Origin of the sequence: Tranquillimonas rosea, assembly GCF_900111315.1 — a bacterium.
Classification (GTDB): domain Bacteria; phylum Pseudomonadota; class Alphaproteobacteria; order Rhodobacterales; family Rhodobacteraceae; genus Tranquillimonas; species Tranquillimonas rosea.
This window is the reverse complement of record NZ_FOGU01000009.1, coordinates 111,382-166,233: the sequence shown is the minus strand read 5'-3', so window position 1 is coordinate 166,233 and position 54,852 is coordinate 111,382. Positions and strand designations below refer to the sequence as shown.

The window sequence follows — 54,852 nt, the reverse complement described above, 5'->3', positions numbered from 1 at the left end:
CCGCGGCACCCCGCCGTGATCGACGTCGTGCAGCGAGGTCAGGCCCGCGCGGTTGCGGGAAAACAGCGGCGGCTCGCGCAGCTTGGCCTCGGGCTCCAGCAACAGGTAATCCACGCCATAGCGGAAGGCGTTCTGCACGGCGCCCTTGCGGCCGTGGAACGTCTCTCCGGCGATATGGTCGAGCGTTCCGGTCACTCTGCCGCGACCGCCAGCGGCGAGGTCCGGTTCAGCGCCTCGACGACGTCGAGCGCGCTCGCCAGCCCGTCCTCGTGAAAGCCGTTGCGCATCCACGCCCCGCAGAACCAGGTGTTGTGGGTCCCGTTGGCGCGCCGGATCGTCTCCTGCGCCCGCAGCGCCGCCAGATCGTAGACGGGATGCCGGAACTCGACCTCGTCGTGGATCAAGGCCGGATCGATCTCGCGCGTGGTGTTGAGGGTCACGAACAGGGGATCGTCCTTGGGGATCGGCTGCAGCGAGTTCATCCAGTAGGTCAGGTCGATACGTTCCTCCACCTTGTCGGCGGCCTCGGCATAGTTCCACGACGACCAGGCAGCCCGCCGGCGGGGCATCATCGCCGCGTCGGCATGCAGGATGGCACGGTTCGGCTGATAGCGCACGTCGCCGAGCGCATCGCGCTCGGTCCGCGTCGGGTCGGCAAGCAGCCGAAGCGCGTCGTCGGAATGGGTGGCGAATACCACTTCGTCGAACCCCTCTGCCGTGCCGCCCCGTGCCTTGACCTCGATCCCCGGACCGATGCGCCGCACCGACTGGACCGGCGCGGCCGTGCGCAGGTCGACCCCGCGCGAGGCCAGCCGCGCCGCCAACCGCCGCACGTATTCGACCGAGCCACCCTGGACGGTGTACCAGGTATGCTGTCCGGTGTGATGCAACAGGGCGTGATTGTGAAAGAACTGGATCAGCGCGTGGGCCGGAAAGTCAAGGATACGGCTGGCCGGCGTGGACCAGATCGCGCCCGACAGCGGCAGCAGGTAATAGTCGCGGAACCAGTCCCCCGTGCCCAGCCGATCGAGAAACGCGCCGATGGTGATGTCCGTGTCGTCGGACATCTCGAGCGCGTGGGCATTGAACCGCAGGATGTCGCGGATCATCGCCCAGAAGGCCGGCCGCGCCGCGTTGCGCGGTTGGGCCAGAATCGCGCGCAGATCGCGCAGACCGTATTCCAGCCAGCCGCCGCCGATCGACGCGCCGAAGCTCATGTCGCTCGGCGCGATGGGCACGTCGAGATCGTCGAACAGCGCCACCATGTTGGGATAGTTCACGCGGTTGAACACGATGAACCCGGTATCGACCGGCTGATCGCCCCGCTTGCCGGCCAGGACGGTGCGCGCGTGTCCGCCCAGCCGCGGCTCGGCCTCGAACAGGACGACGTCATGGTCCGGACAAAGCGCATGGGCGGCCCCGAGCCCCGAAATGCCACCTCCGATGACGGCGATACGCTTTCGTGCGGCACGGGCGGTTTCGAATGGCATGACTGGTCCTATTATGATCGTTACGTTCTGCTACGTTAGCGTTCGGGAAACGGATTAATGCAAAAATGCACGCTCCGGTGATCCATGTGCGAGGATACCGCGTAACGATGTCATGTTGCGCGATGACCACATCCTTCTCGCCCCGGCAACCCCGGTGCCGCCCCCCGCGTCACTGCGCATGGCGCGGCCGTCGCGTGCCGGAAGGCGGCGCATGATGCCCGATACGATCGACGCCGACTGGACGGAGCACCTGTCGCGGATTCGACATGACCGGGACCAGGAGGCCTTCGCCGAGGTGTTCGGACACTTCGCCCCGCGGGTTAAAGCGTTCCTCATGCGCTCCGGCGCGACAGAGGCCCAGGCCGAGGATTGCGCCCAGGACGTCATGGCGACGCTCTGGAACAAGGCGCATCTCTACGATCCCGGCCGCGCCAGCCCGGCGACGTGGATCTTCACCATCGCGCGGAACCGTCGGATCGACACGCTGCGCAAGCAGCGCCGCCCCGAGCCCGAGGATCTTCCCTGGGGGCCCGAGGCCGAGCCGGACCAGGAAGACGTGGTCGCGCTGCAACAGGACTCGGACCGGCTGGCCGCGGCGTTGGCGGACCTGCCCGAGAAGCAGAGGCAACTGATCGAACGCGCCTATTTCGCAGATCTCACCCACAGCGAGATCGCCGCCGAGACGGGCCTGCCGCTGGGCACGATCAAATCGAGGATACGGCTGGCGCTGGAGAGATTGCGCCACAAAATGGGTTAACGAACCGACATGGAGACGATCCGACATCACCTGCCCGACGATCTGCTGATGGGCTATGCGGCCGGCAGTCTTGCCGAGGCTTTCAACGTGCTGATCGCCACGCACCTGTCGCTCTGCGACGAGTGCCGGGCCCGCGCAGGATCGTTCGATGCCGTGGGTGGCGCGATCCTGGACACCTCGCCCCCCCGCGCGATGGCGCCCGGCGCGCTGCAAGCGACGCTTGCCCGCATCGACGAGGACCCCGAGGTCTCGCGCGCGACGCACCAGCCCGAAAGGGACGGCACCCTTCCCGCGCCGCTGACCTCGTATGTCGGCGGCGGGCTGGACAGCGTGCCCTGGCGCAGCATCGGGGGCGGCGTTCGCGACGCGCTGCTGCCCACCTCGAATGAAGCGCGCGTGCGACTTCTGCGGATTCCGGCCGGCATGGCCGTGCCGGATCACGGGCACAGGGGAATGGAGCTGACGCTCGTGCTGCAAGGTGCCTTCCGGGACGAAACCGACCGCTTCGCCCGCGGCGACGTCGAAGTCGCGGACGAAGAGCTCGAACACACGCCCGTCGCCGAAGAAGGCGAGGACTGCATCTGTCTCGCCGCCACCGACGCGCCGCTGCGCTTCAAGGGCATGATCCCACGCATCGCGCAGTCCTTCCTGCGGATCTGACCACTACTCTCCGACGAACTCGGACGCCGTGAGCTTGCGCGGCTCCGTCTCGACGCCCTTTGGGTCGTCGATGGTCTTCTGCTGACTGACGACGCCCATCTGTTCGAACTTGCGGGCCGAGGGCAGAATCCGCGTCTCGAGCGAGCCGATGGCCTTGTTGTAGGCCTCGGTCGAGCTTTTCAGGCTGCTGCCCACCTTGTCGAGGTGCCCGGCAAACACCGCGAGCCGTTCGTAGAGCTCCTTGGCGACCTTCTGCACCTCGGCGGCGTTCTCGGCCATCCTCTCCTGCTGCCAGCCATAGGCGATGGCCTTGACCAGCGCCATCAGCGTCGTCGGCGTGGCGATCAGCACCTTGTTCTCGAAGGCGTACTCGATCAGCCCCGGATCGGCTTCGGCGGCGGCGGACACGAAGGTCTCGCCGGGAATGAACATCACGATGAAATCCGGCGTCTCGGCGATCTGGTCCTGGTAGGCCTTCGACGCCAGCTGTTTCACGTGGCTGCGGACCTGCGAGGCGTGCCGCTTGAGTTGCTGCGCCTGAAGATCGGGCGTGTCGGCCTCGATCGCGTCGAGATACGCCTCGAGCGGGGTCTTGGCGTCCACGACGATGCTCTTGCCGCCGGGAATGCGCACGATGGCGTCGGGGCGGCGCAGGCCGCTGTCGGTGCTCATCGTGTCCTCGAGGCTGTAATCGACGTGCTCGGCCATGCCGGCCATGTCGAACACCTGGCGCAACTGCATCTCGCCCCAGCGGCCGCGCGTCTTGGGCGCGCGCAACGCCTGCACCAGCCGCCGTGTCTCGGTTCCGAGGCTCTGCTGGCCCTTCGCCAGTTCCTGCACCTGCGCCTGGATCGCGCCGTAGGCCTCGTTCCTTGCCTTCTCGATCTCCTGGATGCGCTGGTCGAAGGTGCCGAGCTTTTCGTTCAGCGGCTTCACGAGGTTCTGGATCGCCTCCTGACGCTTGCCCAGGTCGTCCGCGGCGTCCTTCTTGTGCTTGTCGAAGCGCTCGGTCACGAGCCCCAGGAACGCCTCGGAATTGTTCTTGAGCGCACCGCTCGCCAATGACGAAAAGCGGTCCTCGAGGTCCTTCTTCATGCCGCGCAGCTCTTCAAGCCGCGCCTCGTGTGCCTCGCGGACGCTACGCAACTCCTGCTCGGCCGCCGCGCGGGCCCGCCCCTCTTCGTCGCGCTCCGCGCGCAGGTTGCGGGTCTCGTCCTCGAGCTGCGGCAGCCGCCGCGCCTCGGCGCGGAGCGTCGCCAGTTCCTCGGACTGCCGGCGGAGGCGATGCAGCTCGGCCCGCGCATCGCGCAGGCGGGCCGACCGCATGGCCAGCGCAAGGGTCACGACAAGGAACAGCGCCGCCAGGACCCCCAGCGCCAGGTGCAGCGGATCGACGTCGATCGGCATGAACGGAATCCCAGAAATTGTGGTATCGTCCGAGAGCATCACATTATTTGGCGCGGCTTGTCTATCCCGCACCCGGCGTCAGGTCCGGCCGAACAGCCGCTCGATGTCCGAGAGCTTGAGTTCGACATAGGTCGGGCGCCCGTGGTTGCACTGGCCGGAATGGGGTGTGTCCTCCATCTGACGCAGGAGGGCGTTCATCTCGTCCGCCTTCATCCAACGCCCGGACCGGACCGAGCCGTGGCAGGCGACGCGACTGAGAATCGCCTCGATCCGCTCCTGCACCGAGCGGCTGTCGCCCGCGTCCGCCAGTTCGTCCAGCACGTCGCGGATCAGTGCGGTCGCATCGACCTGCCCGAGAATCGCGGGGGTCTCGCGGACGGCCACTGCGCCGGGACCGAACGCCTCGACCGTCAGGCCAAGCCGCGCGAGGTCGTCGGCCGTCTCCAGCAGCCGCGCCGCGTCGCCCTCGGACATCTCGACGATCTCGGGGATCAGCAGCGCCTGCGCTGCGACGCCATTGTCGGCGAGCTGCCGTTTCAGCGTCTCGTAGACGAGCCGTTCGTGCGCCGCGTGCTGATCCACGATGACGATGCCGTCGCCGGTCTGGGCGATGATGTAGTTCTCGTGCACCTGCGCCCGTGCGGCGCCAAGGGGGCGTTGTGGTGCCTCGGGCTCAGGCGCGGGTTCTTCGACGACCTCCTCGACGCGGCCCATGGGGCTGGCAGTCTCGGCAAAACCCTGCATCTGCGGATCGGGCACCTGCGCGGCGTAGGAGGCGCGAAGCGCGCGCTGCGAGGGCCGGTCCATCTGGTATACGCGCGCGGGCTGGGCGGACGGTGCGGGCTCGGGCCGCATCGCGCCCAGCGTCTCACCGGCCACGGTTGTCGAGGCGCGATGCCCGGCCTCCGCCAACGCGTGTCGCAGGCCCGACACGATCAGCCCGCGCGCGATCCCGGGCTCGCGGAACCGGACCTCGGCCTTCGCCGGGTGCACGTTGACGTCCACCGCCTGCGGGTCGCACTCGATGTTCAGGACCGCCGCGGGATGGCGGTCGCGGCTGAGAAAGTCGGCATAGGCACCACGCAGCGCGCCGGTCAGCATCTTGTCCCGGACCGGGCGGCCGTTGACGAAGAGGTACTGCGCCACCGCCGAGCCGCGGGAATAGGTCGGCAGCGCGGCATAGCCGGTCAGCCTAAGCCCCTCGCGGGTGGCGTCGATGCCGATGGCGTTCTCGACGAATTCGCGCCCCAGGACCCGCGAAAGGCGCCCATGCAGGGCGTCGAACAGATCGCCATGCTCGGGGTCGGCGCGGAAGGTGACACGGCCCTCGCCCCCTTCGCTGACATCGCGCAGGGTGAAGCCGACGAAGGGCTCGGCCATGGCGAGACGCTTGACCACGTCGGTGATCGCCTGCGCCTCGGCCCGGTCGGTCCTCAGGAACTTCAGGCGGGCGGGCGTGGCATAGAACAGCTCGCGCAGTTCGACGATCGTGCCCGGCCCGGCGGCGGCGGGGCGCACGGGATCGATCCGGCCGCCATTGCAGGTCAGAACGGCGCCCTCGGCGCCGGCGACGCGGGAGGTGATGGTCAGGCGGCCCACCGCGCCCAGCGACGGCAGCGCCTCGCCCCGAAACCCGAACGAGCGGATGTTCAGCAGGTCGCTTCCGTCGATCTTCGAGGTGGCGTGGCGCTCCAGCGCGACGGGCAGCTCGTCGGCGGCCATGCCCCAGCCGTCATCGGCGACGCGGATCATCGTCTTGCCGCCATCGGCATAGGCGACGTCGATCCGCACCGCCCCGGCATCCAGCGCGTTCTCGATCAGCTCCTTTACGGCCGAGGCAGGACGCTCGACGACCTCGCCTGCCGCGATCCGGTTGATCGCGGCTTCGTCGAGTTGACGAATCGCGGGGCGTTCCTGGCTGATCTTGGGGTCGGGCACGGACATGCCACAATGGATAGCATGCCCGCCCGCGATTCTGAAACCGCTTAGTTGACCGCGTCGAGGCCCTCGGGCTGCCCCACCACGACGAATTGCAGCGCCTCGGGATCATAGAGCTCACGCGCCACGCGGTTCGCCTCGTCCAGCGTGATCGCCTCGACCATGTCGTTGCGGTTCTCGATGTAGTCGGGGCTCAGATCGTCCATCTGCATCCCAACGAGGATGTCCGCGATCCGGGCGTTCCCGTCGAAGCGCAGGGGGTAGGCGCCGGTGAGGTACTTCTTGGCGGCGTCCAGCTCGTCCTGCGTGACGCCCTCTTCCGACAGACGGCGCCATTCCTCGCGGATGACCTCGACCGTCTCGCCGGCGCGGGCATTGGCCGTGGCCGACTGCCCCAGCACCAGCTCGGCGAATTCGTAAGGGGCCAGCGCGGTGCCAATGCCGTAGGTCAGGCCCCGCTCGACGCGGACCTCTTCCATCAACCGGCTCTCGAACCCGCTGCCGCCGAAGATCTGGTTCACGACATACGCGGTCAGGAAGTCGGGATCGTCGCGTTTCAGGCCCTCGTGACCGAAGCGGATCACCGATTGGGGCGTGTCGAAATCGACGACTTCGACCCCGCCGTCGAGCCCGTACTCGGCCTCGTCGGGCAGCGGCGCGCCCTCTTCGGGCAGGTCGCCGAGCAGGTTGTCCAGCAGCGTGCCGAGCTCATCGGGCGTGATGTCGCCCACGGCCGAGACATAGATCCGGTCGCGCGCCAGCACCGCGTCGTGCGCCGTGCGCATGTCGTCCGACGTCAGCCCGGTCACGCTGTCGACGGTGCCGCTGCTGTCGGTGGCATAGGGGTGGTCGCCGAAGGCGAGCTTGTCCCACGTATCGCGGGCGATGGCGTTGGGATCGGTCTGCTCGCTGCGGATGTTCGACAGAACCTGTCCGCGCACCCGTTCGACCGCCTCTTCGTCGAAGCGCGGCTCGACCAGCGCCTTGCGCAGAAGCTCGACCGACTTGTCACGGTTCTCGGTCAGGAAGCGGGTCGAGACCGAGATCGCATCGTCGTGGGCGTCGAAGGAGAAGCGCGCCGCCAGCGCCTCGCGCGCGGCGGCGAAGGCCTGGGCGTCCATGTCGGCGGCGCCTTCTTCGAGCGTGGCGGTCATCAGGTTGACCGCGCCACGCTTGCCCTCGGGGTCGAGGGCCGAGCCGCCGCGAAACCGCAGTTCGAGCGCGACGAACGGGATCGAGTGCTCTTCGACCAGCCAGGCGTCGATTCCCCCCGGCGAGGTCACCTGCTGCACCTCGGTCTCGGCGCGCGCAGGCAGGGCGGTCGCCAGCGCGAGGCAGGCGGCAAGGGCGATACGGATCATTGGGTCACCTCCGGGGCGATGCTGGGCGCGGGCTGGGCGGCTGTCTCGGGCGCGGGCGTGCCCCCCTCGGGCGCCTTGAGCCAGCCGGTGACCGACCGGTCGCGATCGAACACGTCCCTGGCGGCGGCGACGATGTCCTCGCCCGTGACCGATTGCAGGACGTCGGGCCAGGCCTCGACATCCTCGATCGTCAGACCGCTGGTCAGCGCGCGGCCATACCGGTTGGCCAGCGACTGCACGCTGTCCTCCTCGTAGATCAGCGAGGCCTTCAGCTGCTGCTTGATCCGCTCCAGCTGCTCGGGATCGACTCCGTCCTCGAGGAAAGCGGCGATCTCGGCGTCCAGCGCGTCCTCTGCCTCTTGCAGCGAGACATCCTGCGACGGCACCACCACGAGACCGAAGGTCGTGTCATCGTATTGCGTGCCGTTGTAGTAGGCCGAGGTGTAGACGGCGATGTCCTTGTCGAACTGCAATCCGCGCCCCAGAACCGAGGTCTGCGACGAGCCGCCCAGCACCTCTGCCAGCAGCGTCAGCGCGGCGGCGCGCTCCTGTTCGCCCGAATCCCGCTCGGGGGCGAGGTAGGACCGGATCACATAGGGCTGCGCGACCCGCGGATCCTCGTAGGTGAGGCGACGCTCGGCGGTCTGCGGCGGCTCCTGCGGGCGTGCGCGCTCGGGCAGATCCTCGGTCGGCTCGAGCGGGCCGAAATGCTCTTCGGCCAGCGCGCGGACATTGTCCGGCTCGACATCGCCCGCCACCACGAGCACCGCGTTGTTCGGCGCGTAATAGGTCCGGTAGAACCCCAGCGCGTCATCCAGCGTCAGGCTTTCCATCTCGTGCTTCCAGCCGATGATCGGGGTGCCGTAGGGATGGTTGAGATACTGCGCCGCGTTGCGCTGTTCCGAGAACAGCGAGCCGGGGTCGTTCTCGACGCGCATGTTGCGCTCTTCCAGGATCACCTGCCGCTCGGTCGCGATGTCGCGGCCGTCGAGCTGCAGGTCGCGCATGCGGTCGGCCTCCATCTCCATCATCAGGCCCAGGCGGTCCGCCGCGACCCGCTGGAAATAGGCGGTGGTGTCCTGGCTGGTGAAGGCGTTGTCAGTGCCGCCGTTCGCGGCCACCACCTCGGAGAACTCGCCGGGCTCGAGATCGTCGGTGCCCTTGAACAGGAGATGTTCGAGGTAATGCGCGATGCCCGAAGCGCCGGGCGGTTCGTCCGCGGCACCGGCCCGGTACCAGACCATGTTCACCACGACCGGCGCCCGGTGGTCTTCGAGCACGACGACCTCCAGACCGTTGTCGAGGGTGAAGGTCGTCGTTTCGGCGGCGCTGGCGGAAAGTGTCGCGGTGAAAGAGCCGGCCACGAAGGCGGCGAGGGCGATCAAGCGGGTCATCGAGGCTCCGTCCTGGGGTGCTTCGACACTCTGAGATACGCTCCCCGCGCCCCGCTGCAAGCGGTCTGGCGATTGTGTGACCGGCGCGTCAGTCCTCGACGCTCTCCGGCGGCGCGGCCGGTGTGCGGATTCCGGACCGGCGGAAGCGTTCCAGTTCGCGGTACTGGTCCAGTTCGTAGGGCTCGTACGCGCTGTAATAGACGTTCACGTTGAAAATCCGCTCCAGCAGGCGGCCGTCGCGGTCGCGGCGATACTCCAGGTCGGCGGCGGCAAGTTGCCGTCGGATATCCGGATCGACGCCGAAGCGCGTGGTGCGGGCGATGAGCGCCTGATCGCGCACGCCCCCGCCGCTGAGCGCCCCGCGGCTGCCCCCCAGCGCGGCGACGGCGTCACCGCCGGGATCGGCATCGCTGCGGTTGGCCCGGCCCGGCGCCGGAGCGGGCAATTGCGACATGTCGGCCGGCGCCTGCAGGGGCTTGTTCGGCAGAATGGCGAACTCGTCCGGTCCGCGGCTTTCGGATCGGAGGTTCATCAGGATCGGCTGATCGCTGCCGGAACATCCCGACAGAAGCGACGCGGCCAGTACCGCACCCGACAGAGCTCGTCCCATCGCGCCCATCGACGCCCCTTTCCTTTGCATTCCAGCCCCGTCTACCCGATCCGCCGCGCAGCGTCACGGGGTCTTTGACCGCCCTCCGGTGAACAGCACCAGTCCCAGCGCGCCGGCGAAGATCGCGATGTCCGCCACGTTGAAGGCATAGGGGTTCTCGATGCCGCAGCACGCCATGTTCAGGAAATCCGCCACCGCGCCATAGAGCAACCGGTCGATCACGTTCCCCAGCGCGCCGCCGACCAGCAGCCCGCCCGAGATCAGGCCCCAGCGCCCCGGCTTCTCGCGCCGCATCCACAGCACGACCCACAGCGAAATCGCCAGCGCAACCGCGATCAGCAGCCAGCGCACCCATGCGTCCTGACCCGACAGGAGCCCGAAGTTGATGCCGTAGTTCCACGCCATCCGCAGGTTCAGATACGGCGGCAGCACGTCGATGGCACCGACGGACCGCAGGTCCATGAGATGCACGACGATCACCTTCGTGACCTGGTCCAGCAGGAACACCGCCGCCGCCGTGAGGGTCAGGACACGCATCGGATCAGTGGCGGAAGTGACGCATGCCGGTAAAGACCATCGCCAGCCCGGCCTCGTCCGCGGCGGCAATGACCTCGTCGTCGCGAACCGACCCGCCCGGTTGGATAACCGCCGTCGCGCCTGCGTCGGCCGCGGCGAGAAGCCCGTCGGGGAAGGGGAAGAACGCGTCCGACGCCACGGCCGCGCCCTGGGTCGGCGTTGCGTCCAGGCCCAGGGCTTCGGCCATGTCATGCGCCTTGCGGGCGGCGATCCGCGTCGAGTCCACGCGGCTCATCTGGCCGGCGCCGATGCCGACGGTCGCGTCGCCGCGGGCATAGACGATGGCGTTCGACTTGACGTGCTTGGCGACGGTCCAGGCGAACAGCAGATCGCGCATCTCCGCTTCGGACGGCGCGCGCTTGGTCACCGTGCGCAGCTCGGTCGGATGGCCCACGTCCTTGTCCTGCACGAGGAAACCGCCCGACACCTGACGATAGGTCAGCGCCGGCTCCAGCGGGTTGGCGAGGCCGTCGGTCGTCAGCAGGCGCAGGTTCTTCTTGCCGGCGAAGATCTCCTTCGCCGCATCGTCCGCGCCTGGCGCGATGACAACCTCGGTGAAGATCTCGGTGATCGCCCGCGCCGTCGTCGCGTCGAGGATGCCGTTCAGCGCCACGATCCCGCCGAAGGCCGAGGTGCGGTCACAATCGAACGCCGCCCGGTAGGCGGCCTCGAGCGTCGCCCCACGTGCCACGCCGCAGGGATTCGCGTGCTTGATGATCGCGCAGGCCGGCCCGTCCTTGGGCAGGAACTCGGACACGAGCTCGAAGGCCGCGTCGGTATCGTTGATGTTGTTGTAGCTCAGCGCCTTGCCCTGGTGCTGCGTCGCGCTGGCGACGCCGGGCCGCGCCGAGCCGTCGGCGTAGAACGCGGCGTTCTGGTGCGGGTTTTCTCCGTAGCGCATGGTCTGGCGCAGTGTGCCCGAGACGCTGCGGCGGCGCGGCGCGGGCTCGTCCAGCGCGCCGGCCATCCAACCCGACACGGCGGCGTCATAGGCCGCCGTCCGGGAATAGGCCGTCAGCGCGAGCTTCTGGCGGAAGGCCAGCGTCGTGCCCCCGTCATGCGCCGCCAGCTCTTCCTGCAGCGGCACATAATCCTCGATGTCGGTGACGACGGTGACGAACCGGTGGTTCTTGGCCGCCGCGCGGATCATGGCGGGACCGCCGATATCGATGTTCTCGATACAGGTGTCGTAATCCGCCCCGCCGGCGACCGTCGACTCGAAGGGATAGAGATTGACCACCAGCAGGTCGATCGCCGCGATCGCATGCTCGTCCATCGCCGCGACGTGAGCCTCGTCGTCGCGCAGCGCCAGAAGACCGCCGTGGACACCTGGGTGCAGGGTCTTGACCCGGCCGTCCATCATCGCCGGGAAGCCCGTCAGGTCCGAGACGTCCGCAACATTCAGCCCGGCCTCGCGCAGCGCGCTGGCCGTGCCGCCCGTCGAGACCAGCTCGATCCCCTGCGCCTCCAGCGTCCGGGCAAGGTCCACCAGGCCCGTCTTGTCGGATACGGATAGCAGCGCGCGGCGCACCGGGGTGATCTCGTTCATCTGTCCTCGTCCTGTCAGGCCGGTTCCATGTCGTCCGACCTTTGCAGGTCGCGGACGGCATTCGGCGTCTCCAGCGCCTTGGCCAGCGTCCAGCTGACCCGGGTCGCGTATTCGGTGGCCGTCGACGACAGAACGATCTGCTGCGTCGCCCGCGGCGCCAGCCGGCCGGTTTCGAGATAGACGCTGGGCTCCAGCGTCAGAGTGGCGGAGCCGTGATGCCGGAACACCCATACCTCGCCACTTCTGAGCGCGAGTGACACCGCCGCGCCGCCAACGTCAAGAGCGGCATCCACATCGGGGTGCAGGTGGAACCGCACCTTGAACGGCAGCCCCGCCAGGTTGTCCCGGTCGAGCGCCGCATCGAACGCCTTCTCGTCGGTGCGCTCGACGGTGGCCAGGACGTCCTCGCCCTGCAGGGTCCGCCCGTCGATGCTGAGATGCAGCTGCCGAACATGGGTCAGCCCGTGTGTCCGCAGATAGCCGTCGTGGCCCCCGATGATGCCATTCGACAGGTCGGTGTCGCGCCGCTCGATCCGCACGTCGCGCGGCGCGTCGACCAGCAGCTCGGACTCGGACCCGCCGATCCTGCCGGTGCCGAGCCGCGACGAGGAATAGCCCTCGATCGCTAGCGTTGAGTGAGACGCCGTGGCCCGTCCCGCGCGCCGCCATTTCGGCCCGAACGTCTTGCCCGAGCCGCAATTGACGATGACGGGCCGCCGGCCCGAGGTAAGCTCGAACGCGAGGGTCGAGGCGTGCCCGTCCGCCGAGGCCTGCGTTTCGGGCGGTGCGGCGGCGTCCGCGATGACGGTGGTGCGGCCGTGGGACAGGCGCACGTATCCCATCGCCATCCCGTCCGCCGGCCCACCCCGGACGCCGGAAAACGCGAGCGCCTGGTCGAGCCGCCCCTCGGCGCCACGCCCGCCGCCGTGGAACCGCGCCAGCCCGCCGTCGGCGTGACGCAGGGCCCGCAGCGTCGGCGCGATCCGCGCGATCGCGCCGTCGATGTCCGGGTTCGACGATCGGCGCGCCTCGCTCAGCGACGACGACGCCCAGGTCAGTAGCGCGAAGATGTCGAGCAGTTCCTCGGGATTGCGGCTGGCGACGCCCGCCTCCGCATCGACCAGCTTGCGGGCCTCGCGCCCCAGGGCCTTCACCGCGGGCGAGACGAGTCGGGTCTTTCCCTCCATCGTCAGCCCGGCATGGATCAGGCCGACCAGCGCCTCGACCCGCCCAAGGCCCGGCGAGGCCGCGACCCATCTCCGCGACAGGAACCGGGCCTGCTGGGCCAGGCTGCGGTGAAAGCGCGGCGCCATCGTGCGCCCCTCGCCGTGCAGCAGGAACCCCGAATGGGCCACCCAGCGCAGCAGGCGGCGGCCGGTGACGTCGGGCGACCAGCCCGGACCGCGGCCGCGCCCGAACCGGGCCACCCATTCCTGCATCCAGGCCTGCGCCTTGCGCCGCGCGCGGGGCGTGCCCTCGGCGGCGAGATCGTCGAGCCAGGCGAAACCGTGCAGGGCGTCCTCGAACCGGGCCGAGGCCGTCGGCAGATCCCAGATCGAGGTTTCGGGCGCCTCGACGAGCACGCCGGCGAACAGGAAGTGCCCCTCGCACAATTGCTGGCCGCGGCTCGGCGTGCCGATGGTGCGCGGCTCGGGGTCGGTGCGAAATCCCCCCTGCGCCCGGGCCAGAAGCGCCAGCCGGGCGTGGAAGCGGTTCAGAAGGCGCGTGCGTCGCGCTCTCCAGGGGGTCGGTTCGGACACGTGGCCTGTATCGCCTCGCTCGTGCGGGGTCTGGTTGACCGCAGCCTACGCCGGTCGGAGCCGCCTGTCACCGGCTGCGGGCGCTCAGGCCTTCGGAACCCGGAACACGGCGATGAAGAACCCGTCCATGCCGCCCGTCTCGCCCCAGTAATCCGGGCGCAGCCGCAGGCCGCCCTCGTCGCCGATCCACGACGGATCGACGCCCGGCAGCGCGACGGCCTCGGGGTCGACACGCAGGTCCGGATGGCGCGCCAGCGCGTCGCGCACCTGCTCTTCGCCCTCGTCGATCAGCAGCGAACAGGTGCAATAGACGATCCGCCCGCCGGGACGGGTCAGGGCCACCGCGCGGTCGATCAGGCGTTCCTGCAGCGCGAAGAGGTCGGGGAAGTCGGTGCCGTCCTTGGCATGCGGCAGGTCGGGATGGCGCCGGATCGTGCCGGTGGCCGAACACGGCGCGTCCAGCAGCACCGCGTCGAACGGCCCGCCCTCCCAGTCGAGCGCGTCCGCCACCACTGTCTCGGCCTCGAGCCCGCAGCGCGCGAGGTTCTCACTCACCCGCGTCATCCGGCCTTCGGAGATGTCCAGAGCCGTTACCGCGGCCCCCGTCGCGGCGAATTGCAGCGTCTTGCCCCCCGGCGCGGCGCAGAGGTCCAGCACTCGCTCGCCCCTGCCCGCGGCCAGCGCCTGCCCCGCCAGCGCGGCGGCGGCATCCTGTACCCAGAACGCACCGTCGTCATAGCCCGGCAGGCGCGAGACCTGCGTGGTGCGCGACAGCCGCACCGACCCGCTGGGCAGGGCCTCGCCGCCGGTGGCCTGCGCCAGCGCGGCGACGTCGCCGTCCCGCGGGGTCAGGTCCAGCGGCGCACCGGCGGCATGCGCGGCCTCCATCGCCGCGACGGCGGGCTTGCCGTAATCGGCGATCAGCGGCTTACGCAGCCATTTCGGCAGTTGCGGCACCGGCAGCGCCTCCCACGCCTCGGGCCCGTCGCGCAGCACGTTGCGCAGCACCGCATTGACGAAGCCGGCCTGCCGGGCCGTCTCCTTTCGCGCGGACACTGCCGCCACCGCGCCGTCGACGACCGCGTGGGGCTTGGCCCCGTCGACCCACAGCTCGAACAGGGCCAGGCGCAGGGCATTGTGCACGGCGAGGTCCGGGCGCCGCTTCAGGTAGCGGCCCAGAGATCGGTCCGCCCGGTCGAGCCAGCGCAGCGCGCCGGTCGCCAGCCGCTGCGCCCGCGCGCGTTCGTCCGGCGCCAGATGCGCGACCGCGCCCGGCAGCATTTCCGACAGCAGCCGCCGCTCTTCCAGCACGCCCTCCATCAGGGCGAGCGCGGCGCGGCGCGGAGCGAGACCGGGTTTGGACATGGCGTGTACGACCTCGGGCGGGCTTGAGCGTGGACCGCGGCGGCGTATATCGGTTATTGGGCCGAGACAAGAACGCCGGCCCGCCAACGGAAGGAACGCCCCATGGCCGACACCCCGCGAGACGATCTGCCCGAGGCCGCGCAACGTGCGCTCGCCGAAGCGGAAGAGCGGCGCGCCAAGGCGAAGGAGCCGGACCTGCCCAAGGAGCTGGGCGGCCGCGACGGCCCCGAGCCCGTGCGCTATGGCGACTGGGAGAAGAAGGGCATCGCCATCGACTTCTGAGCGACGCCTCAGCGCAGGCTCAGATCGGCCGAATCCCCCTGCCCCTGGTCCGCGATGAACCGGACCGTGCCGCTGTTGTCCACGAGGACGACCTGGCAGTTGTTCGGCAGACGTCCCGAGCCGTAGTCGATGCTCCGGCAGAAAAAGCCGTTCCGCCATTCCCAGCTGCCGGTCACGTCAAAGCCCAGCGCGCTGCCCGTGATCCGTCCATCCGGCGTGACCCTGAGACTGACGCCGAGGCGCGACAGCTCGCGCCCCTGCACGATGTCTAGGAACGTCGCCCGCTCGGACACCTGGCGGAACTCGGCATGGGCAGGCGCCGAGAGCATGGTCAGGCCCAAGGCGGCGGCGATGGCGTGAACGATCCGCATGCAAAACCTCAACGTCTCTGCCCCGATCTACGCGTGGCAGAGCGCTTCGGTTCACTTCAAGCCCAGGACGTCCAGCATGTCGTAGTGACCGGGCGCGCGGCCCTGCCCCCACAGCGCCGCCTTCAGCGCGCCCTTGGCGAAGAGGCTGCGGTCGGTGGCGACGTGGCGCAGCACGACCTGCTCCCCCTCGCCGGCGAAGATCACGTCATGGGTGCCGACCGTGTCGCCGCCCCGGATCGCGGCGAACCCGATATGGCCCTCTTCCCGCGCGCCGGTGATGCCGTCGCGGCCCCGGTCCGAGACCTCGGAGAGGTCCACGCCGCGCCCGTCAGCGGCGGCGTCGCCCAGCATCAGCGCCGTGCCCGATGGCGCGTCGACCTTGTGGCGGTGATGCGACTCGACGATCTCGATATCGAAGGAGGTGTCGAGCGCTGCGGCGACCTGCCGCGTCAGCTGAACCAGAAGGTTGACCCCGAGGCTCATGTTCCCGGCCCGGACGATGACGCCGCTGCCGGCCGTCTCGTCCAGGGCGGCGATGTCGTCGTCGTCCATGCCGGTCGTGCCGATGACGTGGACGACGCCGGCCTCGGCCGCCACCCTGGCCAGCGCCACGGTCGCGGAGGGCGCGGTGAAATCGATGACCGCCTCTGCCGCCGAGATCCCCTCGGCCGCGTCATCGGTCACGATCACCCCCAGTTCGGCGCCGCCCGCGGCCACGCCGAGGTCCTGTCCGATCCAGTCGTGGCCGGACTGCTCCACGGCGCCGGCAAGGTGGGTGCGCGGGTCGTCCAGCACCGCGCGGGTCAGCATGCGTCCCATGCGGCCGGAAACCCCCATGACCGCCACGCCCGTCGTATCCGCCATCGTACTCACCTCTGATCGCTGCTGTTCCGACGCGCGGCTTAGCGCGCCCGGCCGCTTCCGGCAAAGCCTTCTGTTGCGTCGGGGCGGGCGCAGGCATAGATCACGGTCATGGCAAAGAACCGCTCCTCCGACACATCCGGCCCATCGCAGCGTCAGCTCCGCGTCGGCGAACTGATCCGTCGGACAATGTCGGACGTGCTGAACCGCGGCGACATCCACGATCCGGACCTCAACCGTCTGTCGATCACCGTGGGCGAGGTGCGTGTCACGCCCGACCTCAAGGTCGCGACGGCCTATGTCCTGCCGCTGGGCGGGAACGACCCCGAGGGCGCGCTGAGCGCCCTGCGGCGCAACAAGGGCGAGTTGCGACGCGCGATCTCGAAGGAGATGACGCTGAAGTTCTCCCCCGAGCTGCGCTTTGCCATCGACGAGACCTTCGACCGGCTCGACGCCACGCGCGAACTGTTCTCCCGGGACGAGGTGCGCCGCGACGTGGACGGCGAGTGAGATGCTGCGACTGGCGGTTCTGCTGGCCTGGCTCGCTCCGGCGCCGCTGATGGCGGCCGAGTGCGAGACGATCGCGTTCGACGGCGCGGACTTCACCGCCTGCCGAGTCGACATGACATCCGAAACGCTGCGCCTGTGGCTGCGCGACGACGAGGGCGAAATCCTCGGCTCGTTCGGTGCGGTCGACCGCAGGCTTCGGGAAAACGGCGAGACGCTGGGCGTGGCGATGAACGGCGGGATGTACCATTCCGACCGGGCGCCGGTGGGGCTGTACATCGAGGACGGCGAAGAGGAGATGCGCGTCGTCACCTCCGAGGGGCCGGGCAATTTCGGCCTGCTGCCAAACGGTGTCCTCTGCCTGAACGACGACCGCGCCGCGGTGATCGAAAGCCGGCACTATGCCGACACGCGCCCCGCCTGCACCCACGCCACCCAATCGGGGCCGATGCTGGTGATCGAGGGCGAGCTGCATCCGCGGCTGCTGCCGGGCAGCACCTCGCACTATGTCCGAAACGGGGTCGGCGTCGCCGATGACGGTCGGACCGTGTGGCTCGCGATCTCGGACGAGCCGGTGAACTTCCACCACTTCGCGCGCCTCTTCCAGGAACGGCTCGCAACGCCGAACGCGCTTTTCCTCGACGGCAACATCTCGCGCCTCTACGCGCCCGAGATGAACCGCAACGACTTTGGCTGGGCGCTCGGCCCGATCCTGGGCACGGTCCGGCCGGCCGATTGACGCCGCGCGTGCCCCGCGCTAGCAGACCGGCTTTCTGAGACAGGCAGTATCGCGGAGAGCGGCAGATGGGACGCAGGAAGAAGGGGCGCGCGGTTTCCGGCTGGGTGATCGTCGACAAGCCGGCTGGCATGACGTCGACGGCGGTGGTCAACAAGCTGCGCTGGGCCTTCGACGCCAAGAAGGCCGGCCATGCCGGCACGCTCGACCCCGACGCGACCGGGCTTCTGGCCGTGGCGCTCGGCGAGGCGACCAAGACGATCCCGTTCATCACGGACGCCGAGAAGGCCTATCGCTTTACCGTGCGCCTCGGGGCGGCCACGGATACCGACGACGCCGCGGGCCGCGTGCTGGACACGAGCGATCTGCGCCCCGACACCGAGACGCTGCGCGCCGCGCTCTCCGACTTCGTGGGCGACATCATGCAGGTGCCACCGCAATACTCGGCCGTCCGGCTCGAGGGCGAGCGCGCCTATGACATCGCGCGCTCGGGCGAGGAGATGGAGCTCGAGGCGCGGCCGCTGCACGTCGCCTCGCTGACGCTGATCGACCGTCAGGACAACGACCACGCCGAGCTCGAGATGGTTTGCGGCAAGGGCGGCTACGTCCGTTCGATCGCCCGCGACCTCGGGCGGCAGCTGGGGTGCCTGGGGCATGTCGTGTCGCTGCGCCGGATGTGGTCCGGCCCGTTCGAGATCGACCAGGCCGTGACGCTGGACGAACTGGAGCCGCTGTATCGCACCGAAGAGATCGACCGCTTCCTCGGGCCCGTCGAGGCGGGCCTCGCGGACCTGCCGCAGGTGCGACTGTCGGCCGAGGGCGCGATGCGGATGAAGAACGGCAATCCCGGCGCGGTCGTCTCGGCCGATGCGACTTTCGGCGACGTCGCCTGGGGCTCCTACCAGGGGCAGCCGGTGGGCATCGGTACCTATCGCGCGGGCGCGCTGCATCCCAGCCGGGTGTTCAACCTGTGATCAGCCGGACGCACCAGAAAGGCGACGCGGCCAGCATCGCGGTCTATTCCGACTGCCAGCGCTACCGCTTTTCCCTGACGCGGACCTGGGACCCAGAGGGCGAGCGCATCCTGTTCGTCATGCTCAACCCCTCGACCGCGACCGAGGTCCAGAACGATCCCACGGTGGAACGCTGCGAACGGCGCGCGCGGGCGCTCGGCGCCGGGGCCTTCAGGGTGTGCAACATCTTCGCCTGGCGCGACACCGATCCGCGGCACATGCGGGCCGCCGAAGAGCCGGTGGGCGACGCGAACGACGCGGCCATCGTCGAAGGCTGCCACTGGGCCGACCGCATCGTCTGCGCGTGGGGAACGCATGGCGCCCACCTGGGCCGCGGCCCCCGCGTGGAGGCATTGATGCGCGCGACGGGGCGTCCCCTGACCCATCTGGGTCTGACCAAGGCGGGACACCCGAAGCATCCTCTCTACATCGCCTATTCCGCCGAACCCCAAGCGTGGCCCGCGCCCTAGGGAAAGACGTCCGCCCGCTTCTCGACGTAGAGGTCCGCGGGCCCGGCGTCGGCGCATCCCCTGAGAACCACCAGCGTCTCGCCCCGAAGCGTGACCAGAGTGTCGGCGCCATCCTCCGAGCGTGACAGTGCCACGTCCTCCGGCGTCTCCGCCCCATGCGGATCGAGAGAGATGCGCAGGATGTCCGCACCTGGCTCGAAATCCTGGATCACAGCCGCGTCGCCGCCACCCTGGTGGACCCAGAACACGTCCGCCCCCGCCCCGCCGCTCGCGGTATCGGCGAGGTCAATCCTCACCGTGTCGTCTCCCCTCCCGCCGGACAGCGTGTCGGCCTCGCCGTCCACGTGCCAGGCATGCTCGTGATGCTCGGCGATACGAAGCTCGGCGTCGGTGCCCCGATGGTCGAGCAGGTCGTCGCCCGCCCCACCCGTCAGCAGATCGGCGCCCCAGCCGCCGCGCAACGTGTCGTCGCCGTCCTGACCGGCCAGCGTATCGTCCCCGCTCCCGCCGGGGGCCGTGTCATGCTCGCCCCCGCCCAGGCGGTCCGCGCCGGCGCCGCCTTGCACCACGTCGTCCCCGCTGCCCCCGTGCAGGAACTGCGGGGCCTCCCCTGCTTCGTACACGACGGCAACCACGTCGGCCCCGGCTCCACCATAAAGCGCCGACGACCCCGTCCCGGCCTGCAACACATCGTCACCGACGCCGCCGAACCCGTAAACCGACCCGGTGCCGAGGATCGTATCGTCGCCGCCGCCCCCGTCGAGCACCGGCACGTCGCCCAGATCGGGCGTCCCTTCGCGTAGAACCGGACGCTCCGCCATCCGATCGCCACCGGTCAATTCATCCGGGCCGTCCGTGCCGCTCGTGATCGGTGGCTCCACGTTCGGCAGCCCATCAACTGCGCCGCCATACCGCCCTACCAGATCGGCGAGCGGCCCCTCGGGGCGTTCCCCGTCCGGCCCCAATGGCTGCAGGACGGCCCCCGGATCGACCGGGGGATCGCCCTCGTCGCCCATGGGCTCCAGCGCATCGACGAGCGCCAGCTCCGTGGACGGCCCGAACGGACTGAGCAGCCGCAGGTCGATATCCTCGAGCGGCACCGTCCCGAGACCGTCGAACTGCACCTCCATCGGGTCGGCGCCCACCATCCATGTCAGTCGCGCCGGAACGTCTTCGTCGGCATCGTGTAGGACAAAGTCGTCGGCCGCCTCCGGCAGGCGCAGGGTCAACCGGTCCTCGCCCGGCCGGAAATCCGGCACGATCGAGACGCCCGGCTGCGCCCCCAGCTCGATCAGCTGCCCCGCCGACTCGGTCCCGCAGGGCATCTCGTCAGGCGGGTCATCGCAGCCCGGTTCGTCCCGTCCGCCGTCACTCCCCCCACGCCAGGATCCCAGCCATTCGGGAACGGCAAACATCGTCAGCGCGCCAAGCGCCATGAACCCCGCCATCATCGGCGTTACCCCACACTCACACTCACCCGCCGCGGCCATACACGCGCGGGGTTGATCGACAGTGTCGAAACGGGACAAACTTGATGATTAACGCCTCACTGCTCCGGCGATCGGGGGTTTCCTTTTGCCCGCGGGTCAATTATACGCGCGCATCTTCCGTCGGCTGATCGGCGGAACGAACTCCATGGGCCTGTGCTGGACGACATCCCGGCCTGCGCCATTCCTCGAACCGACAAGGAGACCCCGATGTCGATCACTGCGGAAGAAAAGACCAAGATTCTCAAGGATTTCGGCACCAAGGACGGCGACACCGGTTCGCCCGAGGTCCAGGTGGCGATCCTGACGACGCGGATCTCGGCCCTGACCGAGCACTTCAAGACCCACAAGAAGGATAACCATTCCCGCCGTGGGCTTCTGAAGCTGGTCGCGCAGCGCCGTAAGCTGCTCGACTACCTCTTCGCCAAGGATGAGGACCGCTATCGCGACCTCATCAAGCGGTTGGGCATCCGCCGCTAAGGGTTCTTCGCCGCGCCTCCGGAGTTCGCTTCGGAGGCGCGGTTGCTTTCGGAGCCGGGTGTTTGCGCCTATGGTTCCCCTACTGCCGCCCCTGGGCCTCGGGGGACGACCGGCAGACGACGCCGAGGCCACGGGGCGCGTGTGAGACAAGGCCCCGTACGCATAACGGGCGCCGGGGAGGGTCCCCCGCCCAAGCTAGGATACGAGATGTTCAACGTAACGACGAAATCGATGCAGTGGGGGGAAGAGACCCTCACACTTGAGACGGGCAAGGTTGCGCGCCAGGCCGACGGCAGCGTGGTCGCCACTCTGGGCGAGACCAGCGTGATGGCCAACGTCACCTATGCCAAGGAACCGAAGCCGGGCCAGGATTTCTTCCCGCTGACGGTTCACTACAACGAGAAATACTATGCCGCCGGCAAGATCCCCGGCGGCTTCTTCAAGCGTGAGGCGCGGCCGACCGAAAAGGAAACGCTGACCTCGCGCCTGATCGACCGCCCGATCCGGCCGCTCTTCGCGCCGGGCTTCAAGAACGAAGTCCTCGTGATGTGCACCGTGCTGAGCCACGACCTCGTCAACGATCCCGACGTCGTCGCGATGATCGCCGCCTCGGCCGCGCTGACGCTGTCGGGCGCACCGTTCATGGGGCCGATCGCGGGCTGCCGCGTGGGCTATTCGGGCGGTGAATACGTCCTGAACCCCGATGTCGAGGACATGCAGGACCTGCGGTCGAACCCCGACCAGCGTCTCGACCTCGTCGTCGCCGGCACCAAGAACGCCGTGATGATGGTCGAGTCGGAGGCCTACGAGCTGACCGAGGAAGAGATGCTGGGCGCGGTGAATTTCGCGCACGAGCAGATCAAGCCGGTCATCGACCTGATCGTCTCGCTCGCCGAGGACGCGGCGAAAGAGCCGTTCGACTTCTCGCCGCCAGACTATGCCACGCTTTACGACAAGGTGAAGTCGCTGGGCGAGGACAAGATGCGTGCCGCCTTCGCGATTCGCGACAAGCAGGAGCGCACCACCGCCATCGCCGAAGCACGCGACGCGGTGAAGGCCGGGCTGAGCGAGGAAGAGCTCGATGATGCGAACCTCGGCTCGGCGTTCAAGAAGCTCGAGTCGACGATCCTGCGCGGCGACGTGGTGAAGAACGGCAACCGCATCGACGGCCGCAACCTGGACACCGTCCGCGACATCGTCGCCGAGACGGGCATGCTGCCGCGCACCCACGGCTCGGCGCTGTTCACCCGTGGCGAGACGCAGGGCCTGGTGATCACCACCCTCGGCACCGGCGAGGACGAGCAGATCATCGACGCGCTGCACGGGAACTTCCGCTCGAACTTCCTGCTGCACTACAACTTCCCGCCGTACTCGGTGGGCGAAGTGGGCCGCGTCGGTCCTCCGGGACGGCGTGAGATCGGCCACGGCAAGCTGGCCTGGCGCGCGCTTCAGGCGGTGCTGCCGGCACCGACCGATTTCCCGTACACGATCCGTCTCGTATCGGAGATCACCGAATCGAACGGCTCATCGTCGATGGCCACGGTCTGCGGCGCATCGCTGTCGATGATGGATGCGGGTGTGCCGCTAAAATCGGCTGTGGCCGGTGTCGCGATGGGCCTGATCCTCGAGGACGACGGCGAATACGCGGTGCTGACCGACATCCTCGGCGACGAGGACCACCTCGGCGACATGGACTTCAAGGTCGCGGGCACCGAGGATGGCATCACGTCGCTGCAGATGGACATCAAGGTCGCCGGCATCACGGCGGAGATCATGGAAAAGGCCCTGGCCCAGGCCAAGGCCGGCCGGATGCACATCCTCGGCGAGATGAACAAGGCCATCTCGGGCGCGGGTGAGTTCAGCGTCCACGCGCCGCGCATCGAGACCATGCAGATTCCGACCGACAAGATCCGCGAAGTGATCGGCTCGGGCGGCAAGGTGATCCGCGAGATCGTCGAGACGTCCGGCGCCAAGGTCGACATCAATGACGAAGGCATCGTCAAGATTGCCTCGGCCAACGGCGAAGCGATCCAGAAGGCCTACGACATGATCCACTCGATCGTCGCAGAGCCCGAGGAAGGCCAGGTCTACAAGGGCAAGGTCGTCAAGATTGTCGACTTCGGCGCATTCGTGAACTTCTTCGGCAAGCGCGACGGCCTGGTGCATGTCAGCCAGATCGAAAACCGCCGCCTGAACCATCCGTCGGATGTGCTGCAGGAAGGCCAGGATGTCTGGGTCAAGCTTCTGGGCTTCGACGACCGCGGCAAGGTGCGCCTTGCGATGAAGATGGTCGACCAGGAGACCGGCAAGGAGAAGACGTCGGAAGACGCCGCCGAGTGATCGGCTCCTGAGCTATGGAAAAGCCCCGGCCCGGCGCCGGGGCTTTTTTTGTGCCACCACCTTTCACGCCACGGCCGTCGCCGCGCGTCTCTTCGGCTGCGGCCCTGACTCGGCGGTCGAGAAGCGGTCCGTCGCGCGTTTCAGGTCGCGCGCCGAGGTCTTGAGCACCTCGCTGGCGGCGCTGGTCTCTTCGAAAAGGGCCGCGTTCTTCTGCGTGAACGTATCGAGATCCGAGATCGACCGGTTGATGTCGTTCAGGCTGTCGGACTGGCTCGTCGCGGAATCCGAGATGGTATGGATACGCTCGGCCACGCGGGAAATCGCGGTTTGGATATGCTCCAGCGCGCGGCCGGTCTCGCGCACGAGACGCGCGCCCTCCTTGACCTGCACGTTGCTCGACGCGATGAGCTGGCTGATCTCGGCGGCCGCCTCGGACGAGCGCTGCGCAAGCCCGCGGACCTCGGCCGCCACCACTGCGAAGCCGCGGCCCGCCTCGCCGGCGCGCGCCGCCTCGACGCCGGCGTTCAAGGCCAGCAGGTTCGTCTGGAAGGCGATCCCCTCGATCACCTCGGTGATCTTGTTGATCCGGCCGGAGGCCGCTTCGATGCCCTCCATCGAATCGACCGCCGACGACATCACCTTGACCGAGCCCTCCGCGTCGCGATGCGTCGAAAGAACCTCGTCCCGCATGGCGAGCGCGTTCTCGGACGCGCCGCCGATGGATTGTGTCAGACCGTCCACCCGCGTCGAGATCCCTTCCAGCGTTGCGGCCTGCTTTTCGGTGCGGGAAGCCAGAGACTGCGCCGCGCCGGAAATCTCGTCGACCTCGGACGCCAGCGTGGTGGCGCTGCGTGACACCTGCGCGATCGCGCCGCTCAGGGACCGGGCGGCCCGGTTGAAATCGGACCGGAGATCCTCGTACTCGGCGCTGAACGGCTCTTTCAGTTCGACCGACAGGTCGCCCGAGGCCAGCCGGTTGAGACCGGCGCGCAACCCGTCGACGACCTGCGCCTGCCGGGCGGACTGGCCCTGCCGTTCTTCGCTTTCGCGGTCGGCGGCGGCGGCGGCCTTCTCATCCGCGCGCCGCGCGCGGGCGGCCTCGTCCTGCTGGCGGGCCAGCGCTGTCTCGGCGTCCTGGCGGGCGGCCTCGGCACGGGCCGATTCACGCTCGGCCCGCTTGCTGGCGGCCAGGGCGGCTTGTTGCTCTTCGCCCGCCCTCCGCAGCGCCTCGTCGAGATGCGCGGCGCGCTCCATCGCTTCGATGTCGAGCTTGAGGCGGGTGCTGACGGCATAGACGAGGGCGGCGCTTTCGACGGCGACGACGACACCGTGCAACAGCGCGCGTTCCATGTTCGCCAACAGGTCAGTGCCCGGATACAGCATCGCCGGCCAGAACAGGCTGAGAGAGACATGGTGCACCGCGATCGCGGCGGCCGCGGCGAGGATCGCGGCACGGTCGATCATCACGACCATGACCGCGAGCAGCGCGAAATACAGCATGTGCGAGTCGAGCTGCCAGGGATGCCCGGCAAGCGCCCCCGTGAACAACGCGGCCTGCGCCACGAGCGCCTGCGCGGTGCCGAAGCGCGCCGAGGAACCGCCCGTACGACACGCCGCTTCACCGCAGATTGCGATCAGGATCGCGGCGACGGCGAAGGCGGGTCCGCCATTGCCTGCAATCCACGCGACGAAGGCGGGAACGGGGACCAGCAGCCAGCCGACAGTGGCGCAAAGGCGTGCGCCACGGTGCCGGGCGGCCAAGAGTTCGTCGCTCAACCGGGTCATGGGCGCACCCCGCAGATCCAGGCGGCGGCGCGTCCGTCCAGGACGGCCCAGGCGCCGGACTGGCGGAGCCTGTTGGCGAAATCCGGACGATCGGACACGGCGAGCACCCCAAGCGGCGCGCGTCGCGGCCCGATGCGGCGGCCCTGCGCGACATGGATCGCCCGGACCGCGTCCGGCCCCACGACGATGACAGGCGCGCCGGGCTGCGCCGATGACGCCAGCGAAACGAGCACCGGGACGGCGGCGAGGCCGGTCGCGCCGGGCAGGAAGGCTGTGATGTGCACGGGACACCTCCGATGTACGGTTCGACCGCGTCATCGCACAGGTGTGTTAGTCGCAGCTTAATCCGGGCTGCGATGCCGGACGGACGGGCCACCGATGGAACCACCGGTGGCCCGAGCGGCCGGTCAGGCCGGCTGCTTGGTCGTGCGCAGGTAGGGAAGGTGCGTGGTGAAGTCACCGAACTTGGACTTCGCCTCGTCGTCCGACAGCGAGGCCGGGATGATGACGTCCTGGCCGACCTGCCAGTCGGCAGGCGCGGCCACGCCTTTCGACGCGGTCAGCTGCAGCGCGTCGAGGGCGCGCAGCACCTCGGCGAAGTTGCGGCCGACGGTCATCGGGTACGTCATGGTCAGTTTCAGCTGCTTGTCGGGGCCGATGATGAACACGGCGCGGACGGTGGCACTGTCGGCCGGCGTGCGGCCGTCGGGCAGATACGCCTCGGCGGGCAGCATGTCGAAGGCCTTGGACACTTCGAGCCCCTCGTCGGCGATGATCGGAAAGTCGACCTGGGCGCCGCCGTAGCTTTCGATGTCGCCGATCCACTTGCCGTGGTCGTCGACCCCGTCGACGCTGACACCCATCACCTTGGTGTCGCGCTTCTTCCATTCATCCGAGAGCTGCGCGACGGCGCCGAACTCGGTCGTGCAGACCGGCGTGAAGTCCTTCGGGTGCGAGAACAGGATGGTCCAGTCGTCGCCGATGTATTCGTGCAGCGAGAACTCACCCTTGCTGGTCTTGACCTTGAGGTCGGGAACCGTGTCGTTGATCCGAAGTGCCATGTCGGGCCTCCTTTGGGATGGAATGTCGTTGCCGCAGAGATAAGCGATGCCGTGCCGCTGCAACAGCCCCCCGGTCAGTCGCTCATCGGGACCGTCGCCTGGAAATTGCCGTCGAACGTCTGCGCGCCCTGGGCGTCGATGATCAGGTCGTCGGACCCGCCCGGCGTCATGGTGGCCACGACGCTGCCCGAGACGGCCAGCGTGTCGCCCTCACGCTCCATCGAGCTGAGCGTCAGGTCGATGTTCTGGGTCGAGGCCATGAGCGGCTCGGTCTCGCCGGACGCATGATATTCGACGGCGGCCTCGGAAACGCCTGCGTCGGACGGTGTGCCCTCGGTCGTGAACTCGAGGATCATCGCGTCCGCCCCGGCCTCGGCCGACTGCGAGGGAAAGCCCACGATCCGCACACTGTGTCCGTCCTCGGCATCGGACCAGTCGGAGGGCGCCAGGTCGCTGTTCTCGGGCGGCGCCGTGACGGTCCAGCTGACGCTGTCCTGTCCGAGCGTGCCACTGATGCTGCCGCCTGCGGACTGGTCCTGGGCGACGGCCGGGGTGGCGATCAGAAGGGCGGCGAGGGGCGCGAAGCGTAGCATCTGGCGTGTCCTTTCATCCTGTCTCGGGTTTGCCAGTCCAACGTCGTCCCGGCATCCGCCGTTCCGGCGGCTGGACGCCGCACCGCGCCACACATAGGGTCCGCGCGCACCCAGACCGGAGATCGCGATGCCCTTCACCCTCGCCACCTGGAACATCAACTCCGTCCGCCTGCGCGCGGGCCTCGTGGGTCACCTGCTGACCGAAGAGGCGCCCGACGTTCTGTGCCTGCAGGAGTGCAAGTCGCCTGTCGACAAGATCCCCGCCGAGACCTTCGCCGATCTCGGCTATCCCCACCTGATCGCGCGCGGGCAGAAGGGCTATAACGGCGTCGCCATCCTGTCGCGCCTGCCGATCGAGGACCTGGGCCATACCGACTGGTGCGAGATGGGCGATGCGCGGCACATCGCGGGGCGGCTCGAGAACGGCGTGGTGATCCACAACTTCTACGTCCCCGCGGGCGGCGACGTGCCGGACCCCGAGCAGAACCCGAAGTTCGCCCACAAGCTGAACTTCGTCGCCGAGATGCGCGACCATTTCGCGGCCGAGCGGCCCGAGAAGGCGATCCTCGTCGGCGACCTGAACATCGCCCCGCGCGAAGACGACGTCTGGTCGCACAAGCAACTGCTCAAGGTCGTCAGCCACACCCCGGTCGAGACCGATCACCTTGCCCAGGCGCAGGAGGCCGGCGGCTGGGTCGACGTCACCCGCAAGGACATCCCCGAAGGTCAGCTCTATTCTTGGTGGTCCTACCGCTCGCCCAACTGGGACAGCTCGGACAAGGGGCGGCGGCTGGACCATGTTTGGGCCTCCCGCGACCTTGCGCCGGCCGCCCATTCCAGCCGAATCCTCCGGGCCGCCCGCGGCTGGGAGAAGCCCAGCGATCACGCCCCGGTCTTCGCCACGTTCGACGTTTGACGGCCCCGTTCGCGGCAGGCGGGACGAATTTCGCCCGGCTCGCGGCGCTCGCGGGTGGGCGTCGGCCTTGCAAGACCGGGGGGCATACGCCATCTAGCCTGCAAGATTGCGCAAAATACGGTTAGGAGAGCGCGAGGCCATGCTGGAGCTGGGACAGAACGCCGGGGCCGCCCCGCAGCAGGACGATTTGATCAAGGAGACCACCGAAGCGAGCTTCATGGCCGACGTTGTCGAGGCCAGCCAGCAGGTGCCCGTCATCGTGGACTTCTGGGCGCCGTGGTGCGGCCCGTGCAAGACGCTGGGCCCGATGCTGGAAGAGGCCGTGCGCGCCGCCAACGGCGCGGTGAAGATGGTGAAGGTCAACGTCGACCAAGCCCAGCAGATCGCCGCGCAACTGCGCATCCAGTCGATCCCGACCGTCTATGCCTTCTACCAGGGCCAGCCCGTCGACGGGTTCCAGGGCGCTGTGCAGCAATCCGAGGTCAAGGCCTTCGTGGACCGGCTCGTGGCACAGGCCGGCGGTGGTGGTGAAGAGGCCGCAGGCGGCGGTCTCGAAGAGGCGCTTCAGGCTGCCGAGCAGATGCTGACCGACGGCGCGGCAAGCGACGCCGCGCAGACGTTCTCGGCCATCCTCGGCGAGGACCCGAAGAACAGCGAGGCCTATGGCGGGCTCGTCCGCGCGCATATCGCGCTCGGCGATCTCGACCAGGCCGAGGCGATCCTCAACGGCGCGGATGCCGAGATCTCGCACGCCCCCGCGCTCGAGGCGGCGGCGGCCCAGCTCGACCTGGCCAAGCAGACGGCGAATACCGGCCCGGTGTCCGAACTGCGCGAGAAGGTCGAGGCCGATCCCGACGACCACCAATCGCGGCTGGACCTCGCCAATGCGCTGTATGCCAAGGGCGACACCGAGGCCGCCGTGACGGAGCTGCTCGAGCTCTTCCGCCGCGATCGCGAGTGGAACGACCAGGCGGCGAAGCAACAGCTGTTCACCATCTTCGACGCGCTGAAGCCGAACGATCCGGTGGTGACCTCGGGGCGGCGCAAGCTGGCCTCCATGATGTTTGCCTGAGGGCAGGTGCACTCTACGTCGCAGCCAATGATGAGAGCTGCGGACCTGCCGCCGACACTACCCGTCTTCCCGCTGCCCGGGGCGCTTCTGCTGCCCCGGGCGCGATTGCCGTTGAACATCTTCGAGCCGCGATATCTCGCGATGCTGGACGATACGATGAAGTCGGATCACCGACTGATCGGCATGGTCCAGCCTTGGGAAATGCCGAACTCGGACAAGACCCGGCTGCACGCGATCGGCTGTGCCGGACGGCTGACCGCCTTTTCCGAGACCGAGGACGGCCGGTACATGATCACGCTGACCGGCATTTCCCGGTTCCGCGTCCAGAAGCAGATCCAGGGGTTTACGCCGTACATCTGCTGCGACGTGTCCTGGAACGGGTTCGAGCGCGATCTCGGGGTGATCGAGCACGATCCCGATTTCAACCGGGACTACTTCCTGCGCCTGCTCGGACAGTATTTCGAGGCGGAAGAGCTCAAGACGGACTGGGATTCCCTGCGGGACGCCGAGGACGAGCTTCTGATCAACTCGCTGTCGATGCTCTGTCCCTTCGCCCCCGAGGACAAGCAGGCACTGCTGGAGGCCCCGTCTCTGGGCACTCGGCGCGAGACCCTGGTGACGCTGATCGAGTTCGCGCTGCGCAGCGGCGGCGGTGACGAGAGACTGCAATGAGCGAGACGCCCAAGTACGACCGCCGGATGCTCGAGGCGCTGGTCTGCCCCGAAACGCAGGCGCCGCTGTTCTACGATGCCGAGACCCAGGAACTGATCTCCAGGGCAGCGCGGCTGGCCTTTCCGATCCGCGACGGCATCCCCGTCATGCTGGTGGACGAGGCAAGGCGGATCGACGACGACTGACGCTCAGACCGGTTGCCCGCGCAGAAGCCGCGGCAGATCGCCGGTAAGGCCTGCCGCCTCGCGGATGAATCCGCGGCGCAGCCCCGGCAGCCGGTTCACCAGCCCGAGCCCCAGGTCGCGGCCAAGACGCAGCACGGCGTTGTCGTTCGAGAACAGGCGGTTGAACCCGTCGGTCGCCACGGCGAGCGTCGTGACATCGAAGCGCCGCCACGCCTGGTAGCGTTCAAGCACGTCGATGCGGCCGATATCCTCGCCCCGCCGCATCGCCTCGACCAGCACCTCGGCCAGCGTGGCGACGTCCTTCAGCCCCGCATTCAGCCCCTGACCCGCGATCGGATGCACTCGGTGCGCCGCGTCGCCCGCCAGCGCCACGCGGTCGGCGACGAAGGCGTTGGCCAGTCCCAGGCCCAGCGGATAGGTGTAGCGGTCGCCCGCCAGCGACAGATCCCCCAGGAACGAGCCGAAACGCGGCCGGAGAACGGCGAGATAATCCTCGTCCGACAGGGCGTTGATACGGTCGGCCCGGTCGCGGCGCTCGGTCCAGACGATGCTGCTGCGGTTGCCCGAAAGCGGCAGGATGGCGAGCGGCCCCTCGGGCATGAAGAACTGGTGCGCGATCCCGCCGTGGGGCCGTTCGTGCCCGACCGCGGCGACAAGCGCCGTCTGCCGATACTCCCACCCGGTCCGCGAGATCCCGGCCCGCCCGGCCGTCGGCCCGCGGGCGCCGTCGCAACCGACAAGCACGGCCGCCGTCAGCCGGCGCCCGTCCGACAGCGTTACTGTGACGCCCGAGGCGTCGACCTCCTGCGCGGTGGTGGCGACGCCGGTGATCTGCGTCAGCCGGCCCTCGCGCGCCATCGCGTCCAGCAGCGCGGGCCGCAGGTGGCGGTCCTCGACCATGTGGCCCATCGGACCGTCCTCGATCTCGGCGTGGTCGAAGGTCAGGGACAGCGGCGACGGCCCCTGCCCCGCGCGCCCGTCCGAGACGCGGATCCCAAGGATCGGCTGCGCCTCGTCCGCGAGCTGCGGCCAAAGGCCGATCGCCTTCAGCGCCCGCGTCGAGGCCACGGACAGCGCGTAGCTGCGCCCGTCGAAGGCCGCGTCCCCCCGCGCCTTGGCGGGCAGGGGGTCAACCAGCGTGACAGAGAGCCCGGCCTGCGCCAGGGCGAGGGCGAGGGAGCAGCCGTTGAGGCCGCCACCGGCAATCAGGACATCGGTATCGTGCGCCATGCCCCCGAATATGGCGGCAGACCCGGCATTGTCCATGCGCCGCAGCGCCGCTACCGTCGCCGCCGTCAGAATAGGGGGCAGACAGATGGACATCCTCGGCGCGACGGCAACGGAACTGGGGCGGGCGATCGGCGACGGCACGCTCGACGCGGTGGACGTGACCGAGGCGCATCTCGATGCCATCGAGGGACACGAGCTGTCGACCCGGATCTATGCCCGCACCACCGCCGATCGCGCACGGGCCGAGGCGCGCGGCGCGGCGCAGAGGGCGAAGGAGGGCGCGCGGCGCTCGCCGATCGACGGGGTGCCGATCTCGTGGAAGGACCTCTACGACACCGCGGGCGTCGCCACCGAGGCCGGGAGCGCGCTGCTCAGGGGGCGCGTCCCCCGGCACGACGCCCGCGTCCTGTCGAACGCGGTGGCGGCGGGCCTTGTCTGCCTGGGCAAGACCCACATGACCGAACTGGCGTTCTCCGGTCTCGGCCTGAACCCGGTGACGGCAACGCCGCCCTGCGTGAACGACAGGGAGGCGGTGGCCGGCGGCTCGTCGTCGGGCGCGGCGACGTCGGTGGCGTATCGCCTCGCCGCCGCCGGGATCGGTTCGGACACCGCCGGGTCGGTGCGTATCCCGGCAGTGTGGAACGACCTCGTCGGGTTCAAGACGTCGCACGGACGGCTGCCGCTGTCGGGCGTGGTCCCGCTCTGCCCCAGCTTCGACACCGTGGGCCCGCTGACGCGGTCGGTCGAGGACGCCGCGCTGCTGACCGCGGCGATGGCGGCCGACAGGGCCCCGGACCTGAGCGGTGCCAGCGTCCGGGGCGCGCGCCTGCTGGTGCTGGAGAGCGTCGCACTGGACGACATCGAGGAGGCGCCGCTGAGCGGCTTCGAATCCGCGCTGTCGCGGCTGGACGCGGCCGGCGCGCAGGTGAGCCGCGCCCGGATCCCGGCGGTGGAAGAGGCCGCCGGGCTGGCCGGGCAGCTTTTCGCGGCCGAGGGCTATGGCATCTGGCGCGAGGTGATCGAGACCGATCCCGACGCGATGTTCGCCGCCGTCCGCGACCGGTTCCGCGGCGGGGCCGCGGTCAGCGCACCGGATTATATCGCGGCGTGGCAGGCCCTCAAGCGGTGCCGCGCCGAATATCTCGATGCGACAGCCGGCTACGACGCGGTCGTGCTGCCGACCTGCCCGATCCTGCCCCCGAAGATCGCCCGGCTCGAGACGGAGTCGGAGTATTTCTCGAAGGTGAACCTCATGACGCTGCGCAATACCCGGCTGGGGAGCCTGCTGGGTCTGACGGGACTGACGCTGCCGACGGGCACGCCCTCGACAGGTCTGCTGTTCCAGACCCCGGCCGGAACCGAGTCGCGGCTGCTTCGCCTGGGGCACGCGGCCGAATCGGCCTTGGCGTAAAAGCCACATGCAAGCCCGGAAACCCGTAAGGCCCAAGGAGTTGCGCTGGACCCTTCACGCGAGCGTGCGGTAGGTTCATCCTCAAAGGGGCGACACGACCCCGGACTTGAGGCATCGATGCGGTTTCCACAGCGGTTTTCACAACTGCCCGAATACGCGTTTCCGCGTCTGCGGAGCCTGCTCGACGCGCATGCGCCGGGCGGCGACGTGCTGCACATGAGCATCGGCGAGCCGAAGCATCCGTTCCCCGACTGGGTCACCGACGAGATCGCCGCGAACGCCGACGGGTTCGGACGCTATCCCCCGAACGAGGGCGCGCCCGCCCTGCGCGAGGCGATCACCGGCTGGGTGGCGCGGCGCTATGGCGTGACGCTGGACCCCGAGACGCAGGTCATGGCGCTGAACGGCACGCGCGAGGGGCTCTACAACATCGCGATGGCGCTGTGCCCCGAGTCTGCGGGCGCGACCCCGGCGGTGCTGATGCCGAACCCGTTCTACCAGGTCTACGCGGTCGCGGCGCTGTCGGTGGGCGCCGAGCCGGTCTACGTGCCCGCCACGGCCGACACGGGATTCCTGCCGGACTATGCCGCGCTGCCCGCCGCGCTGCTCGACCGCACGGAGTTGGTGTATCTCTGCTCGCCCGCGAATCCCCAGGGCGCGATTGCCGACAAGAGTTACTGGGCCGGGCTGATCCAGCTGGCCGAGACCCACGATTTCCGCATCGTCGCGGACGAGTGCTATTCCGAAATCTATCGCGACGCGCCGCCGCCGGGCGCGCTGGAGGTCGCGGCCGAGATCGGCGCCGACCCGGACCGGGTGATCGCCGTTCACTCTCTCTCGAAGCGCTCGAACGTGCCCGGCCTCAGGTCGGGCTTCGTCGCCACGGGCGCGCGCAACATGGCGCGCATCCGGCAATTGCGGGCGTTCGCGGGCGCCCCGCTGCCGCTGCCGATCCAGATGGCCTCGGCACGCCTGTGGGCCGACGAGGCGCACGTGGCCGCGAACCGCGCGCTCTATGCCCGCAAGTTCGACATCGCCGACGAGATATTCACCGGCGTCGAGGGATGCGCCGCGCCGCATGGCGGGTTCTTCCTTTGGCTGCCGGTGGCCGACGGCGAAGCGGCCGCGCTGAAGCTTTGGCGCGAGACCGGCATCCGGGTGCTGCCCGGCGCGTACCTGTCGCGCGAGGTCGACGGCCGGAACCCGGGGGCGGGCTATATCCGCGTGGCACTCGTCGCCCCAGAAGAAGAAATGCAGAGCGGGCTGGTGCGGCTCCGCGACTGCCTGTTTGCGTAAGAACGAGGGACACATGGCCTACCAGACCAGACACCGCGACCCGCTGTTCGACAGTTCGACCCAGGAAGTCATCGCGCGTCGGGGCAAGGAGCTGATCGGACTGGCGCTGATCGCGCTGGGCGTGGCCGCGGCAATGATGCTGGCCTCGTATTCCGCAGAGGATCCCAGCTTCATGTCCGCCACCGACGCGCCGGCGCAGAACGCGCTCGGCACCTTCGGCGCGTCGATTGCGGCACCGCTCTTCATCATCGTCGGCTGGGGTTCGTGGGGGTTTCCGGTCGTATTCCTCGGCTGGGGGCTGCGATTCCTGCTGCACAAGGGCGACGAGCGCTTCGCCGCCCGCGCCGTCTTTGCCCCGCTCGCCATCGCGCTCGCCTCTGTCTATGCCGCCACCCATGTGCCCGGCGCCGAGTGGAGCCACAGCTTCGGCCTGGGCGGGCTGTTTGGGGATACCGTCCTGGGGGCCGTGCTGGGCGTGGTGCCGGTGCAGGCGACGCTTGGGCTGAAGGTGATGGCGCTGGCAGTGGCGCTGGCGACCTTCGCGCTGGGGCTGTTCGTGCTGGGCTTTTCCACGCGCGAGCTGCGGGCGATCGTGTTCTACCTCGTGGGCGGCACCGTGATGCTCTATGCCGGGATCGCCTCGGCGCTCGGCCTGTCGGCGAAGGCCGCCGGACGCGGCCTGGGCAGCGCGCGTGACACCGCGGCCGAGCGCGCCGAGCGGCGCCGCGTCGCCCGCGACCGGGCGAAAGCCGAAGCGCTGGAGCGGGACCGCGCCATGGCCGAGGAAGCGGCGGAAAGCGCCGAGATGCCTTCCCTCGCCGGCCAGTCGCGCAGCGACCGTCGCATCCCGACCATCCGCGCTGACCGCCACGCCCCGGAGGACGACGATGTGTTCGAGGACGACGACACAGCGCCCGAGGCCGGGGAACGTCCGACCTTCCTCTCGCGCCTGTTCCGCCGCAACGCGCAGGCGGACGAGGCGGAGTTCGAGGACGACGTCTACGACGACGGTGCAGAAGACGACGCCGGGGACGACCGGATCAAGGCCAAGATCGCCGACGTGATCCGCACGCGCGTGCGGGCCAAGCCGATCAGCGCCGGCGCGAGCGATCCGATCGCCGCCGCCGTGGGCCGGCACCCCAAGGGCCCGCGCCCGATGATCCTGCAGACCGGCACGGGCGGCGCGCAGCGCCGCGTCGAGCCGCCGGTCTCGGCCAGCCGAGCGGAACCGCCGGTGACGCGCGGTGCCGCGCCGGCGCATCCCGTGGCCGAACAGCTTCCCGGCATGCCGCAGGATGCGTACGAGGACGAGGCGCTGATCGAGCAGGACGACGTGCGCGACGCCGAGGGCTACGAGATGCCGGAGCCCGAGCTGGTACAACCCGAGCCGAAGTCGCTGACGGCCGAGCCCCTGTTCGAGACCGGCCGCACGCCAGACGGGCAGACCCGCCGCCAGGGCACCTCGGCCCCCTCCCCTGCCCCGGAAAAGAAGGTTGTGCAGCACGGGAACCGCAAGTCCCAGCCCTCGCGCAAGGCGCAGGAAGAGGCGCAGCCCGGCCTGCAGTTCGACGAGAGCGGGGCCGAGTACGAGTATCCGCCGCTGAACCTGTTGACCAATCCCGACACCGTCGAGCGGCACCACCTGAGCGACGAGGCGCTGGAGGAAAACGCCCGCATGCTCGAGACCGTGCTCGACGATTACGGCGTGAAGGGCGAGATCGTCAGCGTCCGGCCCGGCCCCGTCGTCACGATGTACGAGCTGGAGCCCGCGCCCGGCCTGAAGGCGAGCCGCGTGATCGGGCTGGCGGACGACATCGCGCGGTCGATGTCGGCGCTCTCGGCCCGTGTCTCGACGGTGCCGGGGCGGTCGGTCATCGGCATCGAACTGCCGAACGAGAAGCGCGAGATGACGGTGCTGCGCGAGCTTCTGGCGGCCCGCGACTTCGGCGACACCAACGCCAAGCTGCCGCTCGCGCTCGGCAAGGACATCGGCGGCGAGCCGGTGATCGCCAACCTCGCGAAGATGCCGCACCTGCTGATCGCGGGCACCACCGGTTCGGGCAAGTCCGTCGCCATCAACACGATGATCCTGTCGCTGCTCTACAAGCTGACACCCGAGGAATGCCGGCTGATCATGATCGACCCGAAGATGCTGGAACTCAGCGTCTACGACGGCATCCCGCACCTGCTGTCCCCCGTCGTCACCGACCCCAAGAAGGCGGTCGTCGCCCTGAAATGGGTCGTCGGCGAGATGGAGGACCGGTATCGCAAGATGTCCAAGATGGGCGTGCGGAACATCGACGGCTACAATGGCCGCGTCCGCGAGGCGTTGGCCAACGGCGAGACGTTCAGCCGGACGGTTCAGACCGGGTTCGACGACGAGACCGGCGAGCCGATCTTCGAGACCGAGGAAATCCAGCCCGAGACGATGCCCTACATCGTCGTCATCGTGGACGAGATGGCCGACCTGATGATGGTCGCCGGCAAGGAGATCGAGGCCTGCATCCAGCGCCTCGCGCAGATGGCGCGGGCGAGCGGCATCCACCTGATCATGGCGACGCAGCGCCCGTCGGTCGACGTCATCACCGGCACGATCAAGGCGAACTTCCCCACCCGGATCTCGTTCTCGGTGACGTCCAAGATCGACAGCCGGACGATCCTCGGCGAACAGGGCGCGGAACAGCTGCTGGGGATGGGCGACATGCTCTACATGGCCGGGGGCGCGCGGATCACGCGTGTGCACGGACCCTTCTGCTCGGACGAGGAGGTCGAGGAGATCGTGCGCTACCTCAAGGCCTTCGGTCCGCCGGACTACAAGTCGGGCGTCGTCGACGGCCCCGAGGACGGCAAGGAGAGCGACATCGACGCGGTGCTGGGCCTGGGCAACACCGGCGGCAACACGGATGGCGAGGACGCGCTCTACGACCAGGCCGTCGCGATCGTGATCAAGGATCGCAAGTGCTCGACCTCGTATATCCAGCGGAAACTGGCGATCGGCTACAACAAGGCCGCGCGGCTGGTGGAGCAGATGGAGGACGAGGGCGTCGTCTCGTCCGCGAACCATGTCGGCAAGCGCGAGATCCTCGTGCCCGAACAGCAGTAGCCGCCCGACATCGGGGACAGGCTGGCGCCCGGTCCGCATCGCGCGGGCCGGGCGTTTTCGTTTCGCGCCAAGCCGCCGGGAAACCGCCCCCGCACGAGCACGTTATTGCCTAGCAGTGGCAGCCAGCCGACGCTGTCCATATATCCGTTGCCGAGCAGACGAAGGACGAACGCCCATGGATCGCAGACACTTTCTCGCCGCCACGGCGGCCGCCGCCCTCACCGGCGTCGCCGCGCCTGCACAGGCTGCCCCGATCTCGCTGAACGAGCTGTCGCGCTATCTCAACGCCCTGGGCTCCGCCGAGGCGGACTTTACCCAGATCAACAACGACGGCACGATTTCGACCGGCCGTCTGTACATCCAGCGCCCCGGACGCGCGCGGTTCGATTACGCCGAGCCCGAAGAAACCCTGGTGATGGCCGGCGGCGGCCAGGTCGCGATCTTCGACGGCAAGTCCAACGTGGCCACGCCCGAGACCTATCCGCTGGCGCAGACGCCGCTGAACATCATCCTCGAGAGCAACGTCGATCTCGCCCGCCGCAACATGGTGGTCGGCCACCGCGAGGAAGGCCCCAAGACGATCGTGACCGCGCAGGATCCAGAGCGGCCCGAGATCGGGCAGATCGAGCTGGTCTTTACCGGCAACCCCACGCAGCTGCGCCAGTGGGTGATCACCGACCAGAACGGCACCGAGACGACCGTGGTGCTGGGCGACATGACGACGGGCAGCTCGCTGAGGGCGTCGCTGTTCAACATCCCCAACGAGGTGCGCCGCCGCCGCGGCGATTAACGACGCCTCAGATACGCCGGCAGGCGCGGAGCTGATCGTCGTAGGTCTGCGCCCGCGCCGCCACCTTCGAGGCCACGGCCATCAGCCACGGCTTCGCGTTGTAGCTGCCGCTGGCATAGCCCGCGCGCCCCTCGTGATAGGCAAGGTACTGGCGCCGGGCATCCCATTTCGGGATGCTCAGGCTCGCCTGCGTCTTGTTCATGTACCAGCCCATGAAGTCGGTCGCGTCGCTGATGTCGTCACGCTTGGCCCGGCGGTTGCCGGTCTCGCGCTTGTATTCCTCCCAGGTGCCGTCGAGCGCCTGGGAATACCCGTAGGCCGACGATTGCCGCCCCATGGGAATAACGCCGAGCGTGAAGCGCAGCGGCGTCCGGGCATTGCCGATGAATTTCGATTCTTGGTGGATGGTCGCCATCTGCACTGCAACCGGCACCCCGTACTTGCGCTGCGTCCGCTTCATCGCCCGCAGGTAGTGCGGACGTTCGCTGACGATCGAGCACGCGTTGTCGAGGTTATTCGGCGCAGTATGGTCCGTGCTTCCGCAGCTCGCCACGAACAGCAACAGCACCAGGGCGCGAAGGGATCTGCTCATCTGCCTCTCGCTATGTTTTGTAGTCTTTTTATCTTTTGTAGTCTTTTTATAAGACTGTAGCGTAAAGGGCTCGGTGGATGAACTCCTAATCCTGCGGCATCACATCACAAGTGCAAGCAACACGGGCAGGACCACCACCGACAGCAGGGTCGAGGCCACGACGAGTCCCGCGACAGCCTCGGCATCGGCGCCGTATTTCTGCGCCAGCAGATAGCTCGTCACCGCGATCGGCGTGGCGATCTGGATGACCAGCACGGCGAAGGCGATGTCGGGCAGCCCGAAGGCCCACCCCATGAGCCACCCGATCGCGATGCAGACGGCCATCTTCACCGCGGCCAGCGCGCTCGCCAGCCCCAACCGTCCCGGCGTCAGCCGCGCGATGGCGACCCCGAGCGTCAGCAGCATCAGCGGGATCGCCATCTGTCCGAGCAGATCCAGCGTGTTGGTCAGGAACACCGGCGTCCGCCAGCCCTGCCACAGGAACAGCGCGCCCAGCACAGTCCCCGCGACAAGCGGCTCTTTCAGCACCTTGGTCAGCGACCCGCCGCCCGAGACCATCCAGACCCCGATGGTGAACGAATAGACCGCCATGATGCCGAAGATCACCACCGCATAGCCAAGCCCCTCGTCCCCGAAGGCGAACAGCGCCAGCGGCAGCCCCAGGTTGCCCGTGTTGCCGAAGATCAGTGGCGCAAGATAGGTGCGCATGCTCAGGTCGCCCAGCCGGACGACGGCCAGCATCACCACGGTCACCGCGGCATAGGCGGCCACGGCGGCGAGCGACACGGTCGTCAGCGCCTCGGGCTCGATCTCGGTCTCCATCAGCGCGACGAAGATCAGGCAGGGCAGCGAGACGGTCATCGCCGTCCGCGTCACGAAGTCCAGCGGATAGTCGAATCCGAGCTTCACCCAGGCGAACCCGATCGCCGCCAGCAGAAAGACCGGAGCGCTGACATTCAGCACTGTCAGAAGGATCGTCACAGACTGTTTCCCGAGGTTTTGAGGCAGTAGATCGACACAAGCCCCTTTGCTGCCCTACATCTAATGCTGTAGGGGGCCGAGATATGCTGAAGACTCGCGCGAAATACAACCTTGGCCAGATTGTGCGGCACCGCAAACACCCGTTTCGCGGCGTGGTGTTCGATGTCGACGCGATGTTCTCGAACACCGACGAATGGTATGCGGCCATCCCCGAGGAAAGCCGCCCCGACAAAGACCAACCGTTCTACCATCTGCTCGCCGAGAACGAGCAGAGCTATTACGTAGCCTACGTCTCGGAACAGAACCTGGTCCCCGACTATTCCGGCGAACCGGTGGACCACCCCGATGTCTCCGAACTCTTCGGCGACCTCGAGGACGGCGTCTACCCGCTGCAGTTCCAACTGAACTAGGCGTCCCGCTCCACCGGCAGGCCGGCCGCGGACCAGGCATCGAAACCGCCCTCGACCTCGGCCACCCGTTCGACCCCCATGTCCGCCAGGGCCTTCGCCGCCAAGGCCGAGCGCCACGAGCTTGCGCAGAACAGGATCAGCGTCGCGTCGGTGGCAAGGACAGGCTTGTGATACGGGCTGTCGGGGTCGACCCAGAACTCCAGCATCCCGCGCGGCGCATGGATGGCGCCGGGCACCCGGCCGTCGCGCGCCAGCTCGCGCGGGTCGCGGATGTCGACCAGCCGGGCCTCCTCTGCCTCGACCAGGTCCCGCGCCACCTCCGGCGCATACGAGGTGATCTGGCGCTTGGCACGCGCGACGAGTTCCGAGACAGGTGTGATCGCCATTCTCAGTACCCCAGCGCCAGCCCGTCCTTGCGGGGGTCCGACCCGCCGACGAGGACGCCCGCCGCGTGGTCGATCCGGATCGTCTGCGCCCCGCCGATGGCGACTTTTGGGATCTCGACGTGGTGGCCGCGCCCGGCCAGGTCGTCGCGCACCGCGTCGGAATACCCGCGCTCGACATTCAGCACGCCCTGGTCGCTGAAACTGCGCGGCGCGTCGATCGCCTCCTGCGGGTCCATGCCGTAGTCGACGAGGTTCGTCAGAAACCGCGCATGGCCGTTGGGCTGATACGCGCCGCCCATCACACCGAAGGGCGCCACGACCCGACCGCCCTGTTTCAGCATCCCCGGCAGGATCGTGTGCACCGGCCGCTTGCCGCCCGCCGCCTCGTTCGGATGCCCCTCCTCCAGAGAGAAGCCCGCGCCGCGGTTCTGGAACAGGATACCGAACCGGTCCGAGGCGATCCCCGAGCCGAAGCTGTGAAAGATCGAATAGATCAGCGACACCGCCATCCGGTCCTTGTCGACCACCGTGATGTAGATCGTGTCGCGGTGCACCGCCTCGGACACCGGGCGCGCGTCCGGCATCGCGGTCTTCATGTCGATCAGCGCAGCCAGCCGCCGCGCCGTCTCCATCGACATCATGTGGTCGAGCCGGGTCATGTGGTCGGGATCGGCGAAGAACCGGTTGCGGGTGTCGTAGGCCAGCTTCGCCGCCTCTGCCTCCACATGGGCGCGGTCGGCGCCGAGCGGGTCCATCGCCGCCAGGTCGAACTGCGCCAGGATGTTCGCCATCAGGATCGCCGTCGCGCCCTGACCGTTGGGCGGATGCTCGACCAGCTCGGTGCCCTTGTAGTCGCCCGAGATCGGATCGCCGTAGTCGCAGGCGGTCGCGGCGAAGTCCGCCAGCGTATGGCGCCCGCCGGCCGCGGACAGCGCGGCCACCATGTCCTCGGCGACCTCGCCTTCGTAGAATCCCGCCCGGCCGTCCATCGCGACCCGCCGCAGGACCTCGGCCTGGCCGGGCGCGCGGAACATCTGCCCCGGAGCCGGTGCCGCGCCGCCCACCAGATAGGCGTCACGCGCCGCGCCCTGCAGCGTATCCGCCGCGAGCGCCCAGTCGAAGGCGACGCGCGGCGCCACGGGCACCCCCGCCTCGGCATAGTGGATCGCCGGCGCCAGGGCTGCCTTCAGCCCCGCCTTGCCCCAGTCCGCCGACAGCCGGCAGAACGCGTCGATCGCCCCGGGCACCGTCACCGCATCGGCCGAGCCCAGGGGCACCGTCCCGTGTCCGGCCGCACGCAGCTGCGTCGCCTCCAGCCCCGCCGGCGCACGGCCCGACCCGTTCAGCGCGACGATCCGGTCTTCTCCCGGCGGGCTCAACAGGACAAAACAGTCGCCGCCGATCCCGGTCATCTGCGGCTCGCAGATCCCCAGAAGAACCGCCCCCGCGATCGCCGCGTCGACCGCGTTGCCGCCCGATTCGAGCGTCTGCACGGCAACCTTCGCGGCCAGCGGATGAGAGGTCGCGCACATCCCGTTCGTCGCATGGACGGCCGAGCGTCCCGGTTTTTGAAAGTCCCGCATGCGGCCTTGCCTCCTCCGTGTCGCGCCGGTCCGCGGCGACCGTAGGGGGTTCGCCGCGCGATGCCAATCCGCGGATCGGCGCGCCGGCCACCCGCCCTCAGATGGCCCGGACGGCCCGGCCCGTCACGATCCGGAACTCCAGGCAGTTGCGGCCCTCCCGGCGACGATAGGAGATCCCGCTGGCCAGCGCCCGGATCAGCACCCAGCCGAACCCGCCACGGGCCCCCGCCGGGGGAAAGCTGCCATCGGGCACACCGCCACGCGCCATCGGCGCTCCATCGTCCAGCACGCGGCATAGCACGCCATCGGCCACTGGCCGCAGCCGCAGGTCCACGAGCCCGTCCGCGCGCCCTCCATGGGCATGCAGGACGATGTTGTTCAGAACCTCCGCCAGCACGAGCTCGACATTCTGCCGCGCATCCGCCTCCCCGAGCCTCCCGCCCAGCGCGGCCATCACCCCCGCCAGTCCCGCGCGCACCGCCAACGGGCTGGCCACCAGGATCAGCCGCAGCTCCGGCGCGGCCCCGTCGGCGCATCCGGCCAGCCCGGCCGCACCGCGCGAGACGTCCTCAACACGCATGGGTCGGTCCATCCTCCGCCACCGACAGCGCCGCCGCCGCATCCGCGTGGATCGCGAAGATCCGCTCCATGCAGGTCAGCCGGAACACCTTGCGCACCGCCGGTCCCAGGGCCGCCAGCTCCAATCTGCGCTCGGGCGCCAGCTCCTGCTTCAGGCCGATCACCGCACCCAGGCCGCTGCTGTCGAGGAACTGAACCCGTTCCAGGTCCAGCACCACACGCACCGCGCGGGTCTCGCGCACGACCGCTCGCACGCTGTCCTTGAAGCCGACCGCCGCCGCCGCGTCGAGCCGCGGCCCGGTCACCGACACGATCAGCACCGCGCCATGTTCCGCAACCTCCACGATCATCTCCGCCCCGCGCTCTGCCTGCCGCCATCCCTACCCCGACCCGGCCTAATCGCCGGTTACCGTCCTCGCATCTTCTTCTGTCCGGAAATATCCTCGGGGGTGAATTGCCCGCGTCCCGCGGGCAAGAGGGGGCGGACAGCCCCCTTGTCCGCAACGGAGAAACCATGCGCGCCGACTACGCCGAGCTTGCCAAGACCACCGCCAGCCTGACCGAGGGCGAGACCGACGCCGTCGCGCTCATGGCCACCCTCGCCTGCGAGCTGCACCATGCCGACGACAGGTTCGACTGGACCGGCTTCTACCGCGTGACCGAGCCGGGGATCCTGCGGATCGGCCCCTACCAGGGCGGCCACGGCTGCCTCACGATCCCCTTCGACCGCGGGGTCTGCGGCGCCGCCGCCCGCACCGGCCAGACGCAGATCGTGGCCGATGTCGAGGCCTTCCCCGGCCACATTGCCTGCTCCTCCTCAACCCGCTCGGAAATCGTCCTCCCGGTGCGCGACGGACGGGGCGAGATCATCGCCGTGCTCGACATCGACAGCGACCGCCCCGACGCCTTCGACACCGACGACGCCGAGGGGCTCTCCCGGATTCTCGACGCCACCTTCGGAACGCTCTGATCGCCCCGCCGGCGCCCGCTTGCCGGCGGGCTGCCGGCAGGCTAATCCCCGGCCGATGTCAGACTACGATCCGCCCGACGTTCCGCTCAACGTGCTCTACCAGGATCACGAGATCCTGCTGGCCGAAAAGCCGGCGGGGCTCCTGTCCGTGCCCGGCCGCGGGCCGCATCTCGCCGATTGCCTGCTCGCCCGGCTCCAGGCCGCGTTCCCCGAGGTGCGCCTCGTCCACCGGCTCGACCGGGACACGTCCGGCCTGATGGTCTTCGCCCTGACCCCCCACGCCCAGAGGCATCTCGGCCTCCAGTTCGAGCGGCGCAAGCTCAAGAAGACCTACGTCGCCTGGGTCGCCGGCGAGATTGCCGAATCCCGCGGCACCGTGGACCAGCCGATGATCGTCGACTGGCCGAACCGTCCCCTGCAGAAGATCGACCACGAACACGGCAAGCGCGCCGTCACCGACTGGAAGGTCTCGAAGCGCGCTGACGGCTGCACCCGCGTGGTACTCTATCCCCAGACGGGGCGCTCGCACCAGCTCCGGGTCCACATGCTCTCGCTCGGCCACCCCATCCTCGGCGATCCCTTCTACGCCGAGGGCGCGGCCCGCGACGACCACCCCAGGATGATGCTCCACGCCGAGGAGCTGCGCCTGCACCATCCCGACGGCGGCCGGATGGAACGCTACCGCGCCCCGCCGCCGTTCTGAGCCCGGAAATACCGGTCGGTGAGGTTCCGCCGGTGGGCGACGATCGGTGCGATCACCGGCGCCAGGTCCGGCTCGCGTGCCTCCAGCGCCGACAGCTCCTCCAGACGGTTCATCGCCACCATCTCCAGGATGTCCCGCCGCGGGGCGCCGTCATGGGTCCGCGGCAGCGTCGCCACCGCCTGCACCGCCTCCACCGACGCGCTCTCCGGCAGCCGGGCGCGCACGCCCGCCTCGTCGAGCTCGGTCTCCACGAACGCGTACAGCCCGACCCCCTGCGACGGCAGCGGATAGGCGCAGAGCGCCGCATCCCGGATCGCCGGATCGCCCCGCAGGGCCGACAGGATCGCCGGCCCCTCGTCCTCCAGCCGCCGCCCGGTGCCCTCGCCGTCGGACCAGTTCATCAGCCGCCGCGTGACGAAGACATAGGCCCGCTTGCCGGTCCGCCGCCACAGCCGCGAGGGCAGCGACCGCCGCCCGACGATCCGCCGCTCGGTGGGCGTCAGCAGGTGCGGCGCGAAAAACCGCTTCTGCTTCAGCAGGTGCCGCAGATCCTCGTAGGCCTGCACCCGGAACAGCCGGCCGCGACGCCGATGCACGCTGGCCAGCTGGAAATCGATCACAGCCGCGCGGCCATCGGGCGTCCTGAGCCAGTTCTGCGGCTTCGCCAGGTCATTGTGCGTCACGCCCCGCGCGCGCATCTCGCGCAGCATCCGCCGCGCGTCGGCGTACCAGGCGGCGTCGTCCGGCCGCGCCAGCTGCAACGGCGTACCCTCGGTCCAGCTGCGCAACAGCCCCTCGCGGTCGACGCGCACCAACTCGGGCACCCCGGCAATCCCCTGGACCGCGCGCAATCCCCGGATCTCCCGCCGGGCCAGCATCCAGGCCAGCGGCCGCCCCCACCACGGCAGGGCGTCCAGCTTGCGCAGGACCAGCTTCCGGGCCGGGGCGTCCGCGGCATGTCCCGACACGGTCTCCGAGAACGCGTCGCGCTTGTGCACGGTGACGGGAACGAACGAGATGGGATCATGCGCTGTCATGGTCCCGGCATGTAGCCACAGCCCGCCCGCGCCACAAGCGTCGCGGCCCTACGGGTCCACCGGGGCGAGATGCCGCTCCAGGGCGGGCCGCAGATGCTCGTGTTGCGCCGGCAGTTTCAGCGCCTCGCCCAGATGCGCCACGTCCTCGTCCCGGTCGAATCCCGGCTCCGCCGTGGCGACCTCGAACAACACGCCGCCGGGCGCACGGAAATAGACCGCCCAGAAATAGTCCCGGTCGATCGGCGGAGTGATGTCGTAGCCCTCCGCCACAAGCGCGTCGCGGACCGCCGCCTGCGCCGCGCGATCCGCCACCGAGAAGGCGACGTGATGTACCGATCCGGCGCCTTGGCGCGCGGGCGGGGCATCGGGGCGCGTCTCGATCTCGACGATCCGCCCCGGCCCGCCGCCGGGCAGGGCATGGCGGGACACGGCTCCCTCACGCCCGTCCTCCGCGAACCCCATGAACCGCAACAGCGCCTCGATCCCCTCTGCCTCGCGCAGCACCAGGCGCGTGGCGTGAAAGCCGCGGATCGCGATCTCCCCGGAAACCGGCCCCTCCCTCCAGGGGGCGCGGGCATCCTCCTCTTCGACCAGCGCAAGCGCCTCGCCATCGGGCCCCTCGAAGTCCAGCGTTTCGGCGCCAAAGCTCTCGCCCCGCCGCAGGCCCGCGACGCCGGCCTCCGACAGCCGGCGCTGCCAGGCGTCGAGACTGCCCGCAGGCACGGAAAAGCTCACGCGCCCCGCCTCTCCGGCGCCCCGCGTCCCCCGTCCAGCCCGGGGAAAGGGGAAATACGTCATCACGGTGCCGGGGCTTCCCACCGCGTCGCCGTAATAAACGTGATAGACATCCGGCGCGTCGAAATTGACGGTCTTCTTCACCCGCCGCAGGCCCAAGAGCCCGGTGAAGAACGCGTTGTTCGCCGCGGCATCCCGTGCCAGCGACGTGATGTGGTGAAGTCCGTCGATCCGGTCCAGCATGACTTCGCCCTCCGTTTCCTGTCTCGCATGATAAACGTAGCGCCGCTTCCCGCCGCCGGAACACATCCCGCGCGCACCGCGCCTGTGTCTGGGCGCACCCGTCCTCTCCTGTCCGGAAATATCCCCGCCGGAGGCCCGCCGGCGCGGTCCGACAGGACCGGGCCGGCGCAACGCGGCGCCCGAAGGGCGCCGCAGACATCGCGTGCGCCGACAGGCGCGCCTCCCGGTCAGAGCCGGTTCAGAAGCTCCTCGGTCGGCCAGGCGTCCGCCGGCAGTCCCATCTCGGCCTGCACGCGCTGGACAGCGTTCCGGGTGCCGGCGCCGAGGATGCCGTCGACCCCGCCCACGTCGTAGCCACGCGCCTGCAGCTTGCGCTGCAATTCCTTCATCTGCGCATCGTCCAGCCCGTCGGAAGGATTGCCCGCGTCATAGACGGGCGCGCCTTCGAGCCGCGTGGCGAAATAGGCCGCCGTGGTCACGTAGACGAAGCTCTCGTTCCACTCGAAGAGCACGTCGAAATTCGGATATGCGATGAAGGCCGGGCCGTTCCGGCCCTGCGGCAGCACGATCGAGGCCGGCAGATCGCCGGCGCCAAGCGAACCGGTCCGCGCCGTCACGCCCATCGAGGCCCATTGCGCCACCGGGCGCTCCACGTCAATGCCGGTCTGCACCCAGTCGAAGTCCTGCGGCAGGTCGACCTCCTGCAGCCAGGGCTCGCCCGGACGCCATCCCAGGTCGCGCAGCATCGCGGCCCCGGACATCAGCGCGTCCGGCGCCGATTCCTTGAGCCGCACATGGCCGTCCCCGTCGCCGTCGACGCCGTTGTCGCGGATGTCTTCCGGCAGCATCTGAACCATGCCGATCTCGCCCGCCCAGGCGCCCGTGGTAGTGTCGGGATCGATATCCCCCGCCGCGTAGAGGTCGATCGCGGCAAAGACCTGCGGCCGGAACAGATCGGGCCTGCGGCAATCGTGCGCCAGCGTCATCAGCGAGTTCACGGTGTTGAAGTCGCCCTGCACCGCGCCGTAATCGGTCTCGAACGCCCAGAAGGCCAGGAGGATGCCGCGACTGACGCCGTACTCGGACTCGATCCGGTCGAACACCTGGTCGTAGCGGTCGGCCATCTGGCGCCCGCGCTCGATCCGGTTCTGGCTGATCAGCCGGCGCGAGAACTCCACGAAGGGCAGCTGGAACACGCCCTGGCGGCGGTCGGCCTCCAGCGTCTCGGGGTCCTGGCGCACGCCGTCGAAGAACCGCGCGGCGACCTGCGGGTCCGCCCCGCGCGCGATCGCCTCGTCCTCCATGGCGCGGGTGAAGGCGCCGAAATCCCCGCCGCAGGGCACATTCGCCGCTGCCGTACCCGTGCCCAGAACCAGTACCGCGAAGGCGTGCAGAAGCCGCATGTTGTCTCCTATCCTCGGTGGCGCCGCGTCTCAGGCGAGGGCCCAAACCACGGCAAGAATGACAAGACCGGTCCAGGCACGCCAGAGCGCGCCGCAGGCGGCCTCGATGTCGTCGGGACCCAACGCATTGCGTCCCTCCGGGTTCACATACGGGAACGCCCGCATCTCGCCGGCATAACTCCGCGGCCCGGACAGCGCCACGCCCAGCACCGCCGCCATCGCCGCCTCGGGCCAGCCGGCATTGGGCGACCGGTGCAGCCGCGCGTCCCGCAAGATCACGTGCCGGGCGTCGGGCCGGCCATGCGCCAGGGCGATCAGCGCGGCGCTCAGCCGGGCCGGCACCCAGTTCAGGGCGTCGTCGAGCCGCGCCGCGACCTTGCCGAAGGCCTCGTATTCCGGCGTGCGGTAGCCGATCATGCTGTCCGCCGTGTTCACCACCTTGTAGACGAGCAAGCCCGGCAGCCCCGCCACGAGAAACCAGAAGGCCGGCGCCACAACCCCGTCGGAAAAGTTCTCCGCCGCCGATTCGATCGCCGCGCGGGCGATCCCGTCGCCATCGAGCGCGGCGGTGTCCCGGCCTACGATCCGCCCCACGGCCTCACGCCCCGCCGGCACCCCGTCGCGCAAGGCCTCCGCCACGGCCCGGACATGCTCGACCAGCGAGCGTTGCGCCAGCAGGATCGCCGCGGCGGCGATCTCCAGCGCCCAGCCCAGCGGCAGCTCGGCCACGAGGCGCCCGATCCACCATGCGCCGGCCACCAGCAGCGCGACCGCCGCCGCGCCGCGCCAGACCCGGTGCGGGTCGGCGTTCAGCCACCGGTCCAGCGCGCCGACCGCCCGCCCCATCAGGACCGCCGGATGCGGCACCCGCCGCCACAGCGCCTCGGGCTCGCCCAGCGCGCCGTCCAGCAGCAGCGCCAGCAGCAGGCTCACAGCGCGGCCTCCAGCCTGTCCCAGTCGTCCGGCCCCGGCAGGCCCAGCCGCAGCCAGCGGGACGAATACGGAAAGATGCGGCCCAGGATCCGCGCCGCGGCCAGCCGGTCGCGCCACGCCACCGCGTCGTCCACCTCGTAGAGCCGGAACAGGTCGGTCCCGCCCGCCACCGCCGCCCCCGCGCCGGTCATCAGCCCGTCCAGCCGGCGCGCGTCCTCAGCGAGGCGCCGTCGCGTCGTCGCGGCCCAGCCGGAGTCCTCCAGTGCCCGCGCGCCGATCTCCAGCGCCGGCCCCGAGGCTGCCCATGGCCCCAGAAGGTCCGCCAGACCAGGCCGCCCGTCGGGCGCCAGCACCGCGCGGTCGCCGATCACGACCCCGAGCCGCGCGCCCGCCAGCCCCCAGAACTTGCCGAAACTCTTCAGCACGACGACCCCGTCCTCCGCGGCACGGCGCACATGGCTGTTGTCCGGCCTCACGTCGCAGAAGCTCTCGTCGATCACCGTCACGGCGCGGCCCCCGATGGCGCTGTCCGGCCACAGCCGCCCGTCGGGGTTGTTGGGATGCACGTAGACATGCACCTCGGCCGCCGGGTCGCCGGTCACCGGACGGCCCTGCGCCTCGAAGGCGGCGCGATGCTCGTTGTAGGTCGGCTCGGGAATGTGCACCGGCCCGGTTCCGCACAGGGCCGGCAGCCGCGCGATGGCCGCCGACGCGCCGGGCACGGCGATCACCGCGGCCTCCGGCGGCACCGACCAGAACGCGCGCGCCGCATCCGTCAGCCGCTCGGTCGCTGCCCGGTCGGGCAGCGTCTCCCAGGCGGTGTAGGACACCGCGCCCACCGGATAGGGCACCGGGTTGATACCGGTGGACAGGTCCAGCCACGCGTCACGGTCTCCGCCCCAACGGGCGATGGCGTCGTCCAGCGCGCCACCGTGATCGCGCACCGGTGTCATGCCGGCGGCAGGGGCGGATGGCGGGTCACGAAATGCCCCTTCACGCCCTGCGGCCACTGGCGATAGGGAACCTGCCCGGTGTCGCTGTCGGCATGCAGGACGGCATAGGCGACGATCGCCTCGGCCGCCCCGGCCTCGGGCGCGAAACGTCCGAGCGTGTAGCAGAGCTTGCCCGCCGACTGGATCGTCACGTTGCAGCCGTGGCCGCACCCCATCAGGCACGACACGCGCCGGGTCCGCAGGTCGGTGCAGCGCGCGGCCGTCTCGACCAGTTCGGCCAGCCGCGCACCGTCGCCCGCGCCGTCCTCGGGATCGTGCTTGCAGGTGTCGCAGATCGTGATCCAGGTTGCCATCGCGCCTCCTCTCGACGCGGTTCAACCGGATGTCGGCCCTCGCTGCAACCCGGCGCGATGCGCACGATTTCTTCAACGGCGCGTTTTTGATGATTACTTTGGGTAAGAATTGTTAGAATAAAGGGCAAAGCTGTCGCCGAAGGAAGCCGATGCACGTTCTGATCGTCGAAGGAGATGACGCCCTCGCCGCCCTGTGGCGCAGTCATATCGAACGCAACGGCGCGCGTGTCAGCCACGCCCGCGACCAGGAGCAGGCCGTCAAGGTCCTGCAGCACGACCGGGTCGATGTCATCATCCTGGATCTCGAACCCGAGAGCGGCAGTGCGATCGCCATCGCGGACTTCGCCGCGTACCGCCATCCGCAAACCCAGATCGTGCCGGTGACGAAGACGAACTTCTTTTCCGACGGGTCGGTCTTCCAGCACCTGCCGAACGTCTGCAGCTACCAGAGCGCGGGCGCCCCGCCGGAAGACCTCGCCGCCATCGTCGACCATTACGGCCCGCGCGGCTGAGACCGCTCAGCCGCGGCCGTGCGGCTCCAGCCAGTCGGGATCCGGATTGATCGGAATGATCCGGTTCGGGTTAATGTTGGCGTGGCTGTAGTGGTAGTGGCGCACGATATGCGCGAAATCCACAGCCTCGGCGATACCGGGCCACTGGTACAGCTCCCGCGTATAGGCCCACATGTTCGGGTAATCGACGATCCGGCGCCGGTTGCACTTGAAATGCAGGTGATAGACCAGGTCGAACCGTACCAGGGTCGAGAACAGGCGCCAGTCGGCCTCGGTGATCCGATCGCCCATCAGGTAGCGGTTCTCCGACAGGAGGCCCTCGATCCAGTCCAGGCTGTCGAACAGGGGATAGACCGCCTCCTCGTAGGCCTCCTGGCTGGTGGCGAAGCCCGCCTTGTAGACGCCGTTGTTGACCGTGTCGTAGATCCGCGCGTTCACCGGCTCGATCGCATCGCGGAGACCCTCGGGCCAGTAATCGTCGGTGTTGCCCGTCAGATGGTCGAAGGCGCCGTTCAGCATCCGGATGATCTCGGCCGATTCGTTCGACACGATCGTCTCGCGCGTCTTGTCCCACAGAACCGGCACCGTCACGCGGCCCGAGGCCTGCGGGTCCGCCTTAAGGTAGATGTCGCGCAGGAACGGCAGGCCGTACAGCCGGTCCCCCGTCGCGCCGGGATAGCCCTCGTCGAAGGTCCAGCCGTCGCCCAGCATGTCGGGATGCACGACGGAGACGTCGATCATGTCCTCCAGCCCCTTCAGCCGGCGCAGGAACAGCGCCCGGTTGGCCCAGGGACAGGCCATCGAGACATACAGGTGATAGCGCCCCGCCTCGGCGGGAAAGCCGCCCTCGCCCGACGGACCGGCGCTGCCGTCCGCGGTGATCCAGTTGCGGTACTTCGAGGTCGAGCGCACGAATTTTCCGCCGTGCTTCTCAGTGTCGTACCACTTGTCGTGCCAGATGCCGTCGACCAGCAGTCCCATGGCGTCCTCCGATGATCCCGTGTTGCCTTTCAGGTAGATCTTGCGCCGGCCCGCACCATCCCCCGCGTCGGCAGGCGTCCCCTGCGCTGACGCACATCTCCGCCGGATCGGGTTTGCACCCGCCCCCGCGTCACCCTATACCGGCGACGACGACGACGCCCCCGGCCCCGGGGGCCGAACGGAGGCCGCGCCGGGATCGACCCATCCAGGGGATCGCCGCACGGCATCGTCGACGCGGACCGATCCGATCGGCCGTCGCAGGCGTGCTCCGCTCACCGCCCGGGACCGGCGACACCGGAAAGGATCTGCCCATGCCGCGCCTGGCCCCCACCCCCGTCCTCCAGTCGCTCCCGGCGACCGACCCGGCCACCGCCGCAGCCGCGGGGCGCACGGCATGACCACCGGCGTGATGATCTGCGGGCACGGCTCGCGCAGCCAGTCCGCCGTCGACGAGTTCGCGACGCTGGCGCAGAAACTCCCGGCCCACCTGCCGCCCGACTGGCCGGTGGAATACGGCTACCTGGAATTCGCCAACCCGGTGATCCGCGATGGTCTCGACCGACTGCGCGCCTCCGGCTGCGACCGCATCCTCGCGGTGCCCGGCATGCTGTTCGCGGCGATGCACGCCAAGAACGACATCCCCACCGTCCTGAACACCTACGCCGCCACCCACGACATCACCGTCAGCTACGGGCGCGAACTCGGCGTCGATCCCAAGATGGTCGCCGCCGCCGCCGCCCGCATCGACGAGGCGCTCGCCGCCGCCCCCTCCGACATCCCCCTGCACGAGACCTGCCTCGTGGTGATCGGCCGCGGCGCCTCCGATCCCGACGCCAACGGCAACGTCTCCAAGATCGCCCGCCTCCTGTGGGAGGGGATGGGCTTCGGCTGGTGCGAGGTCGGCTATTCCGGCGTCACCTTCCCGCTGGTGGAACCCTGTCTCGACCACGTCGCGCGGCTCGGCTACCGCCGGGTCGTGGTGTTCCCCTACTTCCTGTTCTCCGGCATCCTGATCGACCGGATCTACGGCTTCACCGACCGCGTCGCCGCCGCCAACCCGCAGATTGAGTTTCTCAAGGCCGGCTATCTCGGCGACCATCCCCAGGTGATCGAGACCTTCGCCGAGCGCGTGACCGAGCTGGTGGGCGAGACGCCCCCGCCGAACTGCGCCATGTGCAAGTACCGCACCCAGGTCCTCGGCTTCGAGGCCGAGGTCGGCGCGGTGCAGGAAAGCCACCACCACCATGTCGAGGGCCAGGGCGCCGAAGCCCCCGGCTCGAACGTCGCCGATTGCCGCCTCTGCGACGACTTCTGCACCGGCGAATGTCGCCTCGACGCCGGCCACGACCATCACCACCATCACCATGGTCACGATCACACCCACGATCACGACCATCACCACCACGCGCCCTACCCCCATGCCGATCACCCCCACGGCCCCGAAAGCGTGCGGAAGTCCCGGTCATGACCCGTCTTTGGTCCCGAAATATCCCGGGGGGAGTCTCCGTCAGGAGACGGGGGGCAGCGCCCCCAGCCGCGGTCGGGCCAGCAACCGGCGGGTCCGCCTGATGCGCCCCTACGAAAAGGACCCCGCCGCGATCTACGCGCAATCCTTCGCAACCGTCCGCGCCGAGGCCCGGCTCGACCGGTTCGACCCGGCGATGCAGGTGGTGGCGGTGCGCCTGATCCATGCTTGCGGCATGGTCGAGATCGCCGACCGCCTCGCCTGGTCACAGGACGCGGCGGCGCGCGGCCGGGCCGCCCTGGCCGGGGGCGCCCCCGTGCTCTGCGACTGCGAAATGGTCGCGTCCGGGATCATCCGGCGCAGCCTGCCGGCCGGCAACCCTGTCGTCTGCACCCTCAACGACGCCGCCGTGCCAGACCGCGCGAGCGCGCTTGGCACCACCCGCTCGGCCGCCGCCGTCGATCTGTGGCACGATCGGCTGGACGGCGCGGTGGTCGCCATCGGCAATGCGCCCACGGCGCTCTTCCACCTGCTCGAACGGCTCGACTCCGGCTGGCCCGCGCCGGCGGTGATCCTGGGCTTCCCGGTGGGCTTCGTCGGCGCCGCCGAATCCAAGGCCGAGCTGGTGCACGAGCCGCGCGGGGCCGGGTTCATCGCGCTGCGCGGACGCCGGGGCGGATCCGCGATGGCCGCCGCCGCGGTCAACGCGCTCGCCGCGCCCCTGCCCGGAGAAGGCGATGACTGAGCCCTGGCTGCACATCGTCGGCATCGGCGAGGACGGGATGGACGGCCTCACCCCCGCGACCCGCGCGGCGGTCGAGGCGGCCGAGGTCATCGTCGGCGGCGACCGCCACCACCGCCTGTCCGACGCGGTCACGGCCGAAAGGGTCGCCTGGCCCTCGCCCTTCGACGCGCTGATCGACCTGTTGCAATCCTTCAAGGGCCGCCGCGTCGTCGTCCTGGCCACGGGCGATCCGCTGTGGTTCTCGGTGGGCGCGCGCATCGGCCGGTCGATCCCGCCGGAAGAGATCGTCTACCATCCCCAGATCTCGGCCTTCCAGCTCGCCGCCGCCCGCATGGGCTGGAGCCTCGCGGACGTCGAGACGCTGACGGTCCATGGCCGCCCGGTCGAACAGATGATCGCCTTCATCCAGCCCGACGCCCGGCTCCTGATCCTGACCACCGGTGCCGAGACGCCGGCGCAGATCGCCCGCTTCCTCTCCGACCGCGGCTTCGGCGCCAGCCGGATGACCGTGTTCGCCGCGATGGGCGGCACCGACGAGGCCCGGTTCGACGGCACTGCCCAAGGCTGGGACCACGAGGTGCCGGCCTTCAACACCCTCGCGGTCGAGTGCATCGCCGCGCCCGACGCCGCCCTGCTGCCACGGGTTCCGGGGCTCGACGACGATCTCTTCCGCCACGACGGCACCATGACCAAGCAGGAGGTCCGCGCTGAAACGCTGGCCAAGCTGATGCCGATGCGCGGCGCGCTTTTGTGGGACATCGGCACCGGCTGCGGATCGGTGGCGATCGAGTGGATGCGCGCGGCCCGCTATGCCCGCGCGGTGGGGATCGAACCGCGCGCCGATCGCCGGGCGCTCGCCGCCGAGAACGCCCTCGCCCTCGGCACGCCGCGGCTCGATCTCGTCGACGGCACCGCGCCCGACGCCCTGGCGGGGCTCGAGGCGCCCGACGCGATCTTCATCGGCGGCGGCGTCAGCGAGGCGGTGTTCGACGCGGCCTGGGCGGCGCTCAAGCCGCTGGGCCGGCTCGTGGCCAACGCGGTGACGCTGGAAAGCCAGGCGGTGCTCCTCGACCTCTACCACCGCCACGGCGGTCGGCTGGTGACGCTGTCGGTGCAGCGCGCCGCGCCGGTGGGCACGCGCACCGGCTGGCGGCCGCTGATGCCCGTCACCCAGCTGAGCCTGGTGAAACGATGACCTGTCCCGACCCTGCACACGGCATCGGGGGGCGCTCCGATGCCTGAACCCGGTACGCTCTACGGCATCGGCCTCGGGCCCGGCGACCCCGAGCTGGTGACGCTCAAGGCCGCGCGGCTGATCGCCGCCTGCCCGGTCGTCGCCTATCCGACCCTTTCCGGCGGGGCGAGCTTTGCCCGCAGCATCGCCGCCGACCTCATTGCACCGCGCACGGCCGAGATCGTCATGGACGTGCCGATGACCACCGACCGCGCCCCGGCGCAGGCCGCCTACGACGACGGCGCCGCGCGGATCGCGGCGGCGCTCGATTCCGGCGCCGACGTGGCCTGCCTGTGCGAGGGCGACCCGTTCTTCTACGGCTCGTTCATGTATCTCCACTCGCGCCTCGCGGATCGCTACGCGGTCGAGGTGATCCCCGGCGTCACAGCGCTCACCGCCTGCGCGGCCCGCGCCGGGCGGCCGCTGGCGGCGCGCAACGCGCGGCTGACGGTGCTGCCGGGCCCGCTGGGCGCCGAGGCCCTGCGCGACCGCATCGACGGGGCCGAGGCCGTGGCGGTGATGAAGG

Annotated in this window: 57 protein-coding genes (2 of these 57 cut by a window edge); 25 read left to right on the top strand and 32 right to left on the bottom strand. The window is 69.4% G+C overall.

Translation table 11 applies throughout. The features are described 5' to 3' along the window. Together BMZ25_RS15445 and BMZ25_RS15440 are read right to left on the bottom strand one after the other, a co-directional pair. Window positions 1-195: the start of a DUF1365 domain-containing protein gene (locus tag BMZ25_RS15445; RefSeq protein WP_092695204.1), read on the bottom strand. Its footprint begins 570 nt before the window's first position; only the first 195 of its 765 coding nucleotides appear in the window; the start codon lies at window positions 193-195; the stop codon falls past the left edge of the window. Next, window positions 192-1,490, bottom strand: coding sequence for an NAD(P)/FAD-dependent oxidoreductase (locus BMZ25_RS15440; protein WP_092695202.1), 1,299 nt, complete (start codon window positions 1,488-1,490; stop codon window positions 192-194). Before BMZ25_RS15440 ends, BMZ25_RS15445 begins: the two co-directional genes overlap by 4 nt. A 214-nt stretch (window positions 1,491-1,704) precedes the next feature. On the opposite strand from BMZ25_RS15440, the gene BMZ25_RS15435 reads away from it, so the two are divergent. Both BMZ25_RS15435 and BMZ25_RS15430 read left to right on the top strand, forming a co-directional pair. Then, a complete protein-coding gene (locus BMZ25_RS15435) occupies window positions 1,705-2,247 on the top strand; it encodes a sigma-70 family RNA polymerase sigma factor (RefSeq protein ID WP_408033445.1) in 543 nt (180 codons plus the stop codon). Window positions 2,248-2,256: 9 nt separating this feature from the next. Then, window positions 2,257-2,907 carry a ChrR family anti-sigma-E factor gene (locus tag BMZ25_RS15430; RefSeq protein WP_092695198.1) on the top strand — a complete coding sequence of 217 codons (651 nt, stop codon included), beginning with the start codon at window positions 2,257-2,259 and terminating at the stop codon, window positions 2,905-2,907. A gap of 3 nt (window positions 2,908-2,910) precedes the next feature. On the opposite strand, the gene rmuC is transcribed toward BMZ25_RS15430, so the two are convergent. From rmuC to BMZ25_RS15385, 9 genes are all read right to left on the bottom strand, one after another. Next, on the bottom strand, window positions 2,911-4,314 hold the full coding sequence (gene rmuC, locus BMZ25_RS15425; RefSeq protein ID WP_235859894.1) for a DNA recombination protein RmuC: 1,404 nt from the start codon (window positions 4,312-4,314) through the stop codon (window positions 2,911-2,913). Window positions 4,315-4,392: 78 nt separating this feature from the next. Beyond that, window positions 4,393-6,258 (bottom strand): DNA mismatch repair endonuclease MutL, encoded by a 1,866-nt coding sequence (gene mutL, locus BMZ25_RS15420; protein ID WP_092695196.1) that lies wholly within the window; start codon window positions 6,256-6,258, stop codon window positions 4,393-4,395. Window positions 6,259-6,299: 41 nt separating this feature from the next. Continuing rightward, complete coding sequence (locus BMZ25_RS15415; RefSeq protein ID WP_092695194.1) at window positions 6,300-7,613, bottom strand: M16 family metallopeptidase; 1,314 nt, start codon at window positions 7,611-7,613, stop codon at window positions 6,300-6,302. Next, complete coding sequence (locus BMZ25_RS15410) at window positions 7,610-9,007, bottom strand: M16 family metallopeptidase (RefSeq protein WP_092695193.1); 1,398 nt, start codon at window positions 9,005-9,007, stop codon at window positions 7,610-7,612. Before BMZ25_RS15410 ends, BMZ25_RS15415 begins: the two co-directional genes overlap by 4 nt. 88 nt (window positions 9,008-9,095) lie before the next feature. Beyond that, a complete protein-coding gene (locus BMZ25_RS15405; protein ID WP_408033444.1) occupies window positions 9,096-9,617 on the bottom strand; it encodes a DUF3035 domain-containing protein in 522 nt (173 codons plus the stop codon). Between the two features lie 63 nt (window positions 9,618-9,680). Further along, window positions 9,681-10,154 (bottom strand): signal peptidase II, encoded by a 474-nt coding sequence (gene lspA, locus BMZ25_RS15400; RefSeq protein ID WP_092695189.1) that lies wholly within the window; start codon window positions 10,152-10,154, stop codon window positions 9,681-9,683. Window positions 10,155-10,158: 4 nt separating this feature from the next. Then, window positions 10,159-11,742, bottom strand: coding sequence for a bifunctional phosphoribosylaminoimidazolecarboxamide formyltransferase/IMP cyclohydrolase (gene purH, locus BMZ25_RS15395; protein ID WP_092695187.1), 1,584 nt, complete (start codon window positions 11,740-11,742; stop codon window positions 10,159-10,161). Window positions 11,743-11,756: 14 nt separating this feature from the next. Next, window positions 11,757-13,502: a heparinase II/III family protein gene (locus tag BMZ25_RS15390; RefSeq protein ID WP_092695185.1), complete on the bottom strand. Its 1,746-nt coding sequence runs from the start codon at window positions 13,500-13,502 to the stop codon at window positions 11,757-11,759. Window positions 13,503-13,586: 84 nt separating this feature from the next. After that, window positions 13,587-14,867, bottom strand: a complete 1,281-nt coding sequence (locus BMZ25_RS15385) for an RsmB/NOP family class I SAM-dependent RNA methyltransferase (RefSeq protein ID WP_092695183.1) — start codon at window positions 14,865-14,867, stop codon at window positions 13,587-13,589. A gap of 102 nt (window positions 14,868-14,969) precedes the next feature. Between BMZ25_RS15385 and BMZ25_RS15380 the strand changes: the two genes are divergently transcribed. Then, complete coding sequence (locus BMZ25_RS15380) at window positions 14,970-15,149, top strand: DUF1674 domain-containing protein (protein ID WP_092695181.1); 180 nt, start codon at window positions 14,970-14,972, stop codon at window positions 15,147-15,149. Window positions 15,150-15,157: 8 nt separating this feature from the next. On the opposite strand, the gene BMZ25_RS15375 is transcribed toward BMZ25_RS15380, so the two are convergent. Beyond that, entirely contained in the window at window positions 15,158-15,520 is a 363-nt protein-coding gene (locus tag BMZ25_RS15375; protein WP_092695179.1) for a hypothetical protein, read from the bottom strand. Between the two features lie 51 nt (window positions 15,521-15,571). After that, the gene (dapB, locus tag BMZ25_RS15370; RefSeq protein ID WP_092695177.1) at window positions 15,572-16,384 is read right to left on the bottom strand and encodes a 4-hydroxy-tetrahydrodipicolinate reductase; all 813 of its coding nucleotides are present in this window, start codon (window positions 16,382-16,384) and stop codon (window positions 15,572-15,574) included. Window positions 16,385-16,492: 108 nt separating this feature from the next. Between dapB and rbfA the strand changes: the two genes are divergently transcribed. From rbfA to BMZ25_RS15350, 4 genes are all read left to right on the top strand, one after another. Next, entirely contained in the window at window positions 16,493-16,891 is a 399-nt protein-coding gene (gene rbfA / locus BMZ25_RS15365; RefSeq protein ID WP_092695175.1) for a 30S ribosome-binding factor RbfA, read from the top strand. 1 nt (window position 16,892) lies between these two features. Next, window positions 16,893-17,627: a phosphodiester glycosidase family protein gene (locus BMZ25_RS15360; protein WP_092695173.1), complete on the top strand. Its 735-nt coding sequence runs from the start codon at window positions 16,893-16,895 to the stop codon at window positions 17,625-17,627. A gap of 65 nt (window positions 17,628-17,692) precedes the next feature. Then, a complete protein-coding gene (truB, locus tag BMZ25_RS15355) occupies window positions 17,693-18,598 on the top strand; it encodes a tRNA pseudouridine(55) synthase TruB (protein ID WP_092695171.1) in 906 nt (301 codons plus the stop codon). Beyond that, the gene (locus BMZ25_RS15350) at window positions 18,595-19,107 is read left to right on the top strand and encodes a DUF1643 domain-containing protein (protein ID WP_092695169.1); all 513 of its coding nucleotides are present in this window, start codon (window positions 18,595-18,597) and stop codon (window positions 19,105-19,107) included. The genes truB and BMZ25_RS15350 overlap by 4 nt, the downstream gene beginning before the upstream one ends. Here BMZ25_RS15350 and BMZ25_RS15345 read toward each other — a convergent pair. Beyond that, window positions 19,104-20,558 (bottom strand): calcium-binding protein, encoded by a 1,455-nt coding sequence (locus tag BMZ25_RS15345; RefSeq protein WP_143071544.1) that lies wholly within the window; start codon window positions 20,556-20,558, stop codon window positions 19,104-19,106. The two genes, BMZ25_RS15350 and BMZ25_RS15345, sit on opposite strands and share 4 nt — an antisense overlap. A gap of 246 nt (window positions 20,559-20,804) precedes the next feature. Between BMZ25_RS15345 and rpsO the strand changes: the two genes are divergently transcribed. Continuing rightward, window positions 20,805-21,074: a 30S ribosomal protein S15 gene (gene rpsO / locus BMZ25_RS15340; protein WP_092695166.1), complete on the top strand. Its 270-nt coding sequence runs from the start codon at window positions 20,805-20,807 to the stop codon at window positions 21,072-21,074. 207 nt (window positions 21,075-21,281) lie between these two features. Continuing rightward, window positions 21,282-23,414 (top strand): polyribonucleotide nucleotidyltransferase, encoded by a 2,133-nt coding sequence (gene pnp, locus BMZ25_RS15335; protein ID WP_092695164.1) that lies wholly within the window; start codon window positions 21,282-21,284, stop codon window positions 23,412-23,414. A gap of 63 nt (window positions 23,415-23,477) precedes the next feature. On the opposite strand, the gene BMZ25_RS15330 is transcribed toward pnp, so the two are convergent. From BMZ25_RS15330 to BMZ25_RS15320, 4 genes are all read right to left on the bottom strand, one after another. Then, window positions 23,478-25,199: a methyl-accepting chemotaxis protein gene (locus BMZ25_RS15330; RefSeq protein ID WP_177190483.1), complete on the bottom strand. Its 1,722-nt coding sequence runs from the start codon at window positions 25,197-25,199 to the stop codon at window positions 23,478-23,480. Further along, on the bottom strand, window positions 25,196-25,483 hold the full coding sequence (locus BMZ25_RS20915) for a hypothetical protein (RefSeq protein ID WP_177190482.1): 288 nt from the start codon (window positions 25,481-25,483) through the stop codon (window positions 25,196-25,198). Before BMZ25_RS20915 ends, BMZ25_RS15330 begins: the two co-directional genes overlap by 4 nt. 123 nt (window positions 25,484-25,606) lie before the next feature. Further along, complete coding sequence (locus BMZ25_RS15325) at window positions 25,607-26,260, bottom strand: peroxiredoxin (RefSeq protein ID WP_092695160.1); 654 nt, start codon at window positions 26,258-26,260, stop codon at window positions 25,607-25,609. A 74-nt stretch (window positions 26,261-26,334) separates the two neighbouring features. Next, the gene (locus BMZ25_RS15320) at window positions 26,335-26,853 is read right to left on the bottom strand and encodes a hypothetical protein (protein ID WP_092695158.1); all 519 of its coding nucleotides are present in this window, start codon (window positions 26,851-26,853) and stop codon (window positions 26,335-26,337) included. A gap of 127 nt (window positions 26,854-26,980) precedes the next feature. Between BMZ25_RS15320 and BMZ25_RS15315 the strand changes: the two genes are divergently transcribed. The 4 genes from BMZ25_RS15315 to BMZ25_RS15300 all read left to right on the top strand — a co-directional run bounded on the left by BMZ25_RS15315 (window position 26,981) and on the right by BMZ25_RS15300 (window position 29,698). Beyond that, window positions 26,981-27,769 (top strand): exodeoxyribonuclease III, encoded by a 789-nt coding sequence (locus tag BMZ25_RS15315; RefSeq protein WP_092695156.1) that lies wholly within the window; start codon window positions 26,981-26,983, stop codon window positions 27,767-27,769. Window positions 27,770-27,908: 139 nt separating this feature from the next. Beyond that, window positions 27,909-28,841, top strand: coding sequence for a thioredoxin (gene trxA, locus BMZ25_RS15310; protein ID WP_092695154.1), 933 nt, complete (start codon window positions 27,909-27,911; stop codon window positions 28,839-28,841). A 27-nt stretch (window positions 28,842-28,868) separates the two neighbouring features. Then, the gene (locus tag BMZ25_RS15305) at window positions 28,869-29,513 is read left to right on the top strand and encodes an LON peptidase substrate-binding domain-containing protein (RefSeq protein WP_092695152.1); all 645 of its coding nucleotides are present in this window, start codon (window positions 28,869-28,871) and stop codon (window positions 29,511-29,513) included. Further along, entirely contained in the window at window positions 29,510-29,698 is a 189-nt protein-coding gene (locus BMZ25_RS15300) for a Trm112 family protein (protein ID WP_092695150.1), read from the top strand. Before BMZ25_RS15305 ends, BMZ25_RS15300 begins: the two co-directional genes overlap by 4 nt. 3 nt (window positions 29,699-29,701) lie before the next feature. Here BMZ25_RS15300 and BMZ25_RS15295 read toward each other — a convergent pair whose 3' ends face one another. Continuing rightward, a complete protein-coding gene (locus BMZ25_RS15295; RefSeq protein ID WP_092695264.1) occupies window positions 29,702-30,928 on the bottom strand; it encodes an FAD-dependent monooxygenase in 1,227 nt (408 codons plus the stop codon). A gap of 85 nt (window positions 30,929-31,013) precedes the next feature. Here BMZ25_RS15295 and BMZ25_RS15290 point away from each other — a divergent pair, with 85 nt between their 5' ends. The 4 genes from BMZ25_RS15290 to BMZ25_RS15275 all read left to right on the top strand — a co-directional run bounded on the left by BMZ25_RS15290 (window position 31,014) and on the right by BMZ25_RS15275 (window position 37,528). Beyond that, complete coding sequence (locus BMZ25_RS15290; RefSeq protein WP_235859893.1) at window positions 31,014-32,339, top strand: amidase; 1,326 nt, start codon at window positions 31,014-31,016, stop codon at window positions 32,337-32,339. A gap of 117 nt (window positions 32,340-32,456) precedes the next feature. Beyond that, window positions 32,457-33,635 carry an aminotransferase class I/II-fold pyridoxal phosphate-dependent enzyme gene (locus tag BMZ25_RS15285; RefSeq protein WP_092695146.1) on the top strand — a complete coding sequence of 393 codons (1,179 nt, stop codon included), beginning with the start codon at window positions 32,457-32,459 and terminating at the stop codon, window positions 33,633-33,635. Between the two features lie 13 nt (window positions 33,636-33,648). Beyond that, window positions 33,649-36,738, top strand: coding sequence for a DNA translocase FtsK (locus BMZ25_RS15280; protein WP_092695144.1), 3,090 nt, complete (start codon window positions 33,649-33,651; stop codon window positions 36,736-36,738). 175 nt (window positions 36,739-36,913) lie between these two features. After that, window positions 36,914-37,528, top strand: a complete 615-nt coding sequence (locus tag BMZ25_RS15275; protein ID WP_092695142.1) for a LolA family protein — start codon at window positions 36,914-36,916, stop codon at window positions 37,526-37,528. A gap of 7 nt (window positions 37,529-37,535) precedes the next feature. Here the strand turns inward: BMZ25_RS15275 and BMZ25_RS15270 are convergent, their stop codons facing one another. Further along, window positions 37,536-38,120, bottom strand: a complete 585-nt coding sequence (locus tag BMZ25_RS15270; RefSeq protein ID WP_092695140.1) for a transglycosylase SLT domain-containing protein — start codon at window positions 38,118-38,120, stop codon at window positions 37,536-37,538. Between the two features lie 99 nt (window positions 38,121-38,219). Then, window positions 38,220-39,101, bottom strand: a complete 882-nt coding sequence (locus BMZ25_RS15265; RefSeq protein ID WP_092695138.1) for an AEC family transporter — start codon at window positions 39,099-39,101, stop codon at window positions 38,220-38,222. An 83-nt stretch (window positions 39,102-39,184) separates the two neighbouring features. On the opposite strand from BMZ25_RS15265, the gene hspQ reads away from it, so the two are divergent. Next, window positions 39,185-39,511: a heat shock protein HspQ gene (gene hspQ, locus BMZ25_RS15260; protein ID WP_092695136.1), complete on the top strand. Its 327-nt coding sequence runs from the start codon at window positions 39,185-39,187 to the stop codon at window positions 39,509-39,511. Here the strand turns inward: hspQ and BMZ25_RS15255 are convergent. From BMZ25_RS15255 to BMZ25_RS15240, 4 genes are all read right to left on the bottom strand, one after another. Then, window positions 39,508-39,897, bottom strand: a complete 390-nt coding sequence (locus BMZ25_RS15255) for a rhodanese-like domain-containing protein (protein ID WP_092695134.1) — start codon at window positions 39,895-39,897, stop codon at window positions 39,508-39,510. The two genes, hspQ and BMZ25_RS15255, sit on opposite strands and share 4 nt — an antisense overlap. Before the next feature lie 2 nt (window positions 39,898-39,899). Then, window positions 39,900-41,480 (bottom strand): gamma-glutamyltransferase family protein, encoded by a 1,581-nt coding sequence (locus BMZ25_RS15250; RefSeq protein ID WP_092695132.1) that lies wholly within the window; start codon window positions 41,478-41,480, stop codon window positions 39,900-39,902. A gap of 97 nt (window positions 41,481-41,577) precedes the next feature. Beyond that, a complete protein-coding gene (locus BMZ25_RS15245; protein ID WP_177190481.1) occupies window positions 41,578-42,060 on the bottom strand; it encodes an ATP-binding protein in 483 nt (160 codons plus the stop codon). Next, window positions 42,050-42,409: an STAS domain-containing protein gene (locus BMZ25_RS15240; protein WP_092695128.1), complete on the bottom strand. Its 360-nt coding sequence runs from the start codon at window positions 42,407-42,409 to the stop codon at window positions 42,050-42,052. The genes BMZ25_RS15245 and BMZ25_RS15240 overlap by 11 nt, the downstream gene beginning before the upstream one ends. 164 nt (window positions 42,410-42,573) lie before the next feature. Here BMZ25_RS15240 and BMZ25_RS15235 point away from each other — a divergent pair, with 164 nt between their 5' ends. Together BMZ25_RS15235 and BMZ25_RS15230 are read left to right on the top strand one after the other, a co-directional pair. Then, the gene (locus tag BMZ25_RS15235; RefSeq protein WP_092695126.1) at window positions 42,574-43,029 is read left to right on the top strand and encodes a GAF domain-containing protein; all 456 of its coding nucleotides are present in this window, start codon (window positions 42,574-42,576) and stop codon (window positions 43,027-43,029) included. 55 nt (window positions 43,030-43,084) lie between these two features. Further along, window positions 43,085-43,732 carry a pseudouridine synthase gene (locus BMZ25_RS15230; protein ID WP_092695124.1) on the top strand — a complete coding sequence of 216 codons (648 nt, stop codon included), beginning with the start codon at window positions 43,085-43,087 and terminating at the stop codon, window positions 43,730-43,732. Here BMZ25_RS15230 and BMZ25_RS15225 read toward each other — a convergent pair. The 6 genes from BMZ25_RS15225 to BMZ25_RS15200 all read right to left on the bottom strand — a co-directional run bounded on the left by BMZ25_RS15225 (window position 43,708) and on the right by BMZ25_RS15200 (window position 49,389). Then, the gene (locus tag BMZ25_RS15225; protein ID WP_092695122.1) at window positions 43,708-44,769 is read right to left on the bottom strand and encodes a serine/threonine protein kinase; all 1,062 of its coding nucleotides are present in this window, start codon (window positions 44,767-44,769) and stop codon (window positions 43,708-43,710) included. The genes BMZ25_RS15230 and BMZ25_RS15225 overlap by 25 nt on opposite strands. Window positions 44,770-44,817: 48 nt before the next feature. Further along, window positions 44,818-45,747, bottom strand: coding sequence for a VOC family protein (locus BMZ25_RS15220; RefSeq protein WP_092695120.1), 930 nt, complete (start codon window positions 45,745-45,747; stop codon window positions 44,818-44,820). Window positions 45,748-45,974: 227 nt separating this feature from the next. Then, entirely contained in the window at window positions 45,975-47,150 is a 1,176-nt protein-coding gene (locus BMZ25_RS15215) for a lytic murein transglycosylase (RefSeq protein ID WP_092695118.1), read from the bottom strand. A gap of 30 nt (window positions 47,151-47,180) precedes the next feature. After that, window positions 47,181-48,083, bottom strand: coding sequence for an adenosylcobinamide-phosphate synthase CbiB (gene cbiB, locus BMZ25_RS15210; protein ID WP_092695116.1), 903 nt, complete (start codon window positions 48,081-48,083; stop codon window positions 47,181-47,183). Then, window positions 48,080-49,036, bottom strand: coding sequence for an aminotransferase class I/II-fold pyridoxal phosphate-dependent enzyme (locus BMZ25_RS15205; RefSeq protein WP_092695114.1), 957 nt, complete (start codon window positions 49,034-49,036; stop codon window positions 48,080-48,082). The genes cbiB and BMZ25_RS15205 overlap by 4 nt, the downstream gene beginning before the upstream one ends. Then, window positions 49,033-49,389, bottom strand: coding sequence for a DUF1636 family protein (locus BMZ25_RS15200; RefSeq protein ID WP_092695112.1), 357 nt, complete (start codon window positions 49,387-49,389; stop codon window positions 49,033-49,035). The genes BMZ25_RS15205 and BMZ25_RS15200 overlap by 4 nt, the downstream gene beginning before the upstream one ends. Before the next feature lie 149 nt (window positions 49,390-49,538). Between BMZ25_RS15200 and BMZ25_RS15195 the strand changes: the two genes are divergently transcribed. Next, window positions 49,539-49,901: a response regulator gene (locus BMZ25_RS15195; RefSeq protein WP_092695110.1), complete on the top strand. Its 363-nt coding sequence runs from the start codon at window positions 49,539-49,541 to the stop codon at window positions 49,899-49,901. 6 nt (window positions 49,902-49,907) lie between these two features. Here the strand turns inward: BMZ25_RS15195 and BMZ25_RS15190 are convergent, their stop codons facing one another. Beyond that, on the bottom strand, window positions 49,908-50,882 hold the full coding sequence (locus tag BMZ25_RS15190) for a glutathione S-transferase family protein (protein ID WP_092695108.1): 975 nt from the start codon (window positions 50,880-50,882) through the stop codon (window positions 49,908-49,910). Window positions 50,883-51,276: 394 nt separating this feature from the next. Between BMZ25_RS15190 and BMZ25_RS15185 the strand changes: the two genes are divergently transcribed. The 4 genes from BMZ25_RS15185 to cobI all read left to right on the top strand — a co-directional run. Then, window positions 51,277-52,350 (top strand): sirohydrochlorin chelatase, encoded by a 1,074-nt coding sequence (locus tag BMZ25_RS15185; protein ID WP_092695106.1) that lies wholly within the window; start codon window positions 51,277-51,279, stop codon window positions 52,348-52,350. Between the two features lie 100 nt (window positions 52,351-52,450). Beyond that, window positions 52,451-53,092, top strand: coding sequence for a precorrin-8X methylmutase (locus BMZ25_RS15180; RefSeq protein ID WP_092695104.1), 642 nt, complete (start codon window positions 52,451-52,453; stop codon window positions 53,090-53,092). After that, window positions 53,085-54,287, top strand: a complete 1,203-nt coding sequence (cbiE, locus tag BMZ25_RS15175; protein WP_092695102.1) for a precorrin-6y C5,15-methyltransferase (decarboxylating) subunit CbiE — start codon at window positions 53,085-53,087, stop codon at window positions 54,285-54,287. The genes BMZ25_RS15180 and cbiE overlap by 8 nt, the downstream gene beginning before the upstream one ends. A gap of 39 nt (window positions 54,288-54,326) precedes the next feature. After that, on the top strand, window positions 54,327-54,852 hold the 5' portion of the coding sequence (cobI, locus tag BMZ25_RS15170) for a precorrin-2 C(20)-methyltransferase (protein ID WP_092695100.1). 182 nt of this gene lie beyond the right edge of the window; the window shows 526 of its 708 coding nt (coding positions 1-526); its start codon is at window positions 54,327-54,329; its stop codon lies beyond the right edge, outside the window.

Coding starts and splice junctions, on each gene's coding strand:
- BMZ25_RS15440 (WP_092695202.1), bottom strand. CDS start 1,490: ATGCCATTCGAAACCGCCCGTGCCGCACGAAAGCGTATCGCCGTCATC.
- BMZ25_RS15435 (WP_408033445.1), top strand. CDS start 1,705: ATGCCCGATACGATCGACGCCGACTGGACGGAGCACCTGTCGCGGATT.
- BMZ25_RS15430 (WP_092695198.1), top strand. CDS start 2,257: ATGGAGACGATCCGACATCACCTGCCCGACGATCTGCTGATGGGCTAT.
- rmuC (WP_235859894.1), bottom strand. CDS start 4,314: ATGCCGATCGACGTCGATCCGCTGCACCTGGCGCTGGGGGTCCTGGCG.
- mutL (WP_092695196.1), bottom strand. CDS start 6,258: ATGTCCGTGCCCGACCCCAAGATCAGCCAGGAACGCCCCGCGATTCGT.
- BMZ25_RS15415 (WP_092695194.1), bottom strand. CDS start 7,613: ATGATCCGTATCGCCCTTGCCGCCTGCCTCGCGCTGGCGACCGCCCTG.
- BMZ25_RS15410 (WP_092695193.1), bottom strand. CDS start 9,007: ATGACCCGCTTGATCGCCCTCGCCGCCTTCGTGGCCGGCTCTTTCACC.
- BMZ25_RS15405 (WP_408033444.1), bottom strand. CDS start 9,617: ATGGGACGAGCTCTGTCGGGTGCGGTACTGGCCGCGTCGCTTCTGTCG.
- lspA (WP_092695189.1), bottom strand. CDS start 10,154: ATGCGTGTCCTGACCCTCACGGCGGCGGCGGTGTTCCTGCTGGACCAG.
- purH (WP_092695187.1), bottom strand. CDS start 11,742: ATGAACGAGATCACCCCGGTGCGCCGCGCGCTGCTATCCGTATCCGAC.
- BMZ25_RS15385 (WP_092695183.1), bottom strand. CDS start 14,867: ATGTCCAAACCCGGTCTCGCTCCGCGCCGCGCCGCGCTCGCCCTGATG.
- BMZ25_RS15380 (WP_092695181.1), top strand. CDS start 14,970: ATGGCCGACACCCCGCGAGACGATCTGCCCGAGGCCGCGCAACGTGCG.
- BMZ25_RS15375 (WP_092695179.1), bottom strand. CDS start 15,520: ATGCGGATCGTTCACGCCATCGCCGCCGCCTTGGGCCTGACCATGCTC.
- dapB (WP_092695177.1), bottom strand. CDS start 16,384: ATGGCGGATACGACGGGCGTGGCGGTCATGGGGGTTTCCGGCCGCATG.
- rbfA (WP_092695175.1), top strand. CDS start 16,493: ATGGCAAAGAACCGCTCCTCCGACACATCCGGCCCATCGCAGCGTCAG.
- BMZ25_RS15360 (WP_092695173.1), top strand. CDS start 16,893: ATGCTGCGACTGGCGGTTCTGCTGGCCTGGCTCGCTCCGGCGCCGCTG.
- truB (WP_092695171.1), top strand. CDS start 17,693: ATGGGACGCAGGAAGAAGGGGCGCGCGGTTTCCGGCTGGGTGATCGTC.
- BMZ25_RS15345 (WP_143071544.1), bottom strand. CDS start 20,558: ATGATGGCGGGGTTCATGGCGCTTGGCGCGCTGACGATGTTTGCCGTT.
- rpsO (WP_092695166.1), top strand. CDS start 20,805: ATGTCGATCACTGCGGAAGAAAAGACCAAGATTCTCAAGGATTTCGGC.
- pnp (WP_092695164.1), top strand. CDS start 21,282: ATGTTCAACGTAACGACGAAATCGATGCAGTGGGGGGAAGAGACCCTC.
- BMZ25_RS15330 (WP_177190483.1), bottom strand. CDS start 25,199: ATGACCCGGTTGAGCGACGAACTCTTGGCCGCCCGGCACCGTGGCGCA.
- BMZ25_RS15325 (WP_092695160.1), bottom strand. CDS start 26,260: ATGGCACTTCGGATCAACGACACGGTTCCCGACCTCAAGGTCAAGACC.
- BMZ25_RS15320 (WP_092695158.1), bottom strand. CDS start 26,853: ATGCTACGCTTCGCGCCCCTCGCCGCCCTTCTGATCGCCACCCCGGCC.
- BMZ25_RS15315 (WP_092695156.1), top strand. CDS start 26,981: ATGCCCTTCACCCTCGCCACCTGGAACATCAACTCCGTCCGCCTGCGC.
- trxA (WP_092695154.1), top strand. CDS start 27,909: ATGCTGGAGCTGGGACAGAACGCCGGGGCCGCCCCGCAGCAGGACGAT.
- BMZ25_RS15305 (WP_092695152.1), top strand. CDS start 28,869: ATGATGAGAGCTGCGGACCTGCCGCCGACACTACCCGTCTTCCCGCTG.
- BMZ25_RS15300 (WP_092695150.1), top strand. CDS start 29,510: ATGAGCGAGACGCCCAAGTACGACCGCCGGATGCTCGAGGCGCTGGTC.
- BMZ25_RS15295 (WP_092695264.1), bottom strand. CDS start 30,928: ATGGCGCACGATACCGATGTCCTGATTGCCGGTGGCGGCCTCAACGGC.
- BMZ25_RS15290 (WP_235859893.1), top strand. CDS start 31,014: ATGGACATCCTCGGCGCGACGGCAACGGAACTGGGGCGGGCGATCGGC.
- BMZ25_RS15285 (WP_092695146.1), top strand. CDS start 32,457: ATGCGGTTTCCACAGCGGTTTTCACAACTGCCCGAATACGCGTTTCCG.
- BMZ25_RS15280 (WP_092695144.1), top strand. CDS start 33,649: ATGGCCTACCAGACCAGACACCGCGACCCGCTGTTCGACAGTTCGACC.
- BMZ25_RS15275 (WP_092695142.1), top strand. CDS start 36,914: ATGGATCGCAGACACTTTCTCGCCGCCACGGCGGCCGCCGCCCTCACC.
- BMZ25_RS15270 (WP_092695140.1), bottom strand. CDS start 38,120: ATGAGCAGATCCCTTCGCGCCCTGGTGCTGTTGCTGTTCGTGGCGAGC.
- hspQ (WP_092695136.1), top strand. CDS start 39,185: ATGCTGAAGACTCGCGCGAAATACAACCTTGGCCAGATTGTGCGGCAC.
- BMZ25_RS15255 (WP_092695134.1), bottom strand. CDS start 39,897: ATGGCGATCACACCTGTCTCGGAACTCGTCGCGCGTGCCAAGCGCCAG.
- BMZ25_RS15250 (WP_092695132.1), bottom strand. CDS start 41,480: ATGCGGGACTTTCAAAAACCGGGACGCTCGGCCGTCCATGCGACGAAC.
- BMZ25_RS15245 (WP_177190481.1), bottom strand. CDS start 42,060: ATGCGTGTTGAGGACGTCTCGCGCGGTGCGGCCGGGCTGGCCGGATGC.
- BMZ25_RS15240 (WP_092695128.1), bottom strand. CDS start 42,409: ATGATCGTGGAGGTTGCGGAACATGGCGCGGTGCTGATCGTGTCGGTG.
- BMZ25_RS15235 (WP_092695126.1), top strand. CDS start 42,574: ATGCGCGCCGACTACGCCGAGCTTGCCAAGACCACCGCCAGCCTGACC.
- BMZ25_RS15230 (WP_092695124.1), top strand. CDS start 43,085: ATGTCAGACTACGATCCGCCCGACGTTCCGCTCAACGTGCTCTACCAG.
- BMZ25_RS15225 (WP_092695122.1), bottom strand. CDS start 44,769: ATGACAGCGCATGATCCCATCTCGTTCGTTCCCGTCACCGTGCACAAG.
- BMZ25_RS15220 (WP_092695120.1), bottom strand. CDS start 45,747: ATGCTGGACCGGATCGACGGACTTCACCACATCACGTCGCTGGCACGG.
- BMZ25_RS15215 (WP_092695118.1), bottom strand. CDS start 47,150: ATGCGGCTTCTGCACGCCTTCGCGGTACTGGTTCTGGGCACGGGTACG.
- BMZ25_RS15205 (WP_092695114.1), bottom strand. CDS start 49,036: ATGACACCGGTGCGCGATCACGGTGGCGCGCTGGACGACGCCATCGCC.
- BMZ25_RS15200 (WP_092695112.1), bottom strand. CDS start 49,389: ATGGCAACCTGGATCACGATCTGCGACACCTGCAAGCACGATCCCGAG.
- BMZ25_RS15195 (WP_092695110.1), top strand. CDS start 49,539: ATGCACGTTCTGATCGTCGAAGGAGATGACGCCCTCGCCGCCCTGTGG.
- BMZ25_RS15190 (WP_092695108.1), bottom strand. CDS start 50,882: ATGGGACTGCTGGTCGACGGCATCTGGCACGACAAGTGGTACGACACT.
- BMZ25_RS15185 (WP_092695106.1), top strand. CDS start 51,277: ATGACCACCGGCGTGATGATCTGCGGGCACGGCTCGCGCAGCCAGTCC.
- BMZ25_RS15180 (WP_092695104.1), top strand. CDS start 52,451: ATGCGCCCCTACGAAAAGGACCCCGCCGCGATCTACGCGCAATCCTTC.
- cbiE (WP_092695102.1), top strand. CDS start 53,085: ATGACTGAGCCCTGGCTGCACATCGTCGGCATCGGCGAGGACGGGATG.